General features: G+C 70.2%; 47 protein-coding genes, 1 tRNA gene and 2 pseudogenes (1 of these 50 cut by a window edge). 27 read left to right on the top strand and 23 right to left on the bottom strand.

All coding sequences use genetic code 11. The features are described 5' to 3' along the window. The 3 genes from ACIBEI_RS24680 to ACIBEI_RS24670 all read left to right on the top strand — a co-directional run. Window positions 1-512, top strand: partial view of an AAA family ATPase gene (locus ACIBEI_RS24680; protein ID WP_398892250.1) — the 3' end only. 1,951 nt of this gene lie to the left of the window's left edge; the window shows 512 of its 2,463 coding nt (coding positions 1,952-2,463); its start codon lies beyond the left edge, outside the window; it ends in the stop codon at window positions 510-512. Beyond that, window positions 509-958, top strand: a complete 450-nt coding sequence (locus ACIBEI_RS24675; RefSeq protein WP_398892248.1) for a hypothetical protein — start codon at window positions 509-511, stop codon at window positions 956-958. Before ACIBEI_RS24680 ends, ACIBEI_RS24675 begins: the two co-directional genes overlap by 4 nt. A gap of 81 nt (window positions 959-1,039) precedes the next feature. After that, the gene (locus tag ACIBEI_RS24670) at window positions 1,040-2,728 is read left to right on the top strand and encodes a TIGR04141 family sporadically distributed protein (RefSeq protein ID WP_398892246.1); all 1,689 of its coding nucleotides are present in this window, start codon (window positions 1,040-1,042) and stop codon (window positions 2,726-2,728) included. Between the two features lie 118 nt (window positions 2,729-2,846). Here the strand turns inward: ACIBEI_RS24670 and ACIBEI_RS24665 are convergent, their stop codons facing one another. Then, a complete protein-coding gene (locus ACIBEI_RS24665; protein ID WP_398892244.1) occupies window positions 2,847-4,070 on the bottom strand; it encodes a helix-turn-helix domain-containing protein in 1,224 nt (407 codons plus the stop codon). Next, complete coding sequence (locus tag ACIBEI_RS24660) at window positions 4,063-4,281, bottom strand: hypothetical protein (RefSeq protein ID WP_398892242.1); 219 nt, start codon at window positions 4,279-4,281, stop codon at window positions 4,063-4,065. Before ACIBEI_RS24660 ends, ACIBEI_RS24665 begins: the two co-directional genes overlap by 8 nt. Window positions 4,282-4,468: 187 nt before the next feature. On the opposite strand from ACIBEI_RS24660, the gene ACIBEI_RS24655 reads away from it, so the two are divergent. Beyond that, complete coding sequence (locus ACIBEI_RS24655) at window positions 4,469-5,611, top strand: hypothetical protein (RefSeq protein ID WP_398892240.1); 1,143 nt, start codon at window positions 4,469-4,471, stop codon at window positions 5,609-5,611. A 69-nt stretch (window positions 5,612-5,680) separates the two neighbouring features. Here ACIBEI_RS24655 and ACIBEI_RS24650 read toward each other — a convergent pair whose 3' ends face one another. From ACIBEI_RS24650 to ACIBEI_RS24635, 4 genes are all read right to left on the bottom strand, one after another. Next, on the bottom strand, window positions 5,681-8,794 hold the full coding sequence (locus ACIBEI_RS24650) for a type ISP restriction/modification enzyme (RefSeq protein WP_398892238.1): 3,114 nt from the start codon (window positions 8,792-8,794) through the stop codon (window positions 5,681-5,683). 713 nt (window positions 8,795-9,507) lie between these two features. Beyond that, window positions 9,508-9,581 (bottom strand) — tRNA-Pro (locus ACIBEI_RS24645). Between the two features lie 51 nt (window positions 9,582-9,632). Further along, on the bottom strand, window positions 9,633-10,436 hold the full coding sequence (locus ACIBEI_RS24640; RefSeq protein ID WP_398892236.1) for a Pr6Pr family membrane protein: 804 nt from the start codon (window positions 10,434-10,436) through the stop codon (window positions 9,633-9,635). A 354-nt stretch (window positions 10,437-10,790) separates the two neighbouring features. Next, window positions 10,791-11,723: a metallophosphoesterase gene (locus tag ACIBEI_RS24635; protein WP_398892234.1), complete on the bottom strand. Its 933-nt coding sequence runs from the start codon at window positions 11,721-11,723 to the stop codon at window positions 10,791-10,793. 153 nt (window positions 11,724-11,876) lie between these two features. Between ACIBEI_RS24635 and ACIBEI_RS24630 the strand changes: the two genes are divergently transcribed. Next, the gene (locus ACIBEI_RS24630; RefSeq protein ID WP_055617054.1) at window positions 11,877-12,341 is read left to right on the top strand and encodes a GatB/YqeY domain-containing protein; all 465 of its coding nucleotides are present in this window, start codon (window positions 11,877-11,879) and stop codon (window positions 12,339-12,341) included. A 183-nt stretch (window positions 12,342-12,524) separates the two neighbouring features. On the opposite strand, the gene ACIBEI_RS24625 is transcribed toward ACIBEI_RS24630, so the two are convergent. Next, window positions 12,525-14,819: a transglycosylase domain-containing protein gene (locus ACIBEI_RS24625; RefSeq protein WP_398892231.1), complete on the bottom strand. Its 2,295-nt coding sequence runs from the start codon at window positions 14,817-14,819 to the stop codon at window positions 12,525-12,527. 408 nt (window positions 14,820-15,227) lie between these two features. Between ACIBEI_RS24625 and wblA the strand changes: the two genes are divergently transcribed. Next, window positions 15,228-15,566: a transcriptional regulator WblA gene (gene wblA, locus ACIBEI_RS24620; protein ID WP_055515737.1), complete on the top strand. Its 339-nt coding sequence runs from the start codon at window positions 15,228-15,230 to the stop codon at window positions 15,564-15,566. Window positions 15,567-15,696: 130 nt separating this feature from the next. Here the strand turns inward: wblA and ACIBEI_RS24615 are convergent, their stop codons facing one another. Together ACIBEI_RS24615 and ACIBEI_RS24610 are read right to left on the bottom strand one after the other, a co-directional pair. Beyond that, window positions 15,697-17,223 (bottom strand): ArsA family ATPase, encoded by a 1,527-nt coding sequence (locus tag ACIBEI_RS24615; RefSeq protein WP_398892229.1) that lies wholly within the window; start codon window positions 17,221-17,223, stop codon window positions 15,697-15,699. Next, on the bottom strand, window positions 17,220-18,197 hold the full coding sequence (locus ACIBEI_RS24610) for an ArsA-related P-loop ATPase (protein ID WP_269649223.1): 978 nt from the start codon (window positions 18,195-18,197) through the stop codon (window positions 17,220-17,222). The genes ACIBEI_RS24615 and ACIBEI_RS24610 overlap by 4 nt, the downstream gene beginning before the upstream one ends. 129 nt (window positions 18,198-18,326) lie before the next feature. On the opposite strand from ACIBEI_RS24610, the gene ACIBEI_RS24605 reads away from it, so the two are divergent. From ACIBEI_RS24605 to ACIBEI_RS24590, 4 genes are all read left to right on the top strand, one after another. Then, window positions 18,327-18,488 carry a DUF4177 domain-containing protein gene (locus ACIBEI_RS24605; protein ID WP_107099910.1) on the top strand — a complete coding sequence of 54 codons (162 nt, stop codon included), beginning with the start codon at window positions 18,327-18,329 and terminating at the stop codon, window positions 18,486-18,488. Further along, window positions 18,485-18,952: a RidA family protein gene (locus tag ACIBEI_RS24600; protein WP_398892226.1), complete on the top strand. Its 468-nt coding sequence runs from the start codon at window positions 18,485-18,487 to the stop codon at window positions 18,950-18,952. Before ACIBEI_RS24605 ends, ACIBEI_RS24600 begins: the two co-directional genes overlap by 4 nt. Window positions 18,953-19,233: 281 nt before the next feature. Then, a complete protein-coding gene (locus tag ACIBEI_RS24595) occupies window positions 19,234-20,103 on the top strand; it encodes an NUDIX hydrolase (protein ID WP_398892224.1) in 870 nt (289 codons plus the stop codon). After that, window positions 20,100-20,939, top strand: a complete 840-nt coding sequence (locus ACIBEI_RS24590) for an MBL fold metallo-hydrolase (protein WP_398892222.1) — start codon at window positions 20,100-20,102, stop codon at window positions 20,937-20,939. The genes ACIBEI_RS24595 and ACIBEI_RS24590 overlap by 4 nt, the downstream gene beginning before the upstream one ends. Before the next feature lie 56 nt (window positions 20,940-20,995). Here the strand turns inward: ACIBEI_RS24590 and ACIBEI_RS24585 are convergent, their stop codons facing one another. Next, window positions 20,996-22,561: an alpha/beta hydrolase gene (locus ACIBEI_RS24585; protein ID WP_398892220.1), complete on the bottom strand. Its 1,566-nt coding sequence runs from the start codon at window positions 22,559-22,561 to the stop codon at window positions 20,996-20,998. A gap of 661 nt (window positions 22,562-23,222) precedes the next feature. On the opposite strand from ACIBEI_RS24585, the gene ACIBEI_RS24580 reads away from it, so the two are divergent. Next, window positions 23,223-23,837, top strand: a complete 615-nt coding sequence (locus ACIBEI_RS24580) for a TetR/AcrR family transcriptional regulator (protein ID WP_398892218.1) — start codon at window positions 23,223-23,225, stop codon at window positions 23,835-23,837. Between the two features lie 33 nt (window positions 23,838-23,870). On the opposite strand, the gene ACIBEI_RS24575 is transcribed toward ACIBEI_RS24580, so the two are convergent. From ACIBEI_RS24575 to ACIBEI_RS24560, 4 genes are all read right to left on the bottom strand, one after another. Next, window positions 23,871-23,984: a transposase domain-containing protein gene (locus tag ACIBEI_RS24575; RefSeq protein ID WP_398892428.1), complete on the bottom strand. Its 114-nt coding sequence runs from the start codon at window positions 23,982-23,984 to the stop codon at window positions 23,871-23,873. Window positions 23,985-24,072: 88 nt separating this feature from the next. Then, window positions 24,073-24,888: a nucleotidyltransferase gene (locus ACIBEI_RS24570; RefSeq protein WP_398892216.1), complete on the bottom strand. Its 816-nt coding sequence runs from the start codon at window positions 24,886-24,888 to the stop codon at window positions 24,073-24,075. Between the two features lie 36 nt (window positions 24,889-24,924). Further along, window positions 24,925-25,287, bottom strand: a complete 363-nt coding sequence (locus ACIBEI_RS24565; protein WP_398892214.1) for a hypothetical protein — start codon at window positions 25,285-25,287, stop codon at window positions 24,925-24,927. Window positions 25,288-25,541: 254 nt separating this feature from the next. Continuing rightward, window positions 25,542-26,216, bottom strand: coding sequence for a Crp/Fnr family transcriptional regulator (locus ACIBEI_RS24560; protein WP_016642758.1), 675 nt, complete (start codon window positions 26,214-26,216; stop codon window positions 25,542-25,544). A gap of 706 nt (window positions 26,217-26,922) precedes the next feature. Here ACIBEI_RS24560 and nth point away from each other — a divergent pair. From nth to ACIBEI_RS24545, 3 genes and pseudogenes are all read left to right on the top strand, one after another. Next, window positions 26,923-28,092, top strand: a pseudogene (nth, locus tag ACIBEI_RS24555) (endonuclease III); the annotation flags it as partial. 190 nt (window positions 28,093-28,282) lie between these two features. Then, window positions 28,283-28,987 carry an NUDIX hydrolase gene (locus ACIBEI_RS24550; RefSeq protein ID WP_398892212.1) on the top strand — a complete coding sequence of 235 codons (705 nt, stop codon included), beginning with the start codon at window positions 28,283-28,285 and terminating at the stop codon, window positions 28,985-28,987. Between the two features lie 119 nt (window positions 28,988-29,106). Further along, window positions 29,107-30,306: a MarP family serine protease gene (locus tag ACIBEI_RS24545; protein WP_398892210.1), complete on the top strand. Its 1,200-nt coding sequence runs from the start codon at window positions 29,107-29,109 to the stop codon at window positions 30,304-30,306. Between the two features lie 72 nt (window positions 30,307-30,378). Here the strand turns inward: ACIBEI_RS24545 and ACIBEI_RS24540 are convergent, their stop codons facing one another. The 6 genes from ACIBEI_RS24540 to ACIBEI_RS24515 form a co-directional block, all read right to left on the bottom strand. Further along, window positions 30,379-30,558 carry a hypothetical protein gene (locus tag ACIBEI_RS24540; RefSeq protein ID WP_079053496.1) on the bottom strand — a complete coding sequence of 60 codons (180 nt, stop codon included), beginning with the start codon at window positions 30,556-30,558 and terminating at the stop codon, window positions 30,379-30,381. Between the two features lie 165 nt (window positions 30,559-30,723). After that, complete coding sequence (locus ACIBEI_RS24535; RefSeq protein WP_189843225.1) at window positions 30,724-31,674, bottom strand: alpha/beta fold hydrolase; 951 nt, start codon at window positions 31,672-31,674, stop codon at window positions 30,724-30,726. Then, window positions 31,671-32,159 carry a phage holin family protein gene (locus ACIBEI_RS24530; protein WP_398892207.1) on the bottom strand — a complete coding sequence of 163 codons (489 nt, stop codon included), beginning with the start codon at window positions 32,157-32,159 and terminating at the stop codon, window positions 31,671-31,673. The genes ACIBEI_RS24535 and ACIBEI_RS24530 overlap by 4 nt, the downstream gene beginning before the upstream one ends. A 162-nt stretch (window positions 32,160-32,321) precedes the next feature. After that, window positions 32,322-33,728, bottom strand: a complete 1,407-nt coding sequence (nhaA, locus tag ACIBEI_RS24525) for a Na+/H+ antiporter NhaA (RefSeq protein ID WP_398892426.1) — start codon at window positions 33,726-33,728, stop codon at window positions 32,322-32,324. 245 nt (window positions 33,729-33,973) lie between these two features. After that, a complete protein-coding gene (gene acs / locus ACIBEI_RS24520) occupies window positions 33,974-35,989 on the bottom strand; it encodes an acetate--CoA ligase (RefSeq protein ID WP_398892205.1) in 2,016 nt (671 codons plus the stop codon). A 327-nt stretch (window positions 35,990-36,316) separates the two neighbouring features. After that, a complete protein-coding gene (locus ACIBEI_RS24515; protein ID WP_398892203.1) occupies window positions 36,317-38,686 on the bottom strand; it encodes a bifunctional SulP family inorganic anion transporter/carbonic anhydrase in 2,370 nt (789 codons plus the stop codon). Window positions 38,687-39,011: 325 nt separating this feature from the next. On the opposite strand from ACIBEI_RS24515, the gene ACIBEI_RS24510 reads away from it, so the two are divergent. Then, a complete protein-coding gene (locus ACIBEI_RS24510; RefSeq protein WP_398892201.1) occupies window positions 39,012-40,352 on the top strand; it encodes a hypothetical protein in 1,341 nt (446 codons plus the stop codon). Window positions 40,353-40,513: 161 nt separating this feature from the next. On the opposite strand, the gene ACIBEI_RS24505 is transcribed toward ACIBEI_RS24510, so the two are convergent. Beyond that, a complete protein-coding gene (locus tag ACIBEI_RS24505) occupies window positions 40,514-41,500 on the bottom strand; it encodes an ATP-binding protein (protein ID WP_398892199.1) in 987 nt (328 codons plus the stop codon). A 94-nt stretch (window positions 41,501-41,594) separates the two neighbouring features. Between ACIBEI_RS24505 and ACIBEI_RS24500 the strand changes: the two genes are divergently transcribed. After that, a complete protein-coding gene (locus tag ACIBEI_RS24500) occupies window positions 41,595-42,446 on the top strand; it encodes an oxidoreductase (protein ID WP_398892197.1) in 852 nt (283 codons plus the stop codon). A 376-nt stretch (window positions 42,447-42,822) separates the two neighbouring features. On the opposite strand, the gene ACIBEI_RS24495 is transcribed toward ACIBEI_RS24500, so the two are convergent. Next, complete coding sequence (locus tag ACIBEI_RS24495; protein WP_398892195.1) at window positions 42,823-43,647, bottom strand: HAD family hydrolase; 825 nt, start codon at window positions 43,645-43,647, stop codon at window positions 42,823-42,825. A 583-nt stretch (window positions 43,648-44,230) separates the two neighbouring features. Between ACIBEI_RS24495 and ssd the strand changes: the two genes are divergently transcribed. The 7 genes and pseudogenes from ssd to ACIBEI_RS24460 form a co-directional block, all read left to right on the top strand. Further along, window positions 44,231-45,334: a septum site-determining protein Ssd gene (gene ssd, locus ACIBEI_RS24490; RefSeq protein ID WP_398892193.1), complete on the top strand. Its 1,104-nt coding sequence runs from the start codon at window positions 44,231-44,233 to the stop codon at window positions 45,332-45,334. Further along, the gene (locus ACIBEI_RS24485; protein WP_398892191.1) at window positions 45,331-46,911 is read left to right on the top strand and encodes a TadA family conjugal transfer-associated ATPase; all 1,581 of its coding nucleotides are present in this window, start codon (window positions 45,331-45,333) and stop codon (window positions 46,909-46,911) included. Before ssd ends, ACIBEI_RS24485 begins: the two co-directional genes overlap by 4 nt. Window positions 46,912-46,949: 38 nt before the next feature. Beyond that, window positions 46,950-47,789: a type II secretion system F family protein gene (locus ACIBEI_RS24480; protein WP_398892424.1), complete on the top strand. Its 840-nt coding sequence runs from the start codon at window positions 46,950-46,952 to the stop codon at window positions 47,787-47,789. Continuing rightward, entirely contained in the window at window positions 47,786-48,607 is an 822-nt protein-coding gene (locus ACIBEI_RS24475) for a type II secretion system F family protein (RefSeq protein ID WP_398892189.1), read from the top strand. Before ACIBEI_RS24480 ends, ACIBEI_RS24475 begins: the two co-directional genes overlap by 4 nt. A 196-nt stretch (window positions 48,608-48,803) precedes the next feature. Further along, window positions 48,804-49,040: a DUF4244 domain-containing protein gene (locus ACIBEI_RS24470; protein ID WP_398892187.1), complete on the top strand. Its 237-nt coding sequence runs from the start codon at window positions 48,804-48,806 to the stop codon at window positions 49,038-49,040. An 88-nt stretch (window positions 49,041-49,128) separates the two neighbouring features. Beyond that, a complete protein-coding gene (locus ACIBEI_RS24465; protein ID WP_398892422.1) occupies window positions 49,129-49,479 on the top strand; it encodes a TadE family type IV pilus minor pilin in 351 nt (116 codons plus the stop codon). A 77-nt stretch (window positions 49,480-49,556) separates the two neighbouring features. Then, a pseudogene (locus ACIBEI_RS24460) lies at window positions 49,557-49,958 on the top strand (Rv3654c family TadE-like protein); the annotation flags it as partial. Between the two features lie 150 nt (window positions 49,959-50,108). Here ACIBEI_RS24460 and ACIBEI_RS24455 read toward each other — a convergent pair. After that, entirely contained in the window at window positions 50,109-52,577 is a 2,469-nt protein-coding gene (locus ACIBEI_RS24455) for a DEAD/DEAH box helicase (RefSeq protein WP_398892185.1), read from the bottom strand. A gap of 81 nt (window positions 52,578-52,658) precedes the next feature. Between ACIBEI_RS24455 and bldG the strand changes: the two genes are divergently transcribed. The 4 genes from bldG to ACIBEI_RS24435 all read left to right on the top strand — a co-directional run bounded on the left by bldG (window position 52,659) and on the right by ACIBEI_RS24435 (window position 56,557). After that, window positions 52,659-53,000 carry an anti-sigma factor antagonist BldG gene (bldG, locus tag ACIBEI_RS24450; RefSeq protein WP_003975386.1) on the top strand — a complete coding sequence of 114 codons (342 nt, stop codon included), beginning with the start codon at window positions 52,659-52,661 and terminating at the stop codon, window positions 52,998-53,000. Window positions 53,001-53,341: 341 nt separating this feature from the next. Continuing rightward, a complete protein-coding gene (locus ACIBEI_RS24445; RefSeq protein ID WP_055618364.1) occupies window positions 53,342-53,785 on the top strand; it encodes an ATP-binding protein in 444 nt (147 codons plus the stop codon). Between the two features lie 60 nt (window positions 53,786-53,845). Continuing rightward, the gene (locus tag ACIBEI_RS24440) at window positions 53,846-54,088 is read left to right on the top strand and encodes a hypothetical protein (protein WP_398892182.1); all 243 of its coding nucleotides are present in this window, start codon (window positions 53,846-53,848) and stop codon (window positions 54,086-54,088) included. 63 nt (window positions 54,089-54,151) lie between these two features. Next, the gene (locus tag ACIBEI_RS24435) at window positions 54,152-56,557 is read left to right on the top strand and encodes a sodium-translocating pyrophosphatase (RefSeq protein WP_398892180.1); all 2,406 of its coding nucleotides are present in this window, start codon (window positions 54,152-54,154) and stop codon (window positions 56,555-56,557) included. Window positions 56,558-56,727: the final 170 nt, after the last annotated feature.

Genomic DNA, 56,727 nt, shown 5'->3' with positions numbered 1-56,727 from the left:
CCTTCACCAACCAGGAACTCCCGGTGACGGTCCTGGAGGTGGAGCGGGAGGCGCGTTCGACGGTGGCCGTGCGTCGGGTGACCGATCCGGTCGGCCAGGCGCTGGACGACGCGCGCGCCCTCGCCCGTACGCCGAACCTCCCGCCGGTCGCCATGACCCACGTACTGCCCGGTCTCTGCCGCACCGTCCTGGAACGCGCCTTCTCCGAGGCCGCGTGGCTGCGCATGCACCGCGCCGGACTGACCGAGCACGAGGCGGAGAAGACCGTCACGGCCGCCGTCACGCTGCTGGACATCGCCGCCCTGGGGCTCTTCGGAGACCCGTCGAAGACGGCGGCTGAGATCTACCGCGAGCTGCGCGGGCGGTGCGGCCCCGGGGCGGTGGGCCTTATCCGGCAGTGCCAGGAGGGTGCGCACCCGTCCGGCACGTCGATGCCCGACCCACGCCGGTTCGTGGAGGACATCAAGGCCGTCGCCCAGACCGTGCGCAAGCCGGAGGAGGCCACCCCGTGAACGCGACGATCCGTCAGTTGCTCGACACCGCCGACCTGCTCATCAAGGACAACAGCGTCCCCACCCCTACTCCTACCCCCACCCCCAGCCCCGCCACCGTGGGGGCCGGTGCATCCGTACCCGCCCCGCTCGCCGGGCGCACCGCCACCGGGGCGAGCCTGTGCCGCGGTGCGGCCTTCGCCCTCCGTGCGGCGCTGGAGAGCGCGGTCGCCGCCCGCCTCACCGTTCACGGCGCGCCTCGCGCGATCCGTGAGGGCTCCACGCGGGCCGCGCTCCTCTGGCTGCGGGGCTGCACCGAAGCCGGAACCGCCCGGCGGGCGAAGGCCGCGTGGAGCCAGCTCTGCCTCGGCTGCCACTACCACCAGTACGAGATCGGCCCCACGCGGGATCAGGTGCGAGCGTGGCACGCCGAAGTCGCGACGATCGTCACGCTGTTGGCCCTCTGAGCGGGGCCCGGCCGACGTCGGGAGCACGTGAGACCGAAACCACGAGGGCGGTTGTCGCCGCCCCGCACAAGGAGCGGCACCATGGCGAGCATCCGTACTTCCAAGCGAACCCTGTACCGCCTCAGGGGAGTCCGTCCCACCGTCGACGCGATGTACGACGCCCTAGACCCGGACCAACTGGGCCGGGTCCAGGCGGACTTCGGCTTCCCCGAGAACCTTGACGTACCGGCCGTCCTGGTCACCGGCAGCTTCGAGCAGCCCGTGGCGAGCTGGTGCGACGAGGTCTTCCGTACGACGGGTATGGAGGTGTCCCGGCCGGTCAACCGCTCGGCCGGACTCCTTATGCTCGCCGTCGACGGCGAGGTCTACGCCATCGGCTACGACCAGGGCTTCCGTCTCGTGCCCGACTGTCTGAAGGACCACCGTTTCGGGCTGAGTTTCGCGTCCCGCCGGGTGGACCCCGGGAAGATCCGGGACCTGGTGTCGCACACCCCGGGCGGAGGGCGAACCGACATCACCCTGATCCCCGGCGGGGCCTCGGTGTGGAGCCTGGGCATCGTCGAGCACGCCCAGATCGTGCGCCGCCTCGGCGGTCACCTGGACGACATCCCGCTCACCATCTCCCGGGACAACCCGACGAAGGTCACCAGCGCCGAGGGCGGTGCTGGCCTGCGACTGCGACTCGGTGTCGAGGGCGCCGACCTCATCGCTGACATCCGTGCGGTCGCCCGTGTGCTGCGCGAGGAGAAGCCGAGCCCGGAGCTGGAGTTCGTCGAGCACGTCGTACCCGTCGACGATCCCGGCATCCTCACCCGCCTGGAGACCGTCCTCGACGACCTCCTGGGGCAGGCGCCCGACGGGAGGATCACCGTCGCGGTCCCCGCCGACCACTGGGACGACTACCAGGCCGCCCAAGCGTTCAGGGCCAGGGTCAACAGTGACGCGGCGGGCCGGTCGACCGACGACTTCGACCTCGGCTACGTCCTCTGCCGGGCCCGCGTCCAGCGTGCGGGCAGCCGCGTGGCTGCGCTCCGGGAAGGGACCGTCGCCCTCTATCGGCACAGCCGCGCCGACCGGGCCGACGAGATCCGGACGTCCAGCGCGCTCCGGTGGATCGAGGCGGAGGTGTCCCTCGACTCCCACCGGTTCTTCCTGACGGACGACCAGTGGTACGAGATCGACCAGGAGTATCTGAAGACGATCCGCTCGCACACCGAGCGTCTGATCACCGACTCCCCGTCCGTGGACCTGCCCCCGTGGGTCCTCGGAGAGAAGGAGCGCGCCTACAACTCGTCCGTGCCCGACCAGCGGCCCGGATACGTCTCCTTCGACCGGGACAACGTCCAGACCGCCCTGCACCGCGGCAACGGCGTGGAGATCTGCGACCTCCTGAGCCCGGACGACGTCCTGGTCATGGTGAAGCGTGCCAAGGGCTCCGACACGCTGAGCCATCTCTTCAGCCAGGCGCTCGTCGCCGTTCAGACGCTGCGCAACTCCCCAGAGGGGAGGCAACGGTTCGCCGAGAAGGTGGCGGCGGCCCGGCAAGGGCGCGGTCTACCGGAAGGCTTCCGGCCTTCGAAGGTGGTCTTCGCAATCCTGCTGAAGGACGGCACCGACCTCACCGCCGATACCCTGTTCCCGTTCTCGCAGGTCACCCTGGTGCAGACGGCCAGGACGCTCGAAGGGTGGGGGGTTCAGGTCGAGGTCGTCGGTATCGCTTCCACTCCGCAGGCAGCCACCTCGACTGGGACCCAGCGGTTGGCGGCGTAGTCGCCGCGCACCGTATCGACGTACACCAACAGGCCGCATGCCCCTCACCCACCTTCACCGGCAAGGGACTTGCGGCGCGCTGCAGCACCAGGTCTGCGCGTGGCAACGACTTCGGGACTCAGACGATCGACTTGATGGTCCTGTCCGCGTACCGCAGTGTCTCGTCGATGGCTTTGTCCATCTCGCGCAAAGCGTCGGATTTTGCCGTGAGGAGAGCGGGCACGTTGATGACACTCACGGCGAGGAAGCATCCCGCCACGGTGAGGAACCCCTTGTACCGCTCCTGCCTCTCCTGCCCGAGCGATTCCCAGTCCCGGGGCTCCGGCGGCAGGCTTACCCTCCACTTCTCAAGGGCGTGGGTGCCGTGGACTCTTACGTATTCCATGATGGCCGGGGCGCGATGCAGCACGTCGACCATCGCGTCGAAGCCTTGCTGTGACTGATCCAAAGCCGCCTCCGCAGCTTCAACCTCGGTTCGGAGACGCTCTTCCTCCTTCTTGTTCCGACGCTGCTTCAAGACGTAGAAGCCGGCGGCTGCCAGCGCTGCCGCTGGGGCAGCGACCATGCCGGTGAGCAGAAGAACTCCACCTGCCATGCCCGCACCGCCCGCAGCCAGCGTGCCTCCTCCCAGGATGGCCAGAGTCGCGTTGGTTGCGGCAACCCCGTACAGCGTCGAGACAGCCGCTCCGGTGGAGGCGGTCCCGAACAACGCGGCGGCGGTGAAGGCTCCGTAAGCCGCGACGCCGCCGACTGCCGCCCCGGCCGCGCCTCCGGCGGCGGCACCACGGATCGCGCTGGCGATCCCGGCGGACATGGCATCGATGCGTATCGCGGTGGGGGTCTCGCCCGTGCTCTCGATCTCCTCCTCACTCGGCCGCTCCGGCTCGGGCGCCCCGCTGATGCTCTTGGCCAGCTCCACGAACCTCAGGAAGAACTCGTCGCGGACGGCATCATGGACACGGTTGAAGGCTTCCCCGTGTTCTTGGGTGATCTTCGACCGCTGGGCCGCCTTCTCGTTGATCTCGGCGTGACGTCTTTTCGTCTCCGCGACTTGGTCGCGCAACTTCACCGGCCGCTGGCCCCGCTGACGAGCGAGAGACCTGGTTCGGTCCTTCGCCTCCTGCGTGAGTTGCTCGGGTGTCAGTTGGAGCGCGAGGGCGATGGCGGCCAGACGGTGCTCCCCGGGGCTAACGAGCCCGCGCTCGATCCGGGAGATCGAAACCGCTCCGCCCTTCCCGTAACCGGCCTGCTCAGCCAACTCTTCCTGGGTCATGGAGGGGCTCTGGGCCTGGCGGTGCTCGCGGATCACGAGACCCATCGCCTCTGCGCTGAAATCATTCACCGGTTCCGGTCCTTTTGGTCGGCGGCCTGTGGCGACGCCAGGAGGATTGAGCCTCACGTGCCAGCGCACCACCGGAGCGGAAAGCCTGGGCGCTGTCTTCTGTGAACTGCTTGGCCGCCTTGACGACGGTCGGGTCACGACGGACTTCGTCGGCGGCCTGGATGTTCTGGGCGGCGGTGAGGGCCAGTTGGGCGAGGTTGAGGCGAGACATGGCTGTAGACCTTTCGTCGCTTATGGTGTCTGCGCATGTGCAACATAGCGTCACTTAGTGTGTGGTGTCCGCACTATGGTGACACTGGCTGCAGTCACTCGGGCCGACTGCCTAACTCGATGCGTAGTACTCGTGATTGAGCGGATTCCTCCCCATCGAGCGGCATATCCCTGCCAGGATCAGACGCGTGACATACGCAGTGACTGTGGACGCCCTCATCCCCAAGGGCACTCCGGAGATGGATCCACTTCAGCGCGCCGGAGCCGTGGCGCTCATCGAGGACGGATTCGACTCCGTCGGGGCTATCGAGGGACCCGACGGCATGGAAGTCGATCTCCTCGACAGCATCGTGGCCGTCTATCCGGGCGGAGCGCTTCTGAAAGTGTTCGTGGATGCTCCGGCTCTGGAATTCGCCGAGGAGGCTGTGCGCTCGGTCGTGGGTGAACTGCTGGAGCGGTCCGAGCTGTTGGCTGACTGGCAGATCGAGCGATGTGAGGTCGAACTGCACCCGGAGCTCGCCCAGGAGAGTCTCGCCGCCGCAGACGGTCCCGATGCCCCGCCCGATGATCTGGCAGACCGTAAGGCTCGGCATACCGAACGCCCCACGGCCGAGTACGACAGTGAGGGCTACGACGCCGAGGCGAAAGCTGAGGCGGTACGCGGTCAGATGCTGACACTGGCAGATGAACTACGTTCCTTCCCGCCCGTGATGTTCGGTGTCCTGGACAATGAAGACGACGAGGATGAAGACGGCGACACCGAGTTCGCCGTCTCGCCGGAGGACGCCAAACTCGCTGCTGGTGCCTTGGTGTACGCGACGGACATCTTGGTGGACGAGCTGTTCCAAGACGTGCAGACCCTGGCGGAGGAGGACACCACCGCTGCGGAATGCGACGGTCCTCTGTGGCACTTCGAGTACCTTCCCGAGCGATACGCCCTCCAGTACGACGCCCGTTTCGCCCGCCGCTTCCTGGTAACGGTGATCGCCATGACCACCCGCTTCACGAACGGCAGCTTCCAGCAGCTGAGCTGCGTCGCAGAGGAACTTGCGCTGAAACTGCTGCTGGCTGAGACGAACGTGACCCTGGAGACTTTCGGGCTGCTCGACGACGGCGTCTCGGCCGCGCTCGACTCGTTTGCCGACAACGTCTACGAGGACATGGATCACGAGTGGCTCTACGACGACTCCATGGACGGTATCGACGAGAGCGCCGTCGGAGCGGCTCTCGGTGTCGCGCCGATGGCGTTCAAGGCGTGGTTCACTCCGTTCAACGAGGGAAGGTATGTCCATCCGTCCGCGGCTGATGAGCCGGAGGGGGCGGCGCAGTGAGTTGTCCCGCTTCCCGAGGTTCCTTACGCCGAACGGCGGCCCGACAGTAGAAACGAGCTGCTGTTTCGCTCACAGGTCGAATAGTGCGTCGCCCGCGTCCGACGTCGCCTTCAGTGCCCTGGTCGCCTCTGTGGGCACGGGAAGGACACCCGCCGTGGTCAGATCTGCCACCGTGATCAGTTGGCCCGTGCACACCTCACTGAAGAGGTCGGCCTGTGCCGGTTCGCCCTGTACAAGCAGGCCGAGGACGTTCAGCAGCTCCAGCAGTTCCGTGGTCCATGAGGGAAGCCAGCGCCGAGCAAACTCATGGTCCAGTTCGAGGCGTCGCTTGCCGGCGGGATTCCTTCGGCGGTAGCCAAACCACTTGTCGAGAACGTTCATCCCGGACACTTCGTACTCCCGGACGGCGGGAGGCACCGGACTGATCCGTCCACTGCCGACCCACAGGTCCTGTGTCACGGGGTCGTAAGCCAGCTTCTGTGGCATGGCTTCCGCATCGTCCGGAATCTCCGCGACGCATCGGGGACGGTCGCGTGGCAGCAATACCTGGCCGTACGGCCTCCCGGCTGTCTCGTCGGCATGCCGCTCGCCGTAGGTGTGCAGCCACAGGACCCGCTGGCCGATTGCAACTGCCCGCTCCCACAGGCAGAGGTCAGCGGTGAGGGGTATGCGCGGGCCAGGGACTTCGAGGTCTTCCTGGAACCGGGCCGTGTACTCCGGATGGGACGCGAGTGCGGCAATGTAGGCCAGGAGGTCTTCAGCGACGACCGGTACTCCGAACCGCCTGGCGAGCAGGGGGAGCAGACCGGGTGTGACGTTGGGCAGAGTGCCGGCGGCGTTGCGGTAGAGAGGACGGGCGCAACCGCTGCGGTTGTTGAAGTAGTGCATGTCGGGAATGAGGGCGCTGAAGACCAGCGCTGGCCCGTTGACCACCGGGTGGGCGTTCTGCTCGATGGTGTAGATCTGGCGGTCGCTGCGGACTCGCCAAAGGTCCGCCCTGCTTCGCTCCATCAATCGGCTGTCCGGCAGTACATATTGCCGGTCGAATGACCGGAATCCGATGCGCACCGTCTGAGGGTTTGTCCTGTGTTCGGCCGCGAGAGGTATCCGTTCGTGAGATGCGACCCCTGGCAAGGGCGGAACATTGTCCGCAGGCGTTCGTTCACCGGAGTGTCCGAGCATCTCGGCGCGGCGCCCGGTATCCGCAGCGAGCAAGCGCTGCCACCGCCTGTGAAGCGTCTCCTCATCCGGTGCATAGACCCACATCCGCCCGGGCGTGACGCCACGTGACGACCACGGCATCAGATCTCTCAGCTGCGGGCAGGACTCCCACAGGTCGCTGCCGGGCGGCAGGAAAGCATCCGTCTTGCCCGTGGCGCACTCGCGCCATTGGGAGTCGTCGAGCCTGAGGGCCGCCAGACGTTCGATTTTCTCGTCGCGGCGTCCACCGACCTTGAGGTGCCTTACCTCGGCGGTCTGCTGCTCTGTCCGCGGCCTGGGGCTGTTCCGCCACCGTACGAAGATCGCGATGCACAACTCCTGCGCGACCTCGGGGAAGATGCGGGTCGCGACATCAGCTCGGTGGCCCTCCGGTGACAGATCGATGATCCAGCCCTCGTCGGCGGTTTCACGCAGATAGCGCCGCATTCCGGCGAACGCCCGCCCTTTGAGCCATGCCTTAGGAGTGATCAGCGCGACCACGCCGAAGGGTGCGTCGTCGTGTGCGTCGAAGACCTTCCAGGTGGCCCAGCGCCAGAAGTAGACGTAGAGGTTGGCGATCTTCGATTCGTATCTGCCGTTGCCAGGTTGCCGGAAGGCCCCCAGCGGGGCGGGGATGTCCGCCTTGGGTTCCCCTCGTTCCACCCACTTGCCGGCGCCTCGTTTCACGGCGTCGTGAGGCGGGTTGCCCATGACGACCATGACACGTTCGTCCCGCTTGACCTGGTTGGCCTGGCGGCGGGATTCTGCGAGCGCTCGGTAGGTGTGGGGGATCCAGTTGAACTCGGCTGTCGGGCTGTCCAGGGCATCAGCCACCAACAGCCTGAGTCCCTGGGCGGGGGCCGCGGACCCGTACTGCTTGAGCATGGCGTGCATGCGCAGTTCTGCGACGGCAAACGGACCGACCTGCATCTCGAAGCCGACCAGTCGGCGCCCCACCATTTCTCGCAGGCGCGGGCCGACCGCGCCTGGGCCCTCTTCTTCGGTGATGGTCTCGGCGGCCAGCTCCAGTGCCGACAGCAGGAAGGTGCCGGTGCCCATGGCTGGGTCGACAAGGACCACATCGGGAGAAGCGAAGCCGGACGGGATACGGAAGCCCTCCCGCTTCAGGACGTCCTCGACGAGCCGGGCCATGGCCGAGACGACGCCACGCGGTGTGTAGTACGAGCCCGTACGTATCCGCAGCTCAGGGTCGTAGATATGAAGGAAGTGCTCGTAGAGCAGGAAGTAGGCGTCGCCGGTTCCGTCGTCCAGCACCTCCCATCTGACCGCACCGATGACGCGAAGCAGTGTGTTCAGAGTGGTGGAGAGTCCAGCAACAGAGTCGCCTGCCAGGACATCCAGCGCCTGCCCCATCAACGAGTGCTTCTTGCCCAGCTTCGTGGCGATACTGTGCATGGTCTCGCCCTCGAAGGCGATCTCCTCCACCCGAGCGAGCAGAAGCGCGAACACGACGGCTTGACCGTACTGTTCGATGAATTCGGCATCGGTCGCCTCCGGGAACAGCAAGTGTCGCCAGTCCTTGGCCAGCTTTGTAAAGGCTGGCAGACGGCGTCGGCTCTTTTCCTGCGCGATCGCCTCACCGACCTCTTCCGACAGCAGTTGGCACAGTCCTGCGACTGCTCGGATGAGCTGGCTCGTGGTGCGGGGCGTCTGCGGCTCCCAGGTCAGGAAGTCGTACAGCACCCGCGCAAGCGCTCCGTCGGCGGGAGCAAGCTGGGTGCCGGAGGTGAGGACCGAGCCGCGCAGGTAGGCCACTTCTCCAATCTGCTGGCCCTGCTGGTGGACAGAAAACTCGTTCCCGTCACAGAGCAGTACGTTGTTGAGCAGCCGCAGTTTCGCCCACTGCCCGGCGTTGCGGCCTGTGTAGACGGACGGATCGGCCTGGGTGCCCGGCTTCTTGAGCTCGATGTAGCCGACGAGAGCGCCGCCGACCTCAACCGCGTAGTCAGGGCGGGCTCCCATGTCGACGAGCGGAACCTCGCCGATGAGGGTGACGTCCAGACCGAGGCCACGGCATACGGACCGGATCATGTTCTCCAGCGGCCCCCGGAGCTGGTCCTCCTGCCACCCCCCGCCTCTCAGCTTCGGTGTGACCTCCGCTCCAAACGCGGACACAGCGGTCTGGACTGCCTGTTCGAAGCTGTCATGGATCCTGCGCCGGGCACTCATACCGCCCCATCCCCCAAGGTGGGCAGATCCGGCCGACGTCAGGTCGGTGCGGCTCTCTGCCGCACCTTGCTCCCGTCGGGGTCGGACTTCATTCCGGCCCTCGCTGTTCCATGACCGTAGGAGGGGAGCGCGGGGCGCAAGGAGGGTGCATGCGAGGGCGCACGGAGGCGCGTCTGCATGCAATATGCGCCGATTCCGGACTGGTGCTGAGGCGGTGGATGCGCCAGTCAAGACCGTCGCGAGGCGGGGGGCGCTGTCCAGGGAGGTCGTCGTTCAGTCGGATTGCCGAGACGAATCAGCAGTACGACTCCTGAGCGTATGGCGCCCAGTTCACGAACGTGCACATCAGAGGGATGTGGTGACGCGGTAATCAGGTGGGTGCGGATGTTGCCCGCTGGGAGAAGCCGACCAAGATCTTCTCCCAGATTTCTCCCAAGCGGTCTCCAGGAACCACTCAGGGGCCTGATCCATTCACTGGATCAGGCCCCTGACCTGGTAATTCACTGTCGGGGTGGCGGGATTTGAACCCACGACCTCTTCGTCCCGAACGAAGCGCGCTGCCAAGCTGCGCTACACCCCGATGTCGCTTCGAGCAGGCTACTTTCGTGGGCCGTGTCCGTGGCGACGTCGTTTACTTTAGCCCACCGGTGGCCGGAGACGAAATCCGGTTTTCGGGGGGTCGGTGGCGGCGTGGAACGGGGCGGATGTGGTCGAGGGCGACGAGGAGGAGGGCCAGTGCGTAGCAGGCGAGGCCGAGGACGGTGGCGTTGCCGAGGACCTCTACGTAGCCGTGTCGGGGCACGTCCAGGAAGGGGTACGGGTAGCGGGCCTGGGTGCCGGCGGGCAGCAGCGCGCCCCGGGCGAGGGTGAAGGCCAGGTACGCGGCGGGCAGCACGAGCCAGGTGGCCGCGGTGTGGAGACGCAGTGGGCCCGGGCGGGTCAGCAGGAACCAGTCCACTACGGCCATGACCGGGACCGCCGTGTGCAGGAGCTGGTTCGCGAGGGCGGGCCAGCCGGTGGGCGTCCCGGTGTCGCCCGTGATGGAGAGAGCGCTCGAACCGTTCGCCAGGATCACGTGTTGGACCAGGCCCGCGCCCACCGCGTACAGCATCGTGCCGGCGGTGACGGACGGCGGCAGGGGGCGGCGGGCCGTCCATGCCCGCCAGGCCGAGACCGTGAACACCGCGGCCACCAGGACGCTGCTCAGGATCGTGAAGTGGATCATGGCCCGGGACGGGGTGCCCAGGACCAGCGCGAGCGCCACACCCGCGGTCGCCGTCATCGCGACGATGAGGCGGAAGGCGGCGACCAGGGGGCGGCGGACGCGGGGGATCACCGCGTCCGCCGGGACGACGGGGACAACGGCGGCGGCGTTGGCGGCCACGCCTGGGAGGACAGGTATGTCCGGGATGTCTGCGGGCAGGGGGGCGGTCATTCCCTCACGTTAAGCGGGTTGGGCAAAAGGGGCGAGGCGGGTTGAACCGGTCGGGCGGTGTCGCTTCACGCGCCCCATGCCCCCCAGTCACACACCTGCGCGTCAGTGCCCGTCCCGCCGCTCAATCTCAGCCCTTGAAGCCCCTCAGCCTCCGAAGCTCCTCGGCCTCCGAAGCCAGTCAACCCTCGAAGCCCCTCGGCCCTCGAAGCTCCTCAGTCCTCGAAGCCCCCTGAGCTGGTGGACCCCCGCAACCCTCGCCCCCCGCCGCAACTCCAGCGGCTCCCGGACCCTCTCAGCCTCAGCCCCCTCAGCCTCAGCCCCCTCGGCCCCAGCCCCCTCAGCCCTCCAGCCCCCTCAATCCCGCCCCACCAACGTAAGCAACGTAGCCTCCGGTGGGCACGCGAACCGGACCGGTGTGTACCTGTTCGTCCCGCAGCCCGCCGACACGTGCATGTACGCCGTCCGCCCGGACTCGGTCTCCGTGTGCGTGGACAGGCCCTTCACCCGTTCCGTGTCCAGGTCGCAGTTGGTGACGAGGGCGCCGTAGAAGGGGATGCACAGCTGGCCGCCGTGGGTGTGGCCGGCCAGGATCAGGGGGTAGCCGTCCGCGGTGAAGGCGTCGAGCGTGCGCAGGTACGGGGCGTGCACGATGCCCATCGAGAGGTCGGCCGAGTCGGACGGGCCGCCGGCCACGCGCGCGTAGCGGTCGCGCTTGATGTGCGGGTCGTCGAGCCCGGTCAGCTCGACCTCGAAGCCGTCGATCTTCAGCGAACCCCGGGCGTTCGTCAGGTTCAGCCAGCCCGCCGCGTCGAAGCCGTCGCGCAGCGGCTCCCACGGGTTGTGGATCACGCCGACCGCGGGCGCGTTGCCGTTCAGCCCGTGCTTGCCCTGCGCCTTCTCGAACAAGTAGCGGGCGGGGTTGCGGAGTTTGGGCCCGTAGTAGTCGTTCGAGCCGAAGACGTACGCGCCCGGGAACTCCATCAGCGGACCGAGGGCGTCCATCACCTCGGGCACGCCCTCCGGGTCGGACAGGTTGTCCCCGGTGTTGATGACGAAGTCGGGGCGGAGCCCGGCCAGCGACCGCAGCCAGCGCTGCTTCTTGCGCTGGCCGCTCACCATGTGGATGTCGGAGACCTGGAGCACGCGCAGCGGTCGCATCCCGGGCGGCAGCACCGGGACCGTCACCCGTCGCAGACGGAAGGAGCGGGCTTCGAAACCCGCCGAGTAGAGCAGACCGGCGGCGCCAGCCGCCGCGATTCCCAGAGGTACTCCGTATCGCGCGCGCATAAGCCCATCGTGTCAGACCCCACACACTCGTAAGACCATCGGAGGACCACCGGAGCGGCATCGACGGGGCGCCGGAGGAGCATCGGAGGCGCGTCGGTGGGGGCGCCCGAAATCCATGGGCAGCGGTCGCACCACACCTGCGACAATCACCCCATGACCACGCTCAAGTCGAAGCTGCAGGCAGACCTCAACGCCGCGATCAAGGAGCGCGACGAGCTCCGCTCCTCGACGCTCCGGCTGACCCTCGCCGCCATCCAGAAGGAGGAGGTCGCGGGTACGTCGAAGCGCGAGCTCTCCGACGACGAGGTGCAGAAGGTGATCGCCAAGGAGGCGAAGAAGCGCCGCGAGGCGGCCGAGGCCTTCGCGCAGGGCGGCCGCGCGGAGTCCGCCGAGCGCGAGAAGGCGGAGGGCGTGGTCCTCGCCGAGTACCTGCCCAAGCAGCTCTCCGACGACGAGCTCCAGCAGATCGTCGCGCAGGCGGTCGAGGAGGCGAAGGCCGCCGGTGCCGAGGGCCCGCGCGCCATGGGCCAGGTCATGAAGATCGTGAACCCGAAGGTGGCGGGCCTGGCCGAGGGCGGCCGCGTCGCCGGGGTGGTCAAGAAGCTGCTCGCGGGCTGAGCAACCGCTGACGGGCCGAGCCCCGGGGCAGCCGCCGAGGCGGCCTTGCCGAGACAGCCATATGCCATATATGCCATACGCCGATGGGGGCGCCCCTTGTCGCAAGGGGCGCCCCCATCGGCGTACAACTACTGACTACGGACCACGGCCTACGGAACCCGAGGCTCCGGGCTCACTCCCGGCCTACGGGAAGTTCCCACCGTTCCCGTTCCCGCCCCCGTTGTCGTTCCCGTTGATCGTCCACTCCTCGGGGATCGAGAACGACGGCGTGGGGATCTGCGGGTTGCCGTTGCCGCCGTTGTTGCCGTCGCCGTTGCCACCGTCGTTCCCGCCGTTGTCCCCGTTGTTGCCGTCGTCGTCACCGTTGTCGTCCTCGTCGCCGCGGCCGTCGTCCTTGCCGGTGTCGCCGGGCGGGATGTTGACGAGGTTGAACTGGGGCGCGTCCTTGCCCTCCAGGGCGCCGGCCATCATGTCGCGCCAGATCGGGCCGGGGACCCTGCCACCGAAGACCTTGTCGTACGGGACACCGCCGATGGTGATGTTGGTCATCCGCCGCTTGTGGGCCGGGTCGCCGACCCAGACCGCGCCGGCCATGTTCGGCGTGTAGCCCACGAACCAGGCCGCGTAGCGCTCGTCCGTCGTACCGGTCTTGCCCGCGCTCGCCCGGCTGTCGAGGCCCGCCTCCGAACCCGTACCGTCCTCGACCACGCCCTTGAGGAGGGTGTTGATCGTGTCGGCGGTGTTCTCGGACATCGCGCGTGAGCACGTCGACTTCGGCACCGGCAGGGACTTCTTCTGGCCGCCGACGGTCTGGCGGATCGACTCGATGGCGATCGGCGAGCAGTACGTGCCCCGCGTGGCGAAGGTCGCGTACGCGCTCGCCATCGTCAGCGGGGACATCTCCTGCGTGCCGAGCGCGATGGACGGGTTCTGACCGATCTTGTCGCCGTCAGCACGCTCGACGCCCATCTTGGCCGCCATCTCGGTCACCGGGCAGATGCCGATGTCACTGATCAGCTGTACGTAGTAGGTGTTGACCGACTTCGCGGTCGCGTCCCTCATGTCGTACGGGCCGACCTCGGTCTCGTTCTCGTTGGTGAGCTTGGCGGGGTTCGTCGGATCGTTCCGCCAGGTCTTGCCGTCGCACGCGGAGACCGGGCTCGGGTACTGCATCTCGTACGGCGACGAGTACACCTGGTTCGCCGGCTTGCCGCCCTCGATGGCCGCCGCGGCCACGATCGGCTTGAACGTCGAACCGGGCTGGTAGCCCGCGCCGCCGCCCATGTTCGCGTCCACGGACAGGTTCATCTGCGTCTCGTTCTTGCCGAAGCCGTACGGACGCGACTGGCCCATCGCGAGGATCTTGCCGGTGCCGGGCTCGACGATGGTGGCGGCGGTCGCCACGTCGTCGCTCTTGTAGACGTGGTCCTTGATCGAGGCCTGCGCCGACTCCTGCGACTGCGGGTCGAGCGTCGTCCTGATCGTCAGGCCGCCCTGGTTCCAGATCTTGGCCCGGGCCTTCTGGGTCTTGCCGAAGACCGGGTCGTTCAGGAAGACCTCGCGGACGTAGTCACAGAAGAAGCCGGCGCCCTTGACCGCCGTGATGCAGCCGTTCTTGGGCTTGCTGACCTTCAGGCCGAGCGGCTTCTTCTTGGCCTTGTCGGCCTCCGCCTGGGAGATGTCGTGGACGTCGGCCATCCGCTGCAGCACGGTGTTGCGCCGCTTGACGGCCTCCTCCTCGTCGTTGACCGGGTCGTACCGGCTCGGCGACTGGACGATGCCGGCGAGCAGCGCGGCCTCCTCCACCTTCAGGTCCTTGGCGGACTTGGAGAAGTAGCGCTGGGCCGCGGCCTCGACGCCGTACGCCTGCTGACCGAAGAACGTGATGTTCAGGTAGTTCTCGAGGATCTTCTTCTTGCCCAGCTCCTCCTCGACCTGGATCGCGAACTTCAGCTCGCGGACCTTCCGGCCGAGGGTCTGCTGGGTGGCCTGGGCGACGAGGTCCGCGTCGTTGCCGGCCTCCTCCACGAAGACGTTCTTCACGTACTGCTGCGTGAGCGTGGAGGCACCCTCGGAGACGCCGCCGCTCTGCGCGTTCTTGTTGAGTGCCCGCAGGACACCCTTGAGGTCGACCGCGCCGTGCTCGTAGAACCGCGCGTCCTCGATCGCGACGATCGCCTTCTGCATGTACGGCGAGATGTCCTTGAGGTCGACAACCGTGCGGTCACGGGAGTAGACCGTGGCGATCTGGCCGCCCTTGCTGTCCAGGATCGTCGTGCGCTGGCTCAGTGGTGGCCGCTTCAGGTTGGTGGGGATCTCGTCGAACCCCTCGACCGAACCCTTGGCCGCGAGACCGAGCGCGCCGAACGCCGGCACGGCGATTCCGGCCATGACGGCTCCCGCGAGCACACTGACACCGAGGAACTTGGCGGCCTGTTGCGTTGGCGACAGACCACCGCCCGAGCGCTTCTTTGGCATGAGGGCAGCCTACGTTCTCATTCGCCGGACACACGTATAGGCCTTGGCCTAAGCTGCTCTCAACTGTCACAGCAGTAGGGCTACGTATCAATACGTCCGGCGACCCCGAATCGTTTCGGTCGGAACTCAACTTTTTTGTTGAGCACGTGCCCGAATCCGCCTCATGTGTCAGTTGGTGTCCGATGTGACGCAACTCAACTGCCCCGGTTTGCCGGGAAGGTCACGCATGTCGCCGGGTCACTCCGTTGGGTGATCTGTCGCGTACCCATAGTCCATTCGGGCCATTCAAGATTGGGCCCGAAGGGGCTGGTTGACTGTGCCCACCTTCCGTAACGTCCTCAACTGGCGGCGGTGAATATGCCGCTGCCGCCGTGGGGGAGCCTCGATTCGGGAGAGGACGGCGCCGGTATGGGCTGGGTAACCGACTGGAGTGCGCAGGCGGCCTGCCGCACTACCGATCCGGATGAACTGTTCGTTCAAGGAGCAGCGCAGAACAGGGCCAAGGCGGTGTGCACCGGGTGTCCGGTGCGCACGGAGTGTCTGGCCGACGCGCTGGACAACCGCGTCGAGTTCGGCGTGTGGGGAGGAATGACGGAGCGGGAGCGCCGCGCACTGCTGCGCAGGCGGCCCACCGTCACCTCTTGGCGCAGGCTGCTCGAAACCGCGCGTACCGAGTACGAGCGAGGGGCGGGCATTCTGCCTCTCGACGAGGAAGAGGTGTACGAGAACTACGCGGCGGTGGGCTGACCGCCTCTCCGCACGCAACCGGGGCCCCATCGGCCCCGTATGCGTCAGGGGCCACGTGACGTACACGCGACCCCGCACGGCGTCGTATACGGCGTCCGCACGCAACTGGGGCCACCGCGGCCCCGAGAGGCTACGCAGCTCCGGCCGGCGAGGTACCGGCCGCGAGCCGCTCCCCGATGTTCCGCAGCCCTGCGAGGTCGTGCACGTCGCCGGGCAGCGCGGCCACTTCGGCCACCGCCACTTCGGGGTGGCGTGCGGCGAAGCGGTCACGCGTGCGCTGCTCGCGGGAGAGCAGCTGCATGCGCTCGGCGTGCAGCCTCAACAGGCCTGCCGTGAGTTGTTCGACGGTTCGGTCGTCCGTGTGCTCGTCCGTTCCGGCTCCTTCGGCGGTGGTCCGGTCCGCGGCGGGGGAGCCTGCGTCGGGCGCGGGAGCCTCGGGAACGGTGGTCTGGGTAGCGGGTGATTCTGAACTGCCGTACGTGTCGGGAGAGTTACGAAGTCCAGCTTTCCCGCCCGACTGATCCACAATGCGGGCCTCGTCAAGATTTTCCGCGACGGCCGGATCGGCACCGGGGCCGGGGTCGTCCGGATCGGCACCTGGTTCGGCCTGACCGGCCGCGAGGTGTTCGACCGGACCCGCCGCGAGGTCGAGGGTCTCCGCGGCGGCCAGTGCCCGCTCCGCCGACAGCCGGGCCGCGCCGCTGCCGTGGACGCGGTTCAGCACGAGCCCCGCGAGCGGCATGTCCTCGGCGGCCAGCCGCTCCACGAAGTACGCCGCCTCACGCAGCGCGTCCCGCTCCGGGGCCGCGACGACCAGGAACGCCGTCCCGGGCGCCTGGAGCAGCTTGTACGTGGCGTCCGCGCGCGTGCGGAAACCGCCGAAGGTGGTGTCCATGGCGGCCACGAACGTCTGGACGTCCTTGAGGAGCTGGCCGCCCAGCAGCTTGCCGAGGGTGCCGGTCATCATCGACATCCCGACGTTCAGGAACTTCATCCCGGCGCGGCCGCCCAGCTTGGCCGGAGCCGTCAGCAGCCGGATCAACTTGCCGTCCAGGAACGACCCGAGCCGCTTCGGGGCGTCCAGGAAGTCGAGCGCCGAGCGCGAGGGCGGGGTGTCGACGACGATGAGGTCCCACTCCTCGCGGGCCCGCAACTGGCCCAGCTTCTCCATCGCCATGTACTCCTGCGTGCCCGCGAAGCCCGCCGAAAGCGACTGGTAGAAGGGGTTGTTGAGGATCGCGGCCGCCCGCTCGCGGTCCGCGTGCGCCTCGACGATCTCGTCGAAGGTGCGCTTCATGTCGAGCATCATCGCGTGCAGTTCGCCGTCCGCGGAGTCGTCGACGCCCTTCACCCGGCGAGGGGTGTTGTCGAGCGCGTCGATGCCCATCGACTGGGCGAGCCTGCGCGCCGGGTCGATGGTGAGGACGACCACCTTGCGTCCGCGCTCGGCCGCGCGCAGCCCGAGGGCCGCCGCCGTGGTGGTCTTGCCGACGCCGCCCGAGCCGCAGCAGACCACGATGCGGGTCTTCGGGTCGTCGATCAGCGGATCGACGTCCAGGACGGGGGCGGCGTCTATGCCGCGGGCGGACTCGTGCGAGTGGGTCGTGTCGTGTGCGCGGGCCGGGTCGTCGTGTGCGCGGGCCGGGTCCTGGCTCATGAGATCCCTTGCTGACGCAGTTCCTTGGCGAGTTCGTACAGGCCCCCGAGGTCCATTCCCTCGGCGAGCAGCGGGAGTTCGTGCAGGGGCAGGTCCAGGCCCTGGAGCACGGCCCGCTGGTCGCGCTCCAGCGCGTGCCGCTCGGCGTACTCGTCGGCCTGGGTCAGCAGCGGCTCCACCAGCCGCTCGGCGACCCCGCCGCGGCGCGCGCCACCGAGTCCGGCGGCGGACAGCGACTTGGCGATGGCCGTGCGCGGTGCCTCGCGGGTGAGCGCCAGATCGGTCTCGTCGAGGATCGCGGGACGCACCATGTTCACGATGATCCGGCCCACCGGCAGCCGCGCGGCGCGCAGTTCGGCGATGCCGTCCGCGGTCTCCTGGACGGGCATCTCCTCCAGCAGCGTCACCATGTGCACGGCGGTCTCGGGCGACTTGAGCACCCGCATGACGGCCTGTGCCTGATTGTGTATCGGGCCGATCTTGGCGAGCCCCGCCACCTCGTCGTTCACGTTCAGGAAGCGGGTGATCCGGCCGGTGGGCGGCGCGTCCATCACCACGTAGTCGTATGCGAAGCGGCCGCGCTTGTCCTTGCGGCGCACGGCCTCGCAGGCCTTGCCCGTGAGGAGGACGTCTCTGAGGCCCGGCGCGACGGTGGTCGCGAAGTCGATGGCGCCGAGCTTCTTGAGCGCGCGTCCGGCGCTGCCGAGTTTGTAGAACATCTGGAGGTAGTCCAGAAGGGCCAGTTCGGGGTCTATGGCGAGGGCGAACACCTCCCCGCCCCCTGGAGCGACGGCGATCTTTCGCTCCTCGTAGGGCAGTGCCTGCGCCTCGAATAGCTGCGCGATGCCCTGCCTGCCCTCGACCTCGACCAGAAGGGCACGCTTGCCCTCGGTCGCTAGGGCGAGCGCGAGTGCTGCGGCGACCGTGGTCTTGCCGGTACCGCCCTTGCCGCTGACGACCTGGAGCCTGCTCACGTCTTCGAGCCTAACCAGTCGGCCGGGGAAGTACGCAGGAGGCTGTGGACAAGCTGTACGCGAGGTCCCGTTCGAGGCCCCCGCCGAGGCCCGCGGAAGGGCGTGCGCGGCAACGGCTACAGTCGCCCCATGACCAAGTGGGAATACTCAACCGTGCCGCTGCTCGTCCACGCCACGAAGCAGATTCTGGACACCTGGGGCGAGGACGGCTGGGAGCTCGTCCAGGTCGTGCCCGGGCCGAACAACCCCGAGCAGCTCGTCGCCTATCTGAAGCGCGAGAAGGCCGCATGAGCGCCGTCGAGGCGAAGCTGGCCGAACTCGGACTGACCCTGCCGGACGTCGTACCGCCGCTGGCCGCGTACCAGCCCGCGGTGCAGTCGGGTGTGTACGTGTACACGGCCGGCCAGCTCCCGATGGTGGACGGCAAGCTTCCGGTCACCGGCAAGGTGGGCGCGGAGGTCACTCCGGAAGAGGCCAAGGACCTGGCCCGCACCTGTGCGCTGAACGCCCTCGCGGCGGTCAAGTCGGTCGTGGGGGACCTCGACCGCATCGCGCGCGTGGTGAAGGTCGTCGGCTTCGTCGCCTCGGCCTCCGACTTCACGGGGCAGCCCGCCGTGCTGAACGGCGCGAGCGAGCTGCTCGGCGAGGTCCTCGGCGAGAAGGGCGTGCACGCGCGCAGCGCGGTCGGCGTGGCGGTGCTGCCGCTGGACGCGCCTGTCGAGGTCGAGGTCCTGGTGGAGCTGGCGCAGGCGTAGGCGGATCGCCGCCGGGGCGTGCGTGTGCTCTTCGGTCGGCCACGGTGTGAGCCCGTCCGTCGTGGCTCCGGGCATCGGTCTGTTGTGCCTGTTCCGGCTCCGGGGCAGGCGTTCCGCCGTGGGTGGGGCTTCCGGGGGCTTCCGCCGGGACCGCACGCCGTCCCGCCGTGGCACGGACGGCGCTTCCTGGGCCCGGGCCTGCCGGTATGGCGTGGGCGGGCCTCCTGGGGAGGCGATCGTTGCCTCTCGAACATCAGCCCACTCCGGGATAGCCTCCGCCCATGGCGAATGGGCAGTGGTATCCCCCCGAGTGGCCCGAGAGAATCCGCGCGCTCGCGGAGGGCACGCTCACACCGGTCGCCCCCAGGCGGGCGGCCACCGTCATGCTGCTCAAGGACACCGACTCCACCCCCGTCGTGCACATGCTGCGCAGACGCGCCTCCATGGCCTTCGCCGGAGGCGCGTACGCGTATCCGGGCGGCGGAGTCGACCCCAGGGACGACGACCGGCAGATCCGCTGGGCGGGCCCCACGCGCGCGTGGTGGGCGTCCCGGCTCGGCGTCGACGAGACCTCCGCCCAGGCGATCGTCTGCGCGGCGGTGCGCGAGACGTACGAGGAGGCGGGCGTCCTGCTCGCCGGCCCCACCGAGGACACCGTGGTCGGTGACACCACGGGTGACGAGTGGGAGGCGGACCGCGCGGCCCTGGTCGCCCGTGACCTCTCCTTCGCCGACTTCCTGGAGCGCCGGGGGCTCGTCCTGCGCTCCGACCTCCTCGGCGCCTGGACCCGCTGGATCACCCCGGAGTTCGAGCCCCGCCGCTACGACACCTGGTTCTTCGTGGCCGCGCTCCCGGAGGGCCAGCGCACCCGCAACGCCTCCACGGAGGCCGACCGCACCGTCTGGATCCGCCCCGCCGACGCGAGGGACGGCTACGACAAGGGCGACCTCCTGATGATGCCGCCCACCATCGCGACCCTGCGCCAGCTCGGCGCGTACGCCACCGCCGCCGAGGCCCTCGCCGCGGCACCGGGGCGCGACATGACCCCCGTCCTGGCCCAGGCCCGCCTGGAGGACGGCGAGCTGGTCCTCAGCTGGCCCGGCCACGACGAGTTCACCAAGCACATCCCGACCGGTGGAGCCTCCGCATGACCGACGCCGCCGCCCTTCCCGGCCAGCCACGGGGCGGGGTGCTCTCCGGCCCCGCCACCGCGCGTGCCGTCAACGTCCTCGCGCCCAACGCCTCCGCGATGACCCTGGACGGCACGAACACCTGGATCGTGGCGGAGCCGGACTCCGAGCGGGCGGTGGTGATCGACCCGGGGCCCCTGGACGACGTACACCTGCGGAACGTCGTCGACATCGCCGAGAAGGCCGGCAAGCGGGTCGCGCTGACCCTTCTCACGCACGGGCACCCGGACCACGCGGAGGGCGCCGGACGGTTCGCGGAACTGACCGGCACGAAGGTGCGGGCCCTCGACCCGGCGCTGCGGCTCGGCGACGAGGGCCTGGCGGCCGGGAACGTCGTCACCACGGGCGGCCTGGAGCTGCGCGTGGTGTCCACCCCCGGCCACACCGCCGACTCGCTCTGCTTCCATCTGCCCGCCGACCGGGCCGTCCTGACCGGCGACACGATCCTGGGCCGGGGCACCACGGTCGTCGCGCACCCCGACGGGCGCCTGGGCGACTACCTGGACTCCCTGCGGCGTCTCAGGTCCCTCACGGTCGACGACGGCGTGCACATGGTCCTGCCGGGCCACGGGCCGGTCCTGGAGGACGCCCAGGGCGCCGTCGAGTTCTACCTCGCCCACCGCGCCCACCGCCTCGCCCAGGTCGAGACGGCGGTCGAGGACGGCTACACGACGCCGTCCCAGGTCGTCGCCCACGTGTACGCCGACGTCGACCGCTCCCTGTGGCCGGCGGCGGAGCTGTCGGTGCTGGCCCAGTTGGACTATCTCCGGGAGCACGGGCTCATCGGGGAGGCCTGAGGACCCGGCTGTTTCGGTTGGTGCGAGTTCATGTCTCCAGGGCCAGGCCGGGCGGATCACAGGCTGCAACGGGTGCCAGTGGGCGGGGTTTCGAGGTCGAGGAGATATTCACCGACCGCGTCGTCGACGCACTTGCTGTCGCCGAGGAGGTAGGCGCCGTGCTGCTTGCCGTCGACTGTGAGCAGGCTTCCGCCGAGGGCTCGCGCCATCGCGATGCCGCCCTCGTGCGGCGTCACAGGATCGCCGGTGACCGATACGACGAGCGTCTCGGGGATGCCTTCGACATCGGAGAGCCAGGGCTCGTCGCGTGTCGGCGGCGCGGGCCACGCCTCGCATTCGCTGTGGTAAGTGCCTGCCGTGAACACATCGATGTCGAACATCGGGGCGACCTCCCCGATCCTGCGTGAGAGCGCGGTCTGTTCCTTTGGCGTCAAACGGGGCGAGTCCATGCAGCGCACAGAGATGTTCGTGTCGAAGTCCAGGCCGTAGGCGCCGTCCGCCGTGCGGGCGTAGAAGGTGTCGCGCAGGGCGAGCATCTCGGCGGCGTTGCCCGCTTCGAGCGCGGTCAGGGCGGAGACGATGTCGGGCCAATTCCTTTCGGAGTACAGTCCGCCGCTGATGCCGAGGTAGACGTCCCAGACGCTCAGGTCCCGCCCGTCGGTGGTCGGCGCTGGTGTCTCGACGAGCGGCTGGACGATCTCGTGCAGGCGGTCGTTCGCAGCCGCGGGGTCGGGGCCGAGAACGCAGTCGGGCGATTTGGCGCAGTGTGCGGCGAGGTCGTCGAACCGTGCCTGCAGTCCGGTGAAGGAGGCGAGGCGGGACTCGCTCGCCGTCAGGTCGGGCGATACGGCTCCGTCGACCACGATCGCGCGGACCTTTTCGGGGTAGGCCGCGGCGTACATGGCGCCGAGTTCGGAGCCGTAGCTGTAGCCGAGGTAGGTCAGCCGGTCGTCACCGAGCACCTGTCGCATGATGTCCATGTCGCGCACGACGTTGGTGGACCCGGCGTTCACGAGGTTCGCGCTGCCGCCGGAGCCGGCTGCGCAGCGCTCCGCGAGCTCGCCCGCCTTCTCGGCGCTCGTGATGTCGTACACCGCGCCGAACCGCGGCACGTCGCCTGCGTCGTACTCCTCGTCGGTGTAGCAGTCGAGGGCCGGGGTCGACGACCCGACCCCGCGAGGATCGAAGCCGACGATGTCGAAGCGTTCGGCGACGGGACTCGCCTGCCACTGTGGCAGGGTGGCCGCGACGAAGCTGGTGCCGGATCCTCCGGGGCCGCCCGGGTTGAGCAGCAGTGAGCCCTCGGCGTCGCCCGCGGCGGGGAGGCGGGTGAGCGCGACGCGTGCCCTCTCTCCCTCCGGATCGTCGTAGTCGAGCGGGACCTCGACCGAGGCGCACTGGAGCGCCGGGTTCGCGAACAGCTCGGCGTCCTTGGTGCTCGTCGCGGTGTCCTCGCACTTGACCCAGTCGAGCTCCTGCCCGAGGTAGGCGCCGAGATCCGCGTCCGCGCCGGAGCCCGGTGGAGGAGCGGCGGGCGCGCATCCGGCGAGCAGGAGGAGTGAAGCCGCGGCTGCCGTGCCGAGCACGGTCCTGCGGTGTCGGGACCGAGGGTCTGGTCGCATGCGTTTCTCCTGTGTCGAGCCGCGGTCGTGCACGAGGGTGCGGCGGTGGTTGACGGACTGCTCCTGGTCGGGGCGCTGAGGTGCCCGATGGCGCGGGCAACGTGGCCGGTCGGCGCGGGGTCTCAACTCCCGATCCCGTCGGTCTCGGCGTCCAGGAGCCGGTGATGGCGGGAGGCGAGTGCTCGTTCGATCCCTGCGAGTCCGACCGTGATGGTGAGAACCGTGTTCGCCCCCGCGGGCAGGCGGACGGGCGAGAGGAACGGGGGAATCGATCAGCCCGGAGCGGCCGGTGGGTGACCAGGTCGAGCAGCCGCGGGGCGAGAAGGCCGTCCGCCTCGCGCACAACGCGGGCGCCAACGGCCGCGCAGCGGATTCGTCATCAGCACGATGACGGCGCAGGGGGCGAGGGCGTGCCCGGCTCCGGGGGCGTGCCCGGCTCCGGGGCGGGCTTCGACCACGCCCCCGCATCGCCGTCGGGGCATTTGAGCCCGTCGAAGCCGTAAGGACCCTCCCGTGCCGCACCCGTCCAGGGATCGTGCCGGTCGTTCATGTCTCCCCTGTCCGGGGTCGTGGCGGGGCAGAGCACCGCCACGACGCCTTTCTAGCATGCCCGTGCTAGTAAAGTAGCACGGGCGTGCTAATAAATGACTAGGATGGGGTCATGCCCAAGAGAGCCAACCCGGATATCCGCCGAGAGCAGGTCGCCGACGCCGTGATCGAGGAGATCGCCGCACACGGGATCCGCTCGGTGACCCTCGCCCGGATCTCCGCCCGCACCGGCCTGGCCATCGGGAGCATCCGGCACTACTTCGGCGACACCCTCCGCGAGGTCATGCGCTTCACGCTGGACGTTCTCCTCCAGCGCGCCGTACGCCGCGCCGCGGCGATGTCCGACGACCCGGTCGCACGGATCGTGGATGTGATCGCATTCGCCGCTCCGACCACTGAGCAGGAGCGCCGGGAGAACATCGCTCTCGTCGAATACCGTGTCCTGGCGCGCACGGACGCGGAACTCGCGGCCAACGTCGCGGCCACGTCCCTCGCGGGCACGGAGCTGTTCCTCTCGTTGCTGCGCGATGCGCTGGCCGACCGCTCGGTCGACGAGGAGGCGCTCCACCGCGAGGCGCTCTGGCTGTTCGCCCTGGTCGAGGGCTTCTCGTTCAGTTCGGCGCTGTTCTCCGCCCCGTTGCGCGAGGCGGACGTCCGTGCAGTCGTGACGGCGGCCCTGCAACGCCTGCGCGACGCCTTTCCGCCTTCCTCGGAGGCCGTCGAGTGAGGGGCCGGAACTCCTGAGGCCGCCGGGGGAGAGTTACGGACGGCACACCTGAGCGAACAACTGCAACAGCCGGTTGCGCTGCTGCACCCGACCCGTCTCCGCCAACACCTCGTCCACAAGCGACTGAGGAAACGCCTGTGTCAGCACCCCGACCGCGACCCGGGCCGGCAACCGCTCACCAGATGACTTCGACCGACCCGCGCTTGCCACGCCAACAAAAACGACCGGATTGCCCCTAGGGGCGCGGTTTCTTGATGCCGTGCACGCGCGCGTACTCCTCGGCGAGCCACGGCCCTAGATCGTCGACGTACGACCGAAGGACGGCGGCATCGCCTCTCGGCTCGTACCCGAGGACGGCCGCCTCCCGCAGTTGCGCGGCCCGCTCCGGGTAGTACGTGCCGAACACCTCGGCCATCTCCGTCAGATCGCTCGTCCAGCCGTTCCAGCGGGGCATGACGAGGGTGAAGCCGGTGCGGACGAGATGGCGGCAGATGGAGCGCGTGAGGGGCCGCAGGGCCTCCTCCGAGCCGTCCGCCTCTGCGATCTCGGCGATCCGCTCGCGCCACCGCGGGAGGAACAGCGCGAGGTCGCCGTTCGTCTCGCGGGCGAGGAGCGCGTCGGGCCGGTAGCGCGGCAGATACTCGGCGAGGTCCTCGCCCAACAGTGGCGTACAGAGGCAGGCGACGAACCAGCCGAGATCGTGCCTCTCCAGGTCGCTCAGCACCTGCTCCCGGCCGACCAGCAGCGTCCCCGCCCCGTCGATCTGCGGGAACTCCTTGTCGAGCGCCTCGTCGAGCGAGCGGGCGTCCGTGCGGTCCGCGTCCGTGGGCTTCTCGCGCAGGGTCAGCAGCAGGTCCAGGTCGGAGCGGCCCACGCGCGCGGTGCCGCGCGGGATCGACCCGTACAGGTACGCGCTGTGCAGCCGCGCCCCGAAGACGTCCAGCACCCGGTCGCGGGCCGTGGCCACGACGGGCCGGAACGCGTGCGGGATCAGCCCCGGAGATCCTTCGCGTTCGATGTATCCCCGGGCGTCGAGCCCCTTGTTCGGCATGGGAACACTCTGCACGGGCCGGGCCGCGGGTTCATGTCATTTCCAGCGGAACACGCGCAGCCGGTGGACGGGGCGCTCCGCCGTACAGACCACGGCGAGGCAGTCCCCGGCCGCGGCGAGGCGGGCCCGGTAGCTGTGGCCGGGCAAGGCGCGCTCGGCCACGACCCGGCCGTCCACGGGATCGAGCCCTGTGAGGCTGACGTGCTCCGCGCCGCCGTCCCTGTCCCCGTCCCCGTCGGCGTGATGCAGTACGACGCCCACGCCGTCCGGTGCGTCCGCGGGGGCGTGGGCCAGTACCTCGCCGTCGGGCGGCTGCCACGTCCACAGGGGGGCACCGGTCGTCAGGCCGTACGCCTCCACCCGGTCGGAGCGGGCCATGGCGAGGGTTCCGTCGGCCACCCAGGTGCTCAGCGGTGCGCCGGGGCTTCCCTTCTCCCGCGGGTACCTCCACAGCCTCGGCGCCGGCGCGGGCCCCCGCCGCCGCCAAGGGCCCTTCGTGCCGCCCCCGACGGACTCCGACGCTCTGTCCTCGTAGTCCCCGTGTCCTCGTGCGTCCCCACCCCTCAGGCTGGCGTCCGGCGACAACAAGACGACAAGAAGGGCCCCACCGTGTCGGCGGGGCCCTTCCTTAAAGAAGGCGTGACGTTCAGCGGCTAGCGCGAGCGCTTCGCGAGGCGCTCCACGTCCAGCAGGATCACCGCGCGGGCCTCCAGGCGGAGCCAGCCGCGGCCCGCGAAGTCGGCGAGCGCCTTGTTGACCGTCTCCCGGGAGGCGCCGACGAGTTGGGCCAGCTCCTCCTGGGTCAGGTCGTGCACGACGTGGATGCCCTCCTCGGACTGCACGCCGAAGCGGCGCGAGAGGTCCAGGAGCGCGCGGGCCACGCGGCCCGGCACGTCGGAGAAGACCAGGTCGGACATCTGGTCGTTGGTCTTGCGCAGACGTCGGGCGACGGCGCGCAGTAGGGCGGCGGCCACCTCGGGCCGCGCGTTCAGCCAGGGCTGGAGGTCGCCGTGGCCGAGGCCGAGCAGCTTGACCTCGGTCAGCGCGCTGGCGGTCGCCGTGCGCGGGCCCGGGTCGAACAGCGACAGCTCACCGATGAGCTCGCCGGGGCCGAGGACCGCCAGCATGTTCTCGCGGCCGTCGGGGGATGTGCGGTGGAGCTTCACCTTGCCCTCGGTGACCACGTACAGGCGGTCTCCGGGGTCGCCCTCGTGAAAGAGCGCGTCTCCGCGCGCGAGGGTCACCTCACTCATGGAGGCGCGGAGCTCCGCGGCCTGCTCGTCATCGAGCGCCGCGAAGAGCGGGGCGCGCCGCAGAACGTCGTCCACGAGTTCTCTCCTTGTCGACCTGCTCAGGGGATCTTGCTCCCCCGTGTGCCGGGGACCGTGTTCCCCATCTTGCCGGACGGTCCAAACAGTGTGATCAGTCACAAGTCTGCCGTACAGGTGTGTCCCGCAGTGCGGCAGGGGGCCAATTGGGGGCCGATCCCCGAGGGCCGGGGCGGATGTCACTGGTGGGCTTTAGGCTGGCCGGGTGTCCAAATCGCCGGTGAGAGCACAGGCCAAGGGGGCTGGACGGGTGGTTGCACGTCGCGATTCCGCTGTGGGCGAACAGGACCCCGACGGAGCGAAGAAAACGACAAAAGCGGCAGGGTCCGGTCGGGCCAAGAGGTCGGCCGGGGCCGCCGGGAAGGCCGCGGGGGCCGCCGCCTCGGAGATGGCCGCGACCGCGAAGAAGGCCGCCGCCGTCAAGAGAGCCGCGTCCGCGAGGAAGGCTGCCGCCCCGAGCAGGAAGGTGGCTGCCGCGAGCAAGAAGGCTGCCGCGAGCAAGAAGGCTGCCGCCGCGAAGAAGGTGGCCGTCTCGAAGAAGACTGCCGCGGCCAAGACGGCTGCTGCCGCGAGCAGGAAGGTGGCGGCCCCGAGTGAGGAGGCCGCCGCCATGGGCAAGGAGGCTGGCGCTCCGAGCGGGAGGGCTGCCGCCCCGAGCAAGCAGGTGGCTGCCGCGAGCAGGAAGGCCGCTGCCGCGAGCAAGAAGATGGTCGCCCCGAAGAAGGCTGCTGCTCCACAGAGGGCCGCCAAGAAGAAGACCACTCCGGCGAAGGCCGTCGCCGGGAAAACCTCGCTGTCGAGCGCACCGGAGAAGGCGACCGCCAAGAAGGCCTCAGCGTCGAGCACGCCCGCGAAGGCGACCGCCAGGAAGCCCCCGCCCACGCCCACCCCCACCCCCACGCCCGCGCCCGCGCCCGCGCCCGCCAAAAAGTCCGCCCCCGCGAAGAAAGCCGCACCCGCCGCAGTGACCCCCGCCAAAGCCACTCCCCCCAAAGCAGCCCCTGCCAAGGCAGCCTCCGCCAAAGCCACCCCCGCCAAGGCAGCCTCCGTCAAAGCCGCCCCGGCCAAAACCACCCCCACCAAAATCACCCCCGCCAAGCCACCCAGGAACGAGTCGCACACGGCCCTCGTCCGGCGGGCGCGCCGCATCAACCGTGAGCTCGGCGAGGTGTACCCGTACGCGCACCCGGAGCTGGACTTTGAGGACCCCTTCCAGCTGGTGGTGGCCACGGTTTTGTCGGCGCAGACGACCGACCTGAGGGTGAACCAGACGACGCCGGCGCTCTTCGGGAAGTACCCCACGCCCGAGGACCTGGCAGCGGCGAATCCGGAGGAGGTCGAGGAGATCCTCCGGCCGACCGGGTTCTTCCGGGCCAAGACCAAGTCGGTGATAGGGCTCTCCAAGGCCCTGCGGGACGACTTCGGGGGCGAGGTCCCCGGCCGCCTCGAAGACCTCGTCAAACTGCCCGGAGTGGGCCGCAAGACCGCCTTCGTCGTCCTCGGCAACGCCTTCGGCCGCCCCGGCATCACCGTGGACACCCACTTCCAGCGGCTCGTACGGCGCTGGCAGTGGACCGACCGGACGGAGCCCGACAAGATCGAGGCGGCCATCGGCGGGCTCTTCCCGAAGAGCGAGTGGACGATGCTCTCGCACCACGTGATCTTCCACGGCCGCCGTATCTGCCACGCCCGCAAGCCCGCCTGCGGTGCCTGCCCGATCGCCCCGCTCTGCCCGGCGTACGGGGAGGGCGAGACGGACCCGGAGAAGGCCCAGAAGCTCCTGAAGTACGAGAAGGGCGGGTTCCCGGGCCAGCGCCTCAACCCTCCGCAGTCCTACCTCGACGCGGGCGGCATGCCCGCACCCCCGCTGGGAGCGCCCGTCCCCGGCGCGTCCGCCCCCGGCGCCCTCGTGCCCGGTGCGTCCGCCCCCGGCGCACCCGCACCCTCCTCCGCCGTCCCCGCGCCCTCCTCCGCCGTCCCCGCGCCCGGTTCACCCGCGCGGGAGGCCGGATGACGGAACGATCTGTGGACCCGCGGGCGTTGAGAGCAGCAGAACGGGGGTGGCGATGACGCGCGCGAGTCGCACGCATGACATGCAGGACGGCGATCTGGTCCTGACCAAGGACGGCCTGCCGGGCTGGCTGGACCCGGTGGTGCATGCCGTGGAGACGGTGGAGCCGCTCCAGCTGAGCCGCTTCCTGCCCCCGGAGGACGGCGGCGGGCGCCAGTCGGCCGTACTGATCCTGTTCGGCGAGGGGGAGCTGGGCCCCGAGCTGCTGCTCATGGAGCGGGCGAGTTCGCTCAGGTCGCATGCGGGGCAGCCGTCGTTCCCCGGTGGCGCCCTCGACCCCGAGGACGGCGACCCGAAGGGCGACGGGCCGTTGCGGGCCGCCCTCCGCGAGGCCGAGGAGGAGACCGGGCTCGACCCCCGAGGTGTCCAGCTCTTCGGCGTGCTCCCGAAGCTCTACATCCCGGTGAGCGGCTTCGTGGTCACCCCGGTGCTGGGCTGGTGGCGCGAGCCGACACCGGTCGGCGTGGTCGATCCGGCGGAGACCGCCCGCGTCTTCACGGTCCCCGTGGCGGATCTCACGGACCCAGGCAACCGCGCGACGGCCGTGCACCCGCGCGGCCACGCAGGTCCGGCATTCCTGGTCGAATCCGCCCTGGTCTGGGGCTTCACGGCCGGAATCATCGACCGCCTCCTGCACTACGCGGGCTGGGAACGACCTTGGGACCGCGACAAGCAGGTGCCGCTCGACTGGCGCGCATGACAGGGTGGCACCCGTGCTGTGTCTTCCCGGGGGCCGCGACATGAGCGGCTGCGCCGGGTGTCCCCGGACCCCCGGCCGAGGCACGGCCACCGCAAAGTGATGAGGCGAGGCTTGAAGCAGTGAACGTGCTGGACATCCTGTTGCTGGTCGCCGCCGTGTGGTTCGCGATCGTGGGCTATCGCCAGGGATTCGTCGTAGGCATCCTGTCGGTGATCGGATTCCTGGGCGGCGGTCTCGTCGCCGTCTACCTCCTGCCGGTCATCTGGGGCGCGGTGACGGACGACGCGGAGGTCGGCACGACCGCAGCCGTCGTCGCCGTGGTCGTCGTGATCGTCTGCGCCTCGGTCGGCCAGGCCCTCACCACCCATCTCGGCAACAAGCTGCGCCGGTACATCACCTGGTCCCCGGCCCGCGCCCTGGACGCCACGGGCGGCTCCCTCGTCAACGTCGTGGCGATGCTCCTCGTCGCCTGGCTGATCGGCTCGGCCCTGGCCGGTACGACACTGCCGACGCTCGGCAAGGAGGTCCGCAACTCCAAGGTGATGCTCGGCGTGGACCGGGCGCTGCCCGACCAGGCCGACACCTGGTTCGCGGGCTTCTCCAAGGTCCTCGCGCAGAACGGCTTCCCGCAGGTCTTCAGCCCCTTCTCGGACGAGCAGATCGACGACGTGGACCCGCCCGACCCGGCCCTCGCGACGAGCCCGGTCGCCGCCCGCGCCCAGCGCTCCATCGTCAAGGTCACCGGGACCGCCCAGAGTTGCGGCAAGGTCCTCGAAGGCACCGGCTTCGTCTACGCCCCGCGCCGCGTGATGACCAACGCTCATGTGGTGGGCGGCGTGGACGAGCCGTACGTCCAGATAGGCGGCGAGGGCAGGCGGTACGCCGCGAAGGTCGTGCTCTACGACTGGGAGCGCGACATCGCCGTACTCGACGTACCCGATCTGAACGCGCCCGCCCTGAAGTTCACCACCGAGGAAGCGACCAGGGGGGACGACGCGATCGTCGCGGGCTTCCCCGAGAACGGCTCGTACACGGTCAACCCGGCGCGCGTGCGCGGACCCATCACGGCCAACGGCCCGGACATCTACCACCGCGGCACCGTGCAGCGGAAGGTCTACTCCGTCTTCGCGACCGTGCGCCAGGGCAACTCCGGCGGCCCGCTGCTCACCGCGACCGGCGAGGTGTACGGCGTGGTGTTCGCGAAGTCCCTCGACGACGCCGACACGGGGTACGCGCTGACCGTGGAAGAGGTCCAGGAGGACATCACCAAGGGCCGTACCGCCAACCAGCAGGTGGGCAGCGACAGCTGCGCGCTGTAGTCCGGGGTGCGCAGGGGCTCGGCCGACGGAGTCGAACGGGCGAAGGTCCGAACGATCCGGCCGCGCGGGTCCTCAGTCGCGCGGGTGACGCAGGCGGGCCGAGACCCAGCGGGCACGGCGCTTCAGAATGTGCGGGATTCCCAGCCGAGGATCCGTGCCCTGCAGCTGCGGGGCTCCCCTCTGATGGGAGCTCAGGCCACTGGCCGAGCGGCGGTTTCGTGCTGCGTCACTGTAGTCGTGCGTCCAGCCCATACCCCGACGTCTGCCCCTGCCCCAAGGTCGATAACCGCCCCCACGCCCCCCAATCGGCCTATGCGTCGGGCAATTGGCCGTTCGTAGAACAGGCGTTCCCGAGACGGGTGGGGCGCGTGGTGCGAGGGCTTCGTCGAACGGCCCCTGACCTGCGGCGCGATGCCCTCAGCGGTCCGGCTCGGGGTCCTTCAGCCAGTTCACCAATTCGGTGGAGAAGGCCACCGGATCCTCCTCGTGGGGAAAGTGCCCGAGCCCGTCGAACAGGCGCCAGCGGTACGGCGCTTCGACGTACTCCCCGGACCCCGCGGCGCTCCGCGTGCGCATCACCGGATCGAGCGAGCCGTGCAGATGCAGCGTCGGCACCCGCACCGGCCGCTTCATACGGCGGTTGAACTGAATACCGTCCGGACGGGCCATCGAGCGGACCATCCACCGGTACGGCTCCAGCGAGCAGTGCGCCGTCGACGGGATCAGCATCGCCCGCCGGTACGCCTCCACGGCCTCGTCGTCGGGCAGCCGCGGCCCGGACCAGTCCCGGATGAGTTCGCCGACCAGGGCCCCCTCGTCGGCGAGCAGTTGGCGCTCGGGGATCCAGGGCCGCTGGAAGCCCCAGATGTACGAGCCGGCCGCGGTCTGCTTCATGTCCGAGAGCATCGCGGAGCGCCAGCGCCGGGGGTGCGGCATCGAGGAGACCACGAGCCGGCGGACCAGCTTGGGGCGCATCACGGCCGCGGTCCACGCCAGATAGCCGCCGAGGTCGTGCCCGACCAGCGCGGCGTCGGGCTCGCCGAGGGACCGTACGACGCCGGTGATGTCGAGGGCGAGGTTCGCGGGGTCGTAGCCGCGCGGGGTGCGGTCGCTGCCGCCGATGCCCCGCAGATCCATCGCGACCGCGCGGAAGCCCGCGTCGGAGAGCGCCACCAGCTGATGCCGCCAGGTCCACCAGAACTGCGGGAAACCGTGCAGCAGCAGGACGAGCGGTCCGTCGCCCATCTCGGCGATGTGGAAGCGCGCGCCGTTGGCGGCGACGTCCCGGTGGGTCACCTGTTTTCCGCCGGGCACGTCGAGCCGTACGACCGAGGTGGGTTGTGCCGAGGATGAGGCGGGGTCCGTCATGAGGACGAGCGTGCCACAGCCTTGGCGGTGTCACCGACCGCGTCGGCCGCGGTCACCTCACGGGGGTGCGGCTTCACGTTCTGCAGTACGGCCGCCGATTCCTTGACCGAGGCGGCCGTCTTCTGCGGGCCCTGGCCCTTCTTGGCCTTCTTCGCGAAGATCACGCCGATCAGCGCGAGGACGCCCGCGACCACCACGTTCGCGGCGAACGACAGCAGGAAGCAGACCGCCAGGTTCCAGTCGCTCCAGGTGCGGATGCCGTACGCCAGGGCGAAGCTCAGCATGGGCAGGGAGAAGATCAGTACCGCACCGGCCGCCGCGAACGCGCCGCCACCGACCGCTCCGCGCTTGACGTCCCTCTTGAGCTGCGCCTTCGCCAGTGCGATCTCGTCGTGCACCAGCGCGGACATCTCGGTCGTCGCCGAGGCGAACAGCTGGCCGATGCTGCGTTCGGCGCCGACCGGGCTGCCGTCGGGTGCGCTCATCGCGTTCTCCCTGTTGTCTTGTCGGTGTTGTCTTGCCGGTTGTCTTGTCGCCGTTGTCTTGCGTCGTCTGTCGTCGTGGAGCTGTGAGCGTTTGGGTACGTCTGGACCGTACGTGCCGGACCGGGCGTATCGGAACGTGCGTAACGGACCGTGCGTGTCAGATCATGCCGGACCGTCGTTCTCCTCGCTTGCCCCGCCCGTCACTTCGGCAAGCCTCCGGTGCTCGGCGGCCTTGCGCTCGTGGATCTCGGCCATCCGCAGGTGGTAGGCGGGGTTGTCCTGCTCGTAGATGTCGGGGATGCCGTCGAGGTCCTCGTCGCGCTCCTCGTCCTCCCACAGCCTGCGGTACTTGGCGTTGCGTATCTTCAGCAGGACGCCCGACAGGACGGCCGCGATCAGGGAGCCCAGCAGGACGGCGGCCTTGACCTCGTCGGTGAGCGCCTGGTCGCCGTCGAAGGCGAGTTCCCCGATGAGCAGCGAGACGGTGAAGCCGATGCCGGCGAGCGAGGACACCGCGAACACGTCGGGCCAGGCCAGGTCGTCGGAGAGCGAGGCCCTGGTGAAGCGGGCCGTCAGCCAGGTGCCGCCGAAGATGCCGACCGCCTTGCCGACGACCAGACCGAGCACGACACCGAGGGTCTCCGGCCGGGTGAACACCTCGCCGAGCGCACTCCCCGACACCGCGACCCCGGCGCTGAACAGCGCGAACAGCGGTACGGCGAGGCCCGCCGACAGGGGGCGTACGAGATGTTCGATGCGCTCGCCGGGTGAACGCTGCTCGCCTTCGTCCTTGCGGGTGGTGCAGCGGAGCATCAGGCCCATCGCGACACCGGCGATCGTGGCGTGGACGCCGCTGTTGTACATCAGCCCCCAGATCACCAGGGCGAGCGGCACGTACACGTACCAGCCGCGTACGCCCCTGCGCAGCAGCAGCCAGAAGACGGCGAGGCCGACGGCGGCGCCGCCGAGCGCCGCGAAGTTCAGGCTCTCGGTGAAGAACACGGCGATGATCAGGATCGCGAACAGGTCGTCGACGACGGCGAGCGTGAGCAGGAAGGCGCGGAGGGCGCTCGGCAGCGACGTACCGATGACGGCGAGGACGGCGAGTGCGAAGGCGATGTCGGTCGCGGTCGGTACGGCCCAGCCGGCGAGCGAGCCGCCGCCGGTGACGTTGACCAGTGTGTAGACGAGCGCGGGCACGGCCATGCCGCACAGCGCGGCGACGACCGGGAGCGCGGCGGCCCGCGGGTCCCTGAGGTCACCGGCGACCAGCTCACGCTTGAGCTCGATGCCGGCGACGAAGAAGAAGACGGCGAGGAGTCCGTCGGCGGCCCAGTGCTCGATGGAGAGGTCCAGGCCGAGCGAGGCGGGTCCTACGTGGAAGTCCCTGACCGACTCGTAGCTCTCCCGGATCGGGGTGTTCGCCCAGATCAGCGCGGCGACCGCGGCGGCGAGCAGGAGGACGCCGCCGACCGTCTCGGTGCGCAGCGCGTCCGCGACGAAGGTCCGCTCGGGCAGGGAGAGCCGTCCGAGGACCTTGTGGTTCTTGCGGGGAGCGGGCGCGGGCACGAGATCGACCTCCGGTCGGTAGGCATCACTGAGCACTTGCCGACCAGACTTCCCGGCGCACCTTTTGAGATCCCTGGGATCTCTGAGTTCTCTCGTCGTGTTTCTCTTGTCGCGTTGTCTACGCGCTCCTCAGCCTACCCAAGATGCGGCCGGACCCATCCGGTGATCATCAGGCTAGACGCGAGAGGGGCACCCGGCGCGTCCTGCGCCGGGTGCCCCTCTCGCGTCGTACGTCAGTCTCTACGTCAGTCCTCGCTGGGCGCCGCCGGGAGCTTCGACTGGATGAGGTCCATCACCGTGGAGTCGGTGAGCGTGGTGACGTCACCGAGCTGGCGGTTCTCCGCGACGTCGCGCAGCAGCCGGCGCATGATCTTGCCCGAACGGGTCTTGGGCAGCTCGGCCACCGGCAGGATCCGCTTCGGCTTGGCGATCGGGCCGAGGGCCTTCGAGACGTGGTCGCGCAGGTCGCCCACGAGGCTGTCGGTCTCGGACGCCGTACCGCGCAGGATCACGAAGGCCACGATCGCCTGGCCGGTTGTCTCGTCGGCCGCGCCCACGACCGCCGCCTCGGCGACCGACGGGTGCGAGACGAGCGCCGACTCGACCTCGGTGGTGGAGATGTTGTGCCCGGACACGAGCATCACGTCGTCCACCCGGCCGAGCAGCCAGATGTCGCCGTCGTCGTCCTTCTTGGCGCCGTCGCCCGCGAAGTACTTGCCCTCGAAGCGCGACCAGTACGTGTCGAGGAACCGCTGGTCGTCGCCCCAGATGGTGCGCAGCATCGACGGCCACGGCTCGGTGAGCACGAGGTAACCGCCGCCGCCGTCCGGCACTTCGCGCGCCTCGTCGTCGACGACGGTCGCCGAGATGCCCGGCAGCGCGCGCTGCGCGGACCCCGGCTTGGTCTCGGTCACGCCCGGCAGCGGCGAGATCATCATCGCGCCGGTCTCGGTCTGCCACCAGGTGTCCACGATCGGGGTGCGGTCGCCGCCGATGTGCTTGCGGTACCAGATCCACGCCTCGGGGTTGATCGGCTCACCCACCGAGCCCAGCACCCGCAGGCTGCTGAGATCGAACTTCGCGGGGATGTCGTCGCCCCACTTCATGAACGTACGGATGGCCGTCGGTGCCGTGTAGAGGATCGTCACGCCGTACTTCTGCACGATCTCCCAGAAGCGCCCCTGGTGCGGGGTGTCCGGCGTGCCCTCGTACATCACCTGTGTAGCGCCGTTCGCCAGCGGCCCGTACGTGATGTACGAGTGGCCGGTGACCCAGCCGATGTCGGCCGTGCACCAGTAGACGTCGGTCTCCGGCTTGAGGTCGAAGACGGCGTGGTGGGTGTACGCGGCCTGGGTGAGGTAGCCGCCGGAGGTGTGCAGGATGCCCTTCGGCTTACCCGTCGTCCCCGAGGTGTAGAGGATGAACAGCGGGTGCTCGGCGTCGAACGCCTCGGGGGTGTGCTCGGCGGACTGCTTCGCCGTGATCTCGTGCCACCAGACGTCACGGCCCTCGGTCCACGCGACGTCCTGGCCCGTACGCCGCACGACGAGGACCTTGTCCACGCCGTCGACCCGGGAGACCGCCTCGTCGACGGCCGGCTTGAGCGCGGAGGGCTTGCCGCGGCGGTAGCCGCCGTCCGAGGTGATGACCAGCTTGGCGTCGGCGTCCTGGATACGGGTGGCGATGGCGTCGGCCGAGAAGCCGCCGAAGACCACGGAGTGCGCGGCGCCGATGCGGGCGCAGGCCAGCATCGAGACGACGGCCTCGGGAATCATCGGCAGGTAGATGGCGACCCGGTCGCCCTTCTCGACCCCGAGCTCCGTCAGGGCGTTCGCCGCCCGCGAGACCTCGTCCTTCAGCTCGGCGTACGTGATGGCGCGGCCGTCACCCGGCTCGCCCTCGAAGTGGATGGCGACCCGGTCGCCGTTCCCCGCCTCGACGTGGCGGTCCACGCAGTTGTACGCGACGTTGAGCCTGCCGTCCTTGAACCACTTGGCGAACGGCGGGTTCGACCAGTCCAGGGTCTCGGCCGGCTCGGTGGCCCAGGTCAGCCGGCGGGCCTGCTCGGCCCAGAAGCCGAGCCTGTCAGCCTTGGCCTGCTCATACGCCTCCGCGGTGACGTTGGCGTTCGCGGCCAGGTCGGCGGGCGGCGCGAACCTGCGCTCTTCCTTCAGCAGGTTGGCCAGGCTTTCGTTGCTCACGACATCTCCCTTACGGTGCTGGGCCGGTGGGCGACCGTTGTGTCCCAGGCCACAGCTCATCAGACGCGGACCCCTGGTGACAAGGTCCGGCCGGGAATTGGTTTAGACCTGTGGGCAGGATCATGTGTGCGTGCGGCTTCCCGCGGACACGGGGGCCACACGTTCTCACGGACGGGGGAGGGGCGCGGTTCAGGCTCGCGGGCGGGGCGGGCTCGTGGCAGGCGTCCGAACGGCTCCGTGGGAGGTGTCCGAACGGCCCCGTGGCGGGGCCCCGAACGGAACCCGTGGCAGGGCGCTGGACGGGCCCCGGGAGTGGGGCCGCGGACCCCCCGGGAGTGGGCCCGCGGGCTCCTGGGAGTGGCTCGCGGGCCCCGGGGCGGGGGCGGTTCAGGCAGGTGTGTCGTGCAGGGCCGTCGCCGCGACCCGGTCGAAGACCTCGCCGTCCGGCTCCTCGTGGTGCGCGCGCTCCGTGAGGAGGTACGCCTGGGCCTCGCCCACGTGGAAGTACATCCCGTGCAGTTCGAGCGCGCCCTCCTGCAGCGCGCGGGCCACGGAGTCGTGCGCCCGCAGATGCTCCAACTGCTGCACCACGTTGGTCAGACAGAGCTGCTCGACGGCGTCGGCGGGTGCCCGACCGGCGATACGCGTCCAGGGCCGGTCCTTGGCGGCCATCCGCTCCAGACTCGGCAGCCCGTGCCGCAGCCACCGCTTCAACGGCGTCTGCGCGCCGCCCGGTTCGGTGTTCATCAGCGCCTGCATCGCCCCGCAGCCGGAGTGCCCGCACACGGTGATGGACCGCACCTGCAGCACCTCCACCGCGTACTCGATGGCGGCCGCGACCGAGTCGTCGGCGCTCTCCTCGCCGGGGGGCGGTACGAGATTGCCGACGTTCCGCACGACGAAGAGGTCGCCCGGACCGCTGGAAGTGATCATCGATGTGACCAGCCGGGAGTCGGCGCAGGTCAGGAAGAGCTGGGAGGGCTGCTGCCCCTCCCGCGCGAGCCGGGCCAGCTCGCCGCGCACCAGGGGTGCGGTGTTGCGCTGGAACGAGCTGATGCCGCTGGCCAGTTGATGCCCGCTCCGACGCCCGCTCTGCGGGGCGCTCTCGGGGCGCTCGCAATGGTGGTTGCGCCAGGGCGTCCAGGGCCGGCAGTGGCAGTGCGAGGTCTCTCCGGTGCCCCCCTGGACGTGGGGTGCGGCCAGCCGGGCCCCGGTGCGTCCGGTCAGTTCGACGGAGCCGCCCTGCGCGAGGTGCGTGCTCTGCCAGTCGTGCAGCGATTCGTACGCCGCGTGGTCCATGAAGGAGCCGTCCAGCTCGACCACGGCATCGGCCCCCTGGGGCACGAGATGCAGGGTCCGGCTGAGGCGCGGCACGGCGAGGAACGTCAACTGCCCGCGTACGCGTACGTGGTGGACGCCCGCCGAGTCCTCGTCGTGGGTGATGCGGGTGCGGGTGAGCCGGTGCAGGGCGACTCCGACGGCCACGGCGATCCCCAGCAGGACGCCCTCCAGCACGCCGAGGACGACGACGGCGAGGGTCGTGACCGCGTACACCAGCACCTCTCGGTGGCGGGTGACCGTGCGGATGTGGTGCAGGGACACCATCTGGATTCCGACGGCCATCACCAGGGCGGCGAGCGCCGCGAGGGGGATCAGCTCCAGGACCGGGACCATCAGCAGGGCGGCGATCACGACCCAGACGCCGTGCAGCATCGTGGAGTTCCGGCTGACCGCTCCCGCCTGCACGTTCGCCGAGCTGCGCACGGCCACGCCCGCGACGGGGAGCCCGCCGAGCGATCCGGAGACGATGTTGGCGGCGCCCTGTCCGAGCAGCTCGCGGTCGAGGTCTGAGCGCTTCTGCTGGGTGGGCCGCCCGGCCGTGAGCTTGTCCACGGCGACGGCGCCGAGCAGCGACTGGACGCTGCACACCAGCGTGACGGTGAGGACGGCGGCGGTGATTCCGAGCGCCGGGCCCTCGGGCAGTCCGGCCAGCGCGTGGCTCCGCCAGGACGGCAGGTCGACCTTGGGCAGGGTGAGCCCGGCGAGCGCCGCCGTCGTGGTGGCGGCGGTGACGGCGACGAGCGCGGCGGGCACCTTGCGAAGGGCCCGGCCCACGCGCCCGGGGATCCGGGTCCAGGCCAGCAGGACGGCCAGTGTCAGGGCGCTCATCGACAGCGCCGCCACCTGAGGGTGGGCCAACTGCCCCGGCAGCTCCAGGACGTTGGCGACGACCGAGCTGCGCGGGGAGCCGCCGAGCACGATGTGCAGCTGGGCGACGGCGATGGTGATGCCGATGCCGGCCAGCATGCCGTGCACGATCGCGGGGCTGACGGCGAGGGCGGAGCGGGCCACGCGCAGGAAGCCCAGGCCGAGTTGGGCGAGACCGGCGAGGACGGTGATGGCGCAGGTCGTGCGCCAGCCGAACTTCTGGATGAGATCGGCGGTGACGACCGTGAGCCCGGCGGCGGGGCCGCTCACCTGGAGCGGGGCGCCGCCGAGGCGGCCGGCCACCAGTCCGCCCGCGGCGGCGGCGACGAGCCCCGCCTGCAGCGGGGCCCCGGTGGCGAGGGCGATGCCCAGGGACAGCGGAAGGGCGATCAGGAAGACGGCGATCGAGGCGGACAGATCGGCGCCGGCGATGCGGGGGACACGGGGGATCCGGGGGGTTGGGCGGCGAGGCTCGGGCGGGCTGTGCGGCCGCCCCTCGTCCGGCATGTGCGATGAGTCGTCGGTGCGGGTGGGGACGCAGGCAGGCATGGTTCCCGTCTTCCTCCGGGGCTACGCGGTCGCTTGGGGCGCGGCCGTGGGTCACGGCGTACAGCGGCGGGATTTCTCAACGCTCGGTAAATGAATCGTAATGGAGAGTAAAGGACGTGTGTGAAAAAGTAGCGCAAATGGGTCAGTAATTCACTCCAGGGGGTGATTAATCATTTTGATCGGCTTGTCGTACTAATTCCTTCCGGGGCCTCTGCGACCTTGGGGTAGCTGTCGGTTTCTGTCCGTTTTCTCGGGGTTATCCGGGATTCCACCGCACGGAATCCCTTCCGCTTTGGCCCGAATGAAGGAAGAAGGTGGGCGGAACATGGCCACCACTCAGAGGATCGCCGCAGGCGTCACTGCCGCCGCGACCTGCGCCGCCGCGCTCGCCGGCTGCGGTATCGGTGACACCGGCGCCAAGAAGGGCGCGCACGGTGACGGCGCTCGCGGCGCGACGAAGGCCGCGGGCGCCCCGGCACCCAAGACCGCGGTCCGCCTGATCGGCGACGGTTCCACCGCCTTCACCGGCGCCCAGCCGCATCTTCCGCGGCCCGAGCGGCTGAACCCCGGTCAGAGACCGCCCCAGTTCGTGGTCTTCTCCTGGGACGGGGCCGGCGAGGACAGCCAGCGGCTGTTCTCGCACTTCCGCAAGGTGGCCAAGGCCAACAACGCGACGATGACGTACTTCCTGAGCGGTGTGTACATGCTTCCGGAGGCGAAGCGTGAGCTGTACCGGCCGCCGCGGCACTCACCGGGCCGCTCCGACATCGGCTTCAACGACGAGCAGGGCATCAAGGACACCGTGCGGCAGCTGCGTGGCGCCTGGCTCGAGGGCAACGAGATCGGCACGCACTTCAACGGCCACTTCTGCGGCGGCGGGGGCGGCGTGGGCCAGTGGTCGGTCGAGGAGTGGAAGGACGAGATCGCCCAGGCCAAGTTCTTCGTCAAGTCCTGGAAGAGCACCACGGGTACGGCGGAGGGCTCCCCGCTGCCCTTCGACTACGACAAGGAACTCATCGGCGCCCGCACACCCTGCCTCGAGGGCCGGAAGAACTTCATGCGCGCCGCCCGGGAACTGGGCTTCCGCTACGACACCAGTGGCGTCAACAACCAGGTCTGGCCCAAGAAGGAGAAGGGCCTGTGGGACCTGTCGATGCAGCTCGTCCCCGTCCCTGGGCGCGCCTTCGAGACGTTGACCATGGACTACAACTTCCTGGTCAACCAGTCGGGCGCCACGACCCGGGGCAACCCGGCCAAGCACAGGTACTGGGGCGACCAGATGCGGGACGGCCTGCTCAAGGGCTTCTCCCGCGCCTACAAGGGCAACCGCGCGCCGCTGATCATCGGCAACCACTTCGAGTCCTGGAACGGCGGCACGTACATGCGCGCCGTCCAGGAGACCATCGAGCGCGTCTGCACCAAGCCCGAGGTGCGCTGCGTCTCCTTCCGCCAACTCGCCGACTGGCTCGACGTCCAGGACCCGAAGACCCTGGCCAAGCTCCGCACCCTCAAGGTGGGCGAGGACCCGAAGGGTGGCTGGACATCGTTCCTCTCCGAGCAGCCTGCCCCGCCACCCGTCTCCGAACAGCCGCCCTCGGTCCCCCTCGCCGAGCAGCCCGCCCCGGCCCCGAAGGGCGTCCCGGGGGCACCGGCGGTCAAGCGGTAACCCCCTGGGCGGTGGGCGGTGGGCGGTGGGCGGGCGCGCGCGGTCGGCACGCGTCGGCCGGGTGTGGCGGGCGCGTCCGGACCGCCGCGGGGGCTGTCCGGCCGGGCGGGCCCGGCACGGCGGACCGGGCCCCGGCCGCCGCGTGCCGTACGTCGTGAGGCTCAGGCCGTGGCGGTCTCGGCCTCGCGCAGGACGAACTCCGGGTCGACCTGGGCCGCCAGGTCGGCGCCCGTTCGTTCGTTGCCCCAGGACTGGGCGTTCTTCAGGTGGAAGTGGACCATCTGGCGCGTGTAGCGCTCCCAGTCGCGCTGCTCGTACGTGGCGTCGGCGGCGGCCTGGAGGGCGCGCAGCGCACGGCGGTTGCCGTCCTCCAACTGCTCGAACCTGGGCGGGCGGCCCTTCTCCATGGCGCGCACCCAGTCCGAGTGGCCGACCGTCAGGAGCAGGTCGTCGCCGACCTCACCCCTGAGGAAGTCGATGTCGTCCTGCCCCTGCACCTTGTTGCCGACGACCTTCAGGGTGACGCCGAAGTCGCGTGCGTATTCCTTGTACTGGCGGTAGACGGAGACTCCTTTCCGGGTCGGCTCGGCGACGAGGAACGTGATGTCGAAGCGGGTGAACATGCCGGACGCGAAGGAGTCCGAGCCCGCCGTCATGTCGACGACGATGTACTCGCTCTGGCCGTCAACGAGATGGTTCAGGCAGAGCTCCACTGCACCGGTCTTGGAGTGGTAGCAGGACACTCCCAGGTCGGCCTCGGTGAACGGGCCGGTAACCATCAAACGGACGGCGCCGCCGTCGAGTTCCACCGGCCGGGCGCAGGCCTCGTACACCGGGTTGTCCTCGCACACCCGCAGCAGACGGGAGCCCTCGCCGGGCGGGGTTGTCTTGATCATCGTCTCGGTGGACGTGATGCGCGGGTTGGAACCTCGCAGGTAGTCCTTGATGAGCGCGAGCCGGTCGCCCATGGCGGGCAGCCGCCCGGCCTCCTCGTCGGTGAGGCCGAGCGCGGGTCCGAGGTGCTGGTTGATGTCGGCGTCCACCGCGACGACGGGCGATCCGGTGGACGCGAGGTGGCGCACGAAGAGCGAGGACAGGGTGGTCTTGCCGCTGCCGCCCTTCCCAACGAAAGCAATTTTCATGTTCATTAAGGTAGCGGTGTGGCGGCGTCCGGGGGCCGTCATACGTGAAGAAGACCACTCATTGGTGGGGTGCGGGCCGGGTGTGCGTAGGGTCGTACTCATGAGTACGACAGGTGGGAACGCCGACCCGCTGGCGGCGCTGGGGTCGCTGCCCGGCGTGGCCGAATCCGTGGAGTCCGTGCGCAAGGCCGTGGACCGGGTCTACGGGCACCGCATCATGCGGCGCCGCAGCAACGCGATCACCTCGGAGGCGGCGCTGCGCGGCGCGCGCGGTTCCGCGGCGCTGTCCGGTGCCGACTGGGCCCTCGAAGAGGTGCGCCGACGGGCCGACTTCAGCGGCGACGACGAGGCCCGCGTGGTGGGCTCCGCGCTCAGGCTGACCGCCGAGGCGGGCCAACTCCTGTCCATCTGGCGGCAGTCGCCCCTTCGGGTACTGGCGCGGCTCCATCTGGTGGCCGCCGCCGACAAGGGGGACACGGTCGGGCGTCCACGACGGGACGGTGAATCCGTCGCGGAGACGCCCGCTGCCGCCGCCGCGGGACCGCCGTTGATCGAACTTCCGCTGCCGGACGCGGCCGAGGTCGAGGGCCGTCTCGACGGCCTCGCGCGGCTGGTCGTCGCGGGGGGTTCCGCGCCCGCTCTGGTGACCGCCGCGATCGTGCACGGCGAACTCCTCGCGCTGCGTCCCTTCGGTTCCCACAACGGCCTGGTCGCGCGCGCGGCCGAACGCATCGTCCTGGTCGGCAGCGGCCTCGACCCCAAGTCCGTCTGCCCGGCGGAGGTCGGTCACGGGGAACTGGGCCGCGCGGCCTATGCCTCGGCCCTCGAAGGCTATGCCTCCGGTACGCCGGAGGGGATGGCCACCTGGATCGCCCACTGCGGCAAGGCGATCGAACTCGGTGCGAGGGAGTCGACGGCGGTGTGCGAGGCGCTTCAGCGAGGGGCTGCGTAAGCCTGCGGGGCGCTGGACGTCACGGTCCCTGAGTACCCCTGAACAGGGTTGCGGCGGTACGGGATCCGTACCGCCGCTGGCATGTCCACCCGGTTACCAAGCGTCCTCGAGATATTGCCCATCAGGTCGGGAACTGTTGCCCGTCGCCTGGTGCGGCTGGCCCGTAATCGACGGGTCGACGTCGCGTGGGTGCCCGGTGTTCATGCGCGGTCCGTGGGGCCTCGGTTGCGTTTGAAGGTGATCCTCTCGGATGTCCTTGGTCTCGCGGGCCGTTAACCCCTTTGTACTCCAGGTCCGGAGGAAGCGGAACCCCTCGCTGTACTTCTTTACTTTTAGTGCCAAAGGGAGTGAATCGGGCACGCTCGCGGTCCGTGGATCACACGGCTGCCGCGCGCCGACGGCTCGCGTACCAGACCAGACCCGCCGTGGCGGCCGCCGCTCCTATGGCCGCGGCGGCGACGAGGGCCGGCCGGGGTGGCACCGACAGCCGCTGCTTCAGCCGGACCGGGTGGTGGAAGTCGAGGATGGGCCACGCGCGCGCGGTGGCCTCGCGGCGCAGCGCGCGATCGGGGTTCACGGCGTGCGGATGGCCGACCGCCGCGAGCATCGGGATGTCGGTCGCCGAGTCGCTGTAGGCGTAGCAGCGCGACAGGTCGTACCCCTCGGACGCGGCCAGCTCCTTGACGGCCTCGGCCTTCGTCGGGCCGTACGCGTAGTACTCCACCTCGCCCGTGAAGCAGCCGTCGTCGCCCACGATCATCCGGGTCGCCACCACCCGGTCCGCGCCGAGCAGTTCGCCGATGGGTTCGACGACCTCGGCCCCCGACGTGGAGACGATCACGACGTCCCGTCCGGCGATGTGGTGCTCCTCGATGAGGGAGGCGGCCTCGTCGTAGATGATCGGATCGATCAGGTCGTGAAGGGTCTCGGCGACGATTTCCTTCACTTGTTGGACGTTCCAGCCGCGGCACAACGCCGACAGGTACTCGCGCATCCGCTCCATCTGGTCGTGGTCGGCGCCGCCCGCGAGGAAGACGAACTGGGCGTACGCGGTGCGCAGCACGGCCCGGCGGTTGATCAGGCCGCCTTGGTAGAAGGACTTGCTGAAGGTGAGAGTGCTCGACTTCGCAATGACCGTCTTGTCCAGGTCAAAGAAGGCCGCTGTGCGGGGCAAGGAGTGGTTTTCCACGGGGTCGAGCATATGCGCCCGCCATTCGGGCTAGTGTGGGGCGCGTGGGTTTGCCTGAGAGGGCTCTCGGGTACACCATGGAAGTCACGGATCGTTCGCGACCGTGCTAACCCGGTCCGGCTCCTCCCCCCCCGAGTCAGACCGTGGGGACGACCCCCGCTCTCCCCCCCCGGCGGGGGTCGTCGCATGTCCGGGTGGGTTTTCAACTTCTCTTCTTCGAGCGCCGGGCCCTGTTGTGCGGGCTGCGGCGTTCCTCTGCGTCTGCACAGGATTCGTAACTGTGGGTAGTCGCCGTGCTGCTCTAAGAGAGTCGTACAACAGTCACTCATCGGTCACTGGTTTGGGTGAAGGCGATATTCACAACCGTCGAGTTGTCCACAGTTATTGACCAAGATCCACACGATTTCCTGGATCGCTGCACCGTGATTCCAACGCGCACCGCTCGCGGAAGTTCATGGCCGGTTCCGATTGTCCGGCGGCTATGGCCGGTTCGTATCGGCGGTTCATATGGAGGGCCGGTTGCCGGTTCTTCGCGCGGGCGGGAATCGTGGTGCCGCAGGGGCGCCGCGAGGGAGCAGCGAAGGGGCTGGAGATCGTGGCGGGAGCAATCACACACGACCGGCTGTCGGCCGCCGAGGGGCGGCAGGGCGGACCGTTGATCGTCACGGAGGACGCGGATCTGCTGGACGACCTGCTGCGGCTGTGCGCCGCGGCCGGCGCCCGGCCCGAGGTCCACCACGGGGTGCCGGAGCGCGGCGGCGGCTGGGAGACGGCACCTCTGGTGCTCGTCGGCGACGATGCCGCGCGACGGGTGCGGGGAGCCGCGCGCAGACGCGGCGTGGTGTTGGTGGGGCGGGATCAGGACGATTCCGGGGTCTGGCGGAGGGCCGTGGAGATCGGCGCCGACCATGTTCTGCTGCTGCCGGATGGCGAACAATGGTTGGTCGACCGGATCGCCGACGTGGCCGAGGGAGTCGGCCCACCGGCCCTCACCGTCGGCGTGATCGGCGGCCGCGGCGGCGCCGGATCCTCCACGCTCGCCTGCGCGCTCGCGGTCATCTCGGCGCGCCAGGGAAGGCGCACGCTCCTCGTCGACGCGGATCCGCTGGGCGGCGGACTCGATGTACTCCTCGGCGGAGAGGCCGCGGAGGGCCTGCGCTGGCCAGACTTCGCCGCGTCGCACGGACGCGTCGGCGGCGGCGCCCTGGAGGAGTCGCTGCCGTCACTGCACGCCCTCCGGATCCTCAGCTGGGACCGCGGTGACTGCGTCACCATCGCACCCGAGGCCGTCCGGGCCGTGCTGGCCGCCGCCCGGCGGCGGGGCGGGGCGGTGGTCGTGGACCTGCCGCGCCGCATCGACGAAGGGGTCGCCGAGGCCCTCGCCCAGGTGGACCTGGGCCTGCTCGTGGTCCCCGCCGAGTTGCGTGCCGTCGCGGCGGCCGGGCGGGTGGCGTCCGCGGTCGGCATGGTCCTGAAGGACCTGCGCGTCGTGGTGCGCGGACCGTACGCGCCCGGTCTGGACGACCGGGAGGTCGCCCGACTGCTCGGCCTCCCGCTGGTCGGCGAAGTCCCGGTGGAGACGGGTCTGTTGGCGGCCCAGGAGCGAGGCGCCCCGCCCGGCGCGGACGGCCGGGGACCGCTGGCCCGCTTCTGCTCGACGTTCTGGGATCGGACGGCTGTCGCGGGAGGGGGCGTATGAGCGGGGGCACGCGGGTGCGGGGTGCCGAGGCGGGGCCGACGGGGGTCTCGGGAGGGAGCACGGGGGCCGGGCTGCCTTCAGATACGGGGGAGGCGGGTTGGCGTGCGGGCGGGGCTCTGTCTGCGGATGCGGGGCCGTCAGGGTGGCGGCGTACGGCCGCGAAGGGGGCCGAGGGCGTGGGCTCGGTCGGACGGCGGGTGAGCGAGGGGCCGCCTGCGGTCGCGGGGCCGGCAGGGCGGCGCCCGGGCTTGAGCGGGCCTGCGGTCGCGGGGTCGGCAGGGCGGCGCGCGGGCGGGAATGTGTCTTCGGATACGGGGCTGTTGGACGGGGTTCGGCAGTGGCTTGCCGAGAGTGGGGCCGAGCCGACTCCCGCGCGCGTGGCGCAGGCCCTGCGGGAACAGGGGCGGGTGCTCGGGGACGCCGAAGTCCTCGGGGCGGCCGAGCGGTTGAGGTCGGAGCTGGTCGGCAGCGGGCCGCTGGAGCCGCTGCTCGGTGATCCCTCGGTCACCGACGTGCTGGTCTCGGCGCCCGACCGGGTGTGGGTGGACCGGGGCGGCGGCCTGGAGCTGACGGCTGTCTCCTTTCCGGACGCGGCGGCCGTACGGCGCCTCGCGCAGCGCCTGGCGGCCGTGGCCGGGCGACGGCTCGACGACGCGCATCCCTGGGTGGACGCCCGGCTCCCGGACGGCACGCGTCTGCACGCGGTCCTGCCACCGGTCGCCGTCGGCTCGACGTGCCTGTCGCTGCGGGTCGTACGGCCACGGGCCTTCACGCTCTCCGAGCTGGTGGCGGCGGGGACGGTACCACCGGGCGGGGACCTGCTGCTGAGGGCGCTGCTCGACGCGAGGCTGTCCTTCCTGATCAGCGGCGGCACGGGCAGTGGCAAGACGACGCTCCTGAGCGCCCTGCTGGGCCTCGTCGGGCCGGGCGAGCGGATCGTGCTCGCCGAGGACTCGGCGGAGCTGCGCCCCGACCACCCCCACGTCGTACGACTGGAATCCAGACCCGCCAACCAGGAGGGCGCCGGACTCGTCACGCTCCAGGACCTGGTGCGCCAGGCCCTGCGGATGCGGCCGGACCGGTTGGTCGTCGGCGAGGTGCGTGGGCCCGAAGTGGTCGCCCTGCTGGCGGCTTTGAACACTGGCCACGAAGGCGGCTGCGGGACTGTCCACGCCAACGCTGCCTCGGGAGTGCCGGCCCGTCTGGAGGCGCTGGGCACGGCCGCGGGGCTCGACCGGGCCGCTCTCCACAGCCAGGTGGCGGCCGCGCTCTCGGTGGTGCTCCACCTTGTACGCGACCGGGCCGGGCGGCGGCGGATCGCCGAGGTGCATGTGCTGGAGCGGGATCCGGCGGGGCTGGTGGTGACGGTGCCGGCGCTGCGGTGGGGCGCGGAGGCCTTCACGTACGAGCGGGGGTGGGAGCGGCTGCGGGGACTGCTCGGCGGCATTGGCGATGTCTGGGACGCCGGAGGCTCCGGGCGCTCCGGGGACTCCGGGACCTGGGGCTCTGGGGGTGGTGGCCCGGCAACGGTGAATTCGGTGAAGTCGGCGACAGGAGTGAGAGGTGAGGGGTTGTGACGGGGGTCGGTGAGGTGTCGGTGTCCGTGAGTGCGGCGATGGCGTGTGCCGGGGTGGCGGCCTGGCTGGTGGGCGGGCAGGGGCCGGGGGCGCGGCGGGCGCGGCTGGTGTGTCCGGGCGGTGGCGCGGTGGGGGTCGGGCCGCCGGCGTGGGAGCGAGCCGTGCGGGTCGGAGAACGGCTGCGGCGGTGGCACCGGATGCGGGGCGAGTGGTGGGTCCTGGTCGCCGGGGCGGTGGTCGGTCTGCTCGGGGCTTCCGTGGTGCCCCTCGTGGTGGGGGCACTCGGGGTGCCGCTGGTCCGACGGGCCCGCCGTGCCGGGGCGGCACGGCGGGCGCGGGAGCGGCGGGCCGACGCGGTGATCGCGCTGTGCGGGGCGCTCGCGGGGGAGGTGCGCGCGGGCCGTCAGCCGGGTGAGGCCCTGCTCGGCGCATCCCGTGACTCGGGCGGGCTGGGCCGCGCGCAGGCGGTGGTGCTGGCGGCGGCCCGGTTCGGCGGGGACGTGCCCGGCGCGCTCACCGACGCGGCACGACGGCCGGGAGCCGAAGGACTGCTGGGCCTCGCCGCGTGCTGGCGCGTCGCCGTGGACCGGGGAGCCGGACTCGCGGCCGGGCTCGACCGGCTGGAGGGCGCGTTGCGTGCGGAGCGCGACCAACGGGCCGACCTGCGTGCCCAGTTGGCGGGAGCACGGTCGACGGCGGTGCTGCTGGCGGGACTTCCGGTGCTCGGACTGCTCCTCGGCACCGCGCTCGGCGCCGATCCGCTGCATGTCGTGCTGCACACCGGCGCGGGGCTGGGCTGTCTGCTCGTCGGCGGGGCCCTGGAGGGCCTCGGGCTGTGGTGGGTGCTGCGGATCGTACGGGGAGCGGAGGCGGGATGAGCACGGAAGTTGTCCACAGGCTGGGGGTCGCGCTGTGTGTCGTCGTGGGGATGTGGACGCTCGCCCGGGCCCTGGCCGCGGCGCGGCGGGAGCGGAGGACGCGAAGGCGGTTGAAGGTCGTGGTGGCCGTGGGTACGGGGCCTGCGGTGGGTGCCGTGGGCACGGGGGCGGCTGTGGAGTCGGCGTCCGGCGGGTGGCGCCTGGTGATGCGCGGTGAGGTGAAGCGGTGGCTGCCGGTCTTCGGCGCGCTGAGCGTCTGTTGGGCGGTCGTCGGAGGTGCGGCCGGGGTCGTGGTCGGGATCGTGGCCGGCTTCGGGATGTGGCGGTGGCAGCGGAGACCGGCGCCGGTCGAGGAGTACGACGTGGGGCTGGCCACGCGGCAACTGCCCCTCGCCGCCGATCTTCTGGCCGCCTGTATCGCGGCGGGAGCCGGTCCCGCGGCGGCCGCCCAGGCGGTGGGCGAAGCGCTGGACGGGCCCGTGGGGCAGCGGCTGGCGCGTGGTGCGGCCGAGGTGCGCCTCGGAGGTGAACCGGCCGAGGCGTGGCGGGGATTGGCCGCCCTGCCAGGGGCCCGGGCACTGGCCCGGTTGCTGGAACGGGCGGGCGAGTCCGGCGTACCGGCGGCGGGGCCCGTCGCACGCATCGCCGCGGAGGCCCGCGCGGAGTGGGGGCGCACCGCCACGGCCCGTGCCCGGCGGGCGGGTGTCCTGGTCACCGCACCGGTGGGGCTGTGCTTCCTGCCCGCCTTCATCGCGATCGGCGTGCTGCCCGTGGTGATCGGGCTCGCGGGCGGGGTGCTGGGCGGAGGTGGTGGGTGACGTACGGAACGGGGTGAACGACGGGCGATCAGAGTCGGCCGAGCGGCCGAGCGGCCGAGCGGCCGAGCGGCCGAGTGGCCGAGTGGCCGAGTGGCCGAGTGGCCGAGCGGTCAAGTGGCAAAGGGACGAAGGGCCAAGGTTCAAGGGCCAAGTCCAACTTCGAAGGTCAACGGAACAGAGCTGTACGGGGGTTCGGATGAGCAAGGCAATGCGGCGGGTACGAGTACGAGTGCTGGGGCCCGTGCGGGCATGGGTCCTGGCGGGGCGGGACTGGAAGGCGCGGAGGGATGCCGGGATGGTCACCTCCGAGTACGCGATGGGGCTGATCACGGCGGTGGGGTTCGCCGTGGTGCTCTATGAGGTGCTGACCAGCGGGCAGGTTCGGGGTGCTCTGCAGGACATCGTGGGGCGGGCGCTCAATGGGCAGTTCTGAGGCCGGCGCGGAAGCGGATGTGGAGGCGGGGGCGGTGGCCGGGGTGTCCGGTCCCGGGCGGGTTCGGAGTCCGGACGTGCCTCTGGAGATGGCCCGGGACCGGGGATTCGTGACGGCGGAGGCGGCCGTGGTGCTGCCCGTGCTGGTCGCGTTCACGATGGCGCTGGTCTGGGCGCTGATGGCGGCGGCCGCGCTGATCCAGTGCGTGGACGCGGCCCGGGCGGGGGCCCGCGCGGCGGCCCGGCAGGACCCGCCGGGCACGGTACTGGCGGCGGCCCGTGACACGGCGCCGAGCGGTGCGCGGGTCACCGTCCGGCGAGAGGGCGACCTGGTGCACGTACGGGTCGAGGCGAAGGCGCCCGGGCCCGACGCACTGACCCTCGACCTCACGCACGAGGCCGCGGCCCTGGCCGAGGAGACGGTGGGGGCGGGCGGATGAGGAGGGCAGGGCTCCGGTCGCGTACGAAGGCCGCGACGAGAGTGGGTGCGCTAGGCGGTGCGCGAGGCTGTGCGCGAGTGAGTACGAGACCGCGTGGGCGGGCCCGTACAAGGGTCTTTGCGAGCGTCTTTGAGAGGGCCCCCGCCAAGGTCTTCGCGTCGGACCGAGGGTCGGCGACCGTCTGGGTCGTGGGTGCGATCGCCGTGCTGTGTGTCGTGTTCGGTGCAGTCCTCGCCATGGGCCAGGCGGTGGTGATCCGTCACCGTGCGGGTGGAGCCGCCGACTTGGCGGCGCTCGCGGCGGCCGACCGTTGGATGGAGGGTGGGACGGCAGCCTGCGGGCAGGCGGAGCGGGTGGCACGGGCCCAGAACACCCGGGTCGTGCGGTGTGTCGTCCAGGGCGAGATCTCGGACGTCACGGTCGCGGCGGGACGGGGACCGTTGACGGCGGAGGTGCGGGCCAGGGCGGGCCCGGCGGGGCCCGTAGGGCCTGTGGTTCCGGCCGGTCCTCCCGGATCGGCGGGATCGGAGGGCCCGCCGGGATCAGCTGGTCCTGGCACACCTCCGGCGCCGGTCAGAGCGTCCGACCGAGCCGTCGAGGAGGTGGGGCCGTAAGCCTCAGCCTCAGCCTCAGTCCTCCCCGGCCGGCTTCTCCGGTGCGCCCTTCAGCAGCACCGTGAGCAGCCGCACGGCCCCCCGCTTGTGCAACGGCTCGTTGCCGTTGCCGCACTTGGGGGACTGGATGCAGGACGGGCAGCCGGCGTCGCACTCGCAGGAGGCGATGGCCTGGTGGGTGGCGGTGAGCCACTCGCGGGCCGTGTGGAAGGCGCGTTCCGCGAAGCCCGCGCCGCCCGGGTGGCCGTCGTACACGAAGACGGTGGGCAGCAGGGTGTCCGGGTGCAGCGGGACGGAGACGCCGCCGATGTCCCAGCGGTCGCAGGTCGCGAAGAGCGGCAGCATGCCGATCGACGCGTGTTCGGCGGCGTGCAGGGCGCCGCCGAGGATCTCGGGGTTCACGCGGGCGGCGTCGAGCTGGTCCTCGGTGACCGTCCACCACACGGCTCGGGTGCGGAGGGTGCGGGGAGGGAGGTCGAGCTTGGTCTCACCGAGCACCTCGCCGGTGATGACACGACGACGCAGGAAGGAGACGACCTGGTTGGTGACTTCGACGGAGCCGTAGCACAACCGGCCGTCGCCCCAGGGGACTTCGACGTCCGTCTCCAGGACGGAGATGGCGGTGGTGTCGCGGGCGACCGTCGAGTACGGGGGGTTGGCCTCCTGGACCAGGGCGACGGAGTCGTCCAGGTGCAGCTCCTTCACCAGGTACGTACGGCCCTGGTGGAGGTGGACGGCGCCCTCGTGGACGGTGGCGTGCGCGGCCGCCGCGTCGACCGTGCCCAGCAGACGCCCGGAACCGGCCTCCACGATCTGCACCGGACTGCCGCCCCCGCCGCGGATGTCGGCCAGATCGGCGGCCCGTTCCCGGCGGGTCCAGTGCCATGACTTCGTACGGCGGCGCAGCAGTTTCGCGGCCTCCAACTGCGGCAGCAGTTCGGCGGTGGCGGGGCCGAAGAGGGGCAAGTCGTCCTCGGTCAGCGGGAGTTCGGCGGCGGCGGCGCACAAGTGGGGTGCGAGGACGTACGGGTTGTCGGGGTCGAGGACGGTGGATTCCACCGGCTGGTCGAACAGGGCCTCGGGGTGGTGGACGAGGAAGGTGTCCAGCGGGTCGTCGCGGGCGACCAGGATCGCCAGCGCTCCCTGCCCGGAGCGGCCGGCGCGGCCGGCCTGCTGCCACAGGGAGGCCCGGGTGCCCGGGTAGCCGGCGATGACGACGGCGTCCAGTCCGGAGACGTCGATGCCGAGTTCGAGGGCGGTGGTGGCGGCGAGGCCGAGGAGTTCGCCTGAGTGGAGGGCCTGTTCCAGGGCGCGGCGTTCCTCGGGGAGGTAGCCGCCGCGGTAGGCGGCCACGCGGCGGGCCAGCGAACGGTCGATCTCGGAGAGGCGTTCCTGGGCGATCACCGAGATCAGCTCGGCGCCGCGGCGGGACCGTACGAAGGCGACCGAGCGGACGCCCTGCACGGTCAGGTCGGTGAGGAGGTCGGCGGTCTCGGCGGTGGCGGTACGGCGGACGGGAGCGCCCTTCTCGCCGTGGAGTTCGGTGAGGGGCGGTTCCCAGAGGGCGAACACCAGTTCACCGCGGGGTGAGGCGTCGTCGGCGACCTCCAGCACCTTCAGGCCGGTGAGGCGGGAGGCGGCGACCGAGGGCTCGGCGGCGGTCGCCGAGGCCATGAGGAAGACGGGAGAGGAGCCGTAACGGGCACACAGGCGGCGCAGCCGGCGCAGCACTTGGGCGACATGGGACCCGAAGACGCCCCGGTAGGTGTGACATTCGTCAATGACGACATAGCGCAGCGCGCGCAGGAAGGAGGACCAGCGGGGATGTGAGGGAAGTATCCCGCGGTGCAGCATGTCGGGGTTGGTGAGCACGTAGTTGGCGTACTGGCGTACCCATTCGCGCTCTTCGACGGGCGTGTCCCCGTCGTAGACGGCGGAACGTACGGCATTGCCCAGGGGTTGTGAAAGTTCCTTCACGGACCGGCGCTGGTCCGCTGCCAGCGCCTTCGTCGGGGCGAGGTACAGCGCCGTCGCGCCACGGCCGTTCGGTGCCTCGGAGCCGTCGAGGAGCGTCGACAGGACCGGGACGAGATACGCCAGGGACTTCCCGGAGGCCGTGCCCGTGGAGACGATCACCGACTCGCCGTCGAGGGCGTGCTCCGCGGCGAGTGCCTGGTGGGCCCAGGGATGTTCGATTCCCGCGGACTGCACCGCGGCGATGACCTCCGCGCGGATCCGGTCGGGCCACACGGCATGACGACCCTCACGTGGGGGCAAGTGCTCCGTATGAGTGATGCGCGAAGCCCGGCTCGGCCCCGAGGCGAGCCGGTCCAGGATCTCGCCCGGCGAGGGGCGGGATGCGGTGTCCGTCGAGGTTCGATCGGATCGGTGATTCTTGGCCATCGGCATCGAGTGTGTCACTGGCGTGACGGACAATGGACCCAAGGCGTCGTGCACGCCTGCCGGTAAGTGATTGAATGCCATCGCGGCTGGCGAACCATCCTGGGGGCTCTGCCGAGGTGTCCCTTGGGATGACCGCTCGATTAGCAAGGTGCTGGAGGATCCGTGGACCTGTCCCTGTCGACCCGTACCGTCGGCGATCGTACGGTCGTCGAGGTCGGTGGCGAAATCGATGTATATACCGCGCCCAAGCTGCGCGAGCAGTTGGTCGAGCTGGTGAACGACGGCAGTTTTCACCTCGTCGTAGACATGGAGGGCGTGGACTTCCTCGACTCCACCGGGCTCGGCGTTCTGGTCGGCGGCCTGAAGCGGGTGCGTGCCCATGAGGGTTCGCTCCGGCTCGTCTGCAATCAGGAGCGCATTCTGAAGATCTTCCGCATCACCGGCCTCACCAAGGTGTTCCCGATCCACACCTCGGTCGAGGAAGCGGTGGCGGCCACCGACTGACCGGCCGTGGACCGGCCGTCCCTGACTGGCCGGTCAGCGGCCGACAGCCGGATCCCGGGCCGTGTCCGGGAGGCAGAAGTCAATGGAGGGGGGGCGGGGGGGGGGGGCCCCGCCCCCCCCCCCCCCCCCCCCCGGTGGCGGGGGGGTGGGTTGGCCGCCGAGTAAAACCCAACAACCCCCGGGCCCCGCCCGCCGCCCCCCCCCCCCCGGCCCGGCGGGCCCCCCCCCCCCCCCCCGGGCGGGGGGGGGGGGGGGGGGGGCCCCCGGGGGGCGGGGCCGGGGCCCCCCCCCCCCCCCCCCCCCCCCCCCCGACCGCACGCCCGTAGTTCCGAGGGGGATGCATGGCCACCGTTGAACTCCGCTTCAGCGCGCTGCCCGAGCACGTCAGGACCGCCCGACTGGTGGCGGCAGCGGTGGCGCGCAGGGCCGGAGTGGACGAGGCCGTTCTCGATGAGGTCAGGCTCGCCGTCGGCGAGGCCTGCACCCGGGCCGTCGGCCTGCACCAGAGTGGCGGAATCTCGGCGCCGGTGCGGGTGTCGCTGATCGAGGAGGAGAAGCAGTTCTCCATCGAGGTCGGCGACGAGGCCCCGCACACGGTTCCCGGCGACAAGACGCCGGGCGCCCATGGTGGAGCCAGTGACGCGGACGTCGAGACCGAGGAGGACGAGATGGGCCTCGCGGTCATCAGCGGCCTCGTCGACGACGTCGAAGTGACCGCCGGTGAGAACGGCGGCCTGATCAGGATGAGCTGGCCCACCACGCCGCCGGCTGCGCTCGTTCCCTGATCCACCCCCTGGTACTGCCCCACATGTGCGAAAGGGCCCTGCTCAGCAGGGCCCTTTCGCATGTCCGCGGCCTCTTCCGATCAAGCTTCCGATCAAGCTTCCGATCAAGCTCCGCGTTTTCGTGAATTAATTCACTATCCGGATTACGATCAACAATACGATCGGCTTTACGCCACGCCGGGCGCCATTGGATCACGCGTCAATGCTTTTGAGGCATTACCACTTTCGGGTTCCGTGATGATCCCTGGATCATTTGCTGAAGAGCAGGTGAAGGCTAATTCCGCTTACCGCGCACTGTTTTGATCAGGTTCCGGTACCTACAATCCGTCCACATCTTGAGCTCGGTCCAAGCGTCAAGGAGGACGAATGGCGGGGCTTTCTACCCCTCATCAGTTTGACCAGCCCACTACCCTCGCAGCCGCAGTACTGACAGACGACAACCGTCTGATCGTGATGGTCATCGCGGCCGTCGCCCTTGCGGCGCTTGTCGTCGCCGGGGTCCTGGTACGCCAGGTACTCGCGGCGGGCGAGGGCACCGAGAGCATGAAGAAGATCGCGGTGGCGATCCAGGAGGGCGCGAATGCCTACCTGGGGCGGCAGATGCGCACGCTCGGCGTTTTCGCCGTCGTGGTGTTCTTCCTGCTCATGCTGCTGCCCGCGGACGACTGGAATCAGCGCGCCGGACGATCGGTCTTCTTCTTGATCGGCGCGGCGTTCTCGGCGACCACCGGCTATATCGGCATGTGGCTCGCCGTGCGCAGCAATGTCCGCGTGGCCGCCGCCGCACGGGAAGCGACTCCGGCGGAGGGTGAGCCCGAAAAGGATCTCACCGCTGTCTCGCACAAAGCCATGAAGATCGCTTTCCGCACGGGCGGCGTCGTCGGCATGTTCACCGTGGGGCTCGGACTCCTTGGTGCGTCCTGTGTGGTTCTCGTCTACGCGGCCGACGCGCCCAAGGTCCTGGAGGGCTTCGGACTCGGTGCCGCGCTGATCGCCATGTTCATGCGTGTCGGCGGTGGCATCTTCACCAAGGCCGCCGACGTCGGCGCCGACCTGGTCGGCAAGGTCGAGCAGGGCATTCCGGAGGACGACCCGCGCAATGCCGCGACCATCGCGGACAACGTGGGCGACAACGTCGGCGACTGCGCCGGCATGGCCGCCGACCTCTTCGAGTCGTACGCCGTCACGCTCGTCGCCGCGCTGATCCTCGGCAAGGCGGCGTTCGGCGACTCCGGGCTCGCCTTCCCGCTGATCGTGCCCGCGATCGGCGTACTCACCGCCATGATCGGCATCTTCGCCGTGGCTCCGCGCCGATCGGACCGCAGCGGGATGAGCGCCATCAACCGCGGGTTCTTCATCTCCGCGGTGATCTCGCTGGCGCTCGTGGCAGCGGCGGTCTACGCCTATCTGCCGTCCTCGTACGCCGATTTGGACGGCGTCACGGACGAGGCCATCCTCGGCCACGCCGGTGACCCGCGGATCCTCGCGCTCATCGCGGTCGCCATCGGCATCGTCCTGGCCGCGCTGATCCAGCAGCTGACCGGCTACTTCACCGAGACCACCCGGCGTCCCGTACGGGACATCGGCAAGACCTCGCTGACCGGCCCGGCCACCGTCGTCCTCGCCGGTATCTCGCTCGGTCTCGAATCGGCCGTCTACACCGCCCTGTTGATCGGCCTCGGCGTGTACGGGGCCTTCCTGCTCGGCGGTACGTCCATCATGCTGGCGCTCTTCGCGGTGGCCCTGGCCGGTACCGGTCTGCTCACCACGGTCGGCGTCATCGTCGCCATGGACACCTTCGGTCCGGTCTCCGACAACGCGCAGGGCATCGCCGAGATGTCCGGTGACGTCGAGGGCGCGGGCGCGCAGGTGCTCACCGACCTGGACGCCGTCGGCAACACCACCAAGGCCATCACCAAGGGCATCGCCATCGCCACCGCGGTACTGGCGGCGGCGGCGCTCTTCGGCTCGTACCGCGACGCGATCCTCACGGCCGCGAACGAAGTGGGCGAGAAGGTCTCCGGCGAGGGCGCGCCGATGAACCTGATGATGGACATCTCGCAGCCCAACAACCTGGTCGGGCTCATCGCGGGCGCCGCGGTCGTCTTCCTCTTCTCGGGGCTGGCGATCAACGCGGTCTCGCGGTCCGCCGGGTCCGTGGTCTACGAGGTGCGGCGGCAGTTCCGCGAGCACCCCGGGATCATGGACTACACCGAGAAGCCCGAGTACGGGCGCGTCGTCGACATCTGCACCAAGGACGCGCTGCGCGAGCTGACCACACCGGGTCTGCTCGCCGTACTGACGCCGATCGCGATCGGCTTCACGCTCGGGGTCGGCGCGCTCGGCTCGTTCCTCGCGGGAGCCATCGGCACCGGCACGCTGATGGCGGTGTTCCTCGCCAACTCCGGTGGCGCGTGGGACAACGCGAAGAAACTCGTCGAGGACGGCCACCACGGCGGCAAGGGCAGCGAGGCCCATGCCGCGACGGTGATCGGCGACACGATCGGCGACCCCTTCAAGGACACCGCGGGGCCGGCGATCAACCCTCTCCTGAAGGTGATGAACCTGGTGGCGCTGCTCATCGCGCCCGCGGTAGTCAAATTCAGCTACGGCGAGGACAAGAGCGTGGGCATGCGGGTTCTCATCGCGGTGCTCTCGCTCGCCGTCATCGTGGGCGCGGTGTACGTGTCCAAGCGGCGAGGCATCGCCGTGAGTGACGAAGGCAACTCCGAGCGGGTGGCCAAGTCGGTGGATCCGGCGGTGGTTTCGTAGCCACCGGATGACCGGCCGGGTCAGCGCCCGGCCGGGCTCCGCTCAACGGGCGGGGGGGGGGGGGGGGGTGTGGGGGCGGGCGCCCCCCCCGGGGGGGGGCCCCCCCGGTGGGGGGGGGTAATTCGCGTGGTGGGTATGGGGTGTAAATAAGGTGTATTGGTGCGGAGTAG

This window comes from Streptomyces sp. NPDC050988 (assembly GCF_044456225.1).
Lineage (GTDB): Bacteria > Actinomycetota > Actinomycetes > Streptomycetales > Streptomycetaceae > Streptomyces.
This window is presented reverse-complemented; position numbering and strand designations above follow the sequence as displayed.

Bases quoted from the DNA above. Each gene is read 5' to 3' on its own strand.
- ACIBEI_RS24670 (WP_398892246.1), top strand. From the start codon at position 1,040: ATGGCGAGCATCCGTACTTCCAAGCGAACCCTGTACCGCCTCAGGGGA.
- ACIBEI_RS24660 (WP_398892242.1), bottom strand. From the start codon at position 4,281: ATGTCTCGCCTCAACCTCGCCCAACTGGCCCTCACCGCCGCCCAGAAC.
- ACIBEI_RS24650 (WP_398892238.1), bottom strand. From the start codon at position 8,794: ATGGGAGCCCGCCCTGACTACGCGGTTGAGGTCGGCGGCGCTCTCGTC.
- ACIBEI_RS24640 (WP_398892236.1), bottom strand. From the start codon at position 10,436: ATGACCGCCCCCCTGCCCGCAGACATCCCGGACATACCTGTCCTCCCA.
- ACIBEI_RS24635 (WP_398892234.1), bottom strand. From the start codon at position 11,723: ATGCGCGCGCGATACGGAGTACCTCTGGGAATCGCGGCGGCTGGCGCC.
- ACIBEI_RS24630 (WP_055617054.1), top strand. From the start codon at position 11,877: ATGACCACGCTCAAGTCGAAGCTGCAGGCAGACCTCAACGCCGCGATC.
- ACIBEI_RS24625 (WP_398892231.1), bottom strand. From the start codon at position 14,819: ATGCCAAAGAAGCGCTCGGGCGGTGGTCTGTCGCCAACGCAACAGGCC.
- wblA (WP_055515737.1), top strand. From the start codon at position 15,228: ATGGGCTGGGTAACCGACTGGAGTGCGCAGGCGGCCTGCCGCACTACC.
- ACIBEI_RS24615 (WP_398892229.1), bottom strand. From the start codon at position 17,223: ATGAGCCAGGACCCGGCCCGCGCACACGACGACCCGGCCCGCGCACAC.
- ACIBEI_RS24605 (WP_107099910.1), top strand. From the start codon at position 18,327: ATGACCAAGTGGGAATACTCAACCGTGCCGCTGCTCGTCCACGCCACG.
- ACIBEI_RS24600 (WP_398892226.1), top strand. From the start codon at position 18,485: ATGAGCGCCGTCGAGGCGAAGCTGGCCGAACTCGGACTGACCCTGCCG.
- ACIBEI_RS24595 (WP_398892224.1), top strand. From the start codon at position 19,234: ATGGCGAATGGGCAGTGGTATCCCCCCGAGTGGCCCGAGAGAATCCGC.
- ACIBEI_RS24590 (WP_398892222.1), top strand. From the start codon at position 20,100: ATGACCGACGCCGCCGCCCTTCCCGGCCAGCCACGGGGCGGGGTGCTC.
- ACIBEI_RS24585 (WP_398892220.1), bottom strand. From the start codon at position 22,561: ATGCGACCAGACCCTCGGTCCCGACACCGCAGGACCGTGCTCGGCACG.
- ACIBEI_RS24580 (WP_398892218.1), top strand. From the start codon at position 23,223: ATGCCCAAGAGAGCCAACCCGGATATCCGCCGAGAGCAGGTCGCCGAC.
- ACIBEI_RS24570 (WP_398892216.1), bottom strand. From the start codon at position 24,888: ATGCCGAACAAGGGGCTCGACGCCCGGGGATACATCGAACGCGAAGGA.
- ACIBEI_RS24550 (WP_398892212.1), top strand. From the start codon at position 28,283: ATGACGCGCGCGAGTCGCACGCATGACATGCAGGACGGCGATCTGGTC.
- ACIBEI_RS24540 (WP_079053496.1), bottom strand. From the start codon at position 30,558: ATGGGCTGGACGCACGACTACAGTGACGCAGCACGAAACCGCCGCTCG.
- ACIBEI_RS24535 (WP_189843225.1), bottom strand. From the start codon at position 31,674: ATGACGGACCCCGCCTCATCCTCGGCACAACCCACCTCGGTCGTACGG.
- ACIBEI_RS24530 (WP_398892207.1), bottom strand. From the start codon at position 32,159: ATGAGCGCACCCGACGGCAGCCCGGTCGGCGCCGAACGCAGCATCGGC.
- acs (WP_398892205.1), bottom strand. From the start codon at position 35,989: ATGAGCTGTGGCCTGGGACACAACGGTCGCCCACCGGCCCAGCACCGT.
- ACIBEI_RS24515 (WP_398892203.1), bottom strand. From the start codon at position 38,686: ATGCCTGCCTGCGTCCCCACCCGCACCGACGACTCATCGCACATGCCG.
- ACIBEI_RS24510 (WP_398892201.1), top strand. From the start codon at position 39,012: ATGGCCACCACTCAGAGGATCGCCGCAGGCGTCACTGCCGCCGCGACC.
- ACIBEI_RS24505 (WP_398892199.1), bottom strand. From the start codon at position 41,500: ATGAACATGAAAATTGCTTTCGTTGGGAAGGGCGGCAGCGGCAAGACC.
- ACIBEI_RS24500 (WP_398892197.1), top strand. From the start codon at position 41,595: ATGAGTACGACAGGTGGGAACGCCGACCCGCTGGCGGCGCTGGGGTCG.
- ACIBEI_RS24495 (WP_398892195.1), bottom strand. From the start codon at position 43,647: ATGCTCGACCCCGTGGAAAACCACTCCTTGCCCCGCACAGCGGCCTTC.
- ACIBEI_RS24485 (WP_398892191.1), top strand. From the start codon at position 45,331: ATGAGCGGGGGCACGCGGGTGCGGGGTGCCGAGGCGGGGCCGACGGGG.
- ACIBEI_RS24480 (WP_398892424.1), top strand. From the start codon at position 46,950: ATGGCGTGTGCCGGGGTGGCGGCCTGGCTGGTGGGCGGGCAGGGGCCG.
- ACIBEI_RS24475 (WP_398892189.1), top strand. From the start codon at position 47,786: ATGAGCACGGAAGTTGTCCACAGGCTGGGGGTCGCGCTGTGTGTCGTC.
- ACIBEI_RS24470 (WP_398892187.1), top strand. From the start codon at position 48,804: ATGAGCAAGGCAATGCGGCGGGTACGAGTACGAGTGCTGGGGCCCGTG.
- ACIBEI_RS24465 (WP_398892422.1), top strand. From the start codon at position 49,129: ATGGCCCGGGACCGGGGATTCGTGACGGCGGAGGCGGCCGTGGTGCTG.
- ACIBEI_RS24455 (WP_398892185.1), bottom strand. From the start codon at position 52,577: ATGGCATTCAATCACTTACCGGCAGGCGTGCACGACGCCTTGGGTCCA.
- ACIBEI_RS24445 (WP_055618364.1), top strand. From the start codon at position 53,342: ATGGCCACCGTTGAACTCCGCTTCAGCGCGCTGCCCGAGCACGTCAGG.
- ACIBEI_RS24440 (WP_398892182.1), top strand. From the start codon at position 53,846: ATGTCCGCGGCCTCTTCCGATCAAGCTTCCGATCAAGCTTCCGATCAA.
- ACIBEI_RS24435 (WP_398892180.1), top strand. From the start codon at position 54,152: ATGGCGGGGCTTTCTACCCCTCATCAGTTTGACCAGCCCACTACCCTC.